This is a genomic window from Archangium sp. Cb G35 (genome assembly GCF_001896145.1).
GTDB lineage: Bacteria > Myxococcota > Myxococcia > Myxococcales > Myxococcaceae > Archangium > Archangium violaceum.
Genome location: NZ_MPOI01000018.1, coordinates 173,014 through 230,684 on the forward strand (window position 1 = coordinate 173,014; position 57,671 = coordinate 230,684).

Sequence of the window (57,671 nt, forward strand, 5' to 3'; positions counted from 1 at the left end):
GGCCCAGGTGCGCCACAGCCTCTCCGAGTACAAGAAGGTGCTGCCCCTGGCCGCGCGCGCGGTGCGCAAGGGCACCGAGCGGGGCTCGCGCCTGCTCGTGGGCCGCGCCCGGCTGACCCAGTGCAACGCGCTGCTGCGGCTGGGCAACCACACGGAGGCCACCGCCGCCTGCCAGCAGGCCCTGCGCATCTTCGTCGACGCCGGAGACCCGCGCTCCGAGGGCGAGACGCACAACCGCCTGGCCAACGTCGCCTACGAGGAGGGCGACTACGAGGAGGCCAAGCGCGTCTTCTCCGAGGCGCTGCGCATCTGGAAGGACATCGACCACCGGAGCGGCGTGGCCCTGGCGCTGCAGAACATCGCCGACACCCTCCTCATGCAGGGCGAGCTGGCCCAGGCCGAGCCCCTCTTCGAGGAGGCATTGGCCATCGAGCGGGACATCAACGACCGGCGCAACGAGGGGCTGACGCTCAGCAACCTGGCGCAGCTGCGGTTGATGCGCGGAGACGTGGCCGGGGCGCGCAAGCCCGCGGAGGAGGGCGTGCTCCGGAGCCGGGAGACGGGCTACCGCTATGCCCTGATGGTGGGGCTGTGGACACAGGGCAACCTCGCGATGGAGGAGGGCCACCTGGACGAGGCCCGGCGGCACTACGCGGAGGGGCTCACCCTGTCGAGGCACACGCAGGACGACCGCTACACCGCCTACCTCCTCCAGGGCTCCGGAATGGTGGCGCTGCTGGAGGGAGACCTGGTGCACGCGCGCGCCGGGTACGAGGAGGCGCTGGGCCTGCGCCGCAAGCTGGAGGGCCACAGCGAGGTGGCGGAGACCCAGGTGTCGCTCGGACTGCTGGCGGTGGAGGAAGGCAGGCCAGAGGCCGCGCTGGAGCCGCTGACCACGGCGGTGGAGACGCTGCGCGGCCTGAAGCTGCCGGATGGAGAGGCCCAGGCCCACACCGTGCTTGCCCTGATGCACCTGGCGCGCAACCAGCCCGCCCTGGCCCGCGAGGCGAGCGCCCGGGCTCAAGCCCTCGCGGCCCGGAGCCAGCATGTCCAGACGCGGCTCGGCTCGGCGCTGGTGGCGGCGCGGGTGCTCACCGCGGAGGGCAGGCCCGGCGAGGCGGTGAAGCGGCTGGAGGCGGTGCTCGCCGAGACCCGGAGCACCGGGCTCGTCCCGCTGGAGTACGAGACCCGGCTGGCGCTCGCCGAGGCGGAGCGGGCCTGGGGCCGGACTCCCCTGGCCTGGCAGCGGCTGAAGATGCTGGAGGAGGACGCCCGGACGCGTGGGCTCTCGGGCTTCGTCCGCAAGGCCGAGGCCCTCGGCACCGCCCTCAGGGGCGGGGCCCCCCGCGAGGCAGCTCCACGGTGAAGGTGGAGCCCTCGCCCGGGCTGCTGTCCACGCTCACCCGTCCGCCGAGCGCCTCGATGATCTGCCGGCTGATGTAGAGCCCCAGGCCCAGGCCCCCGTAGTGCCGGACGCTCACCGCGCGCTCGAAGCGCCCGAAGAGCCGTGGCAGGGCCTCGGCGGCGATGCCGATGCCCTCGTCCCGCACGGTGAGCCGGGCCTGCTCCCGGTCCGCCTCCACGGTGACGGTGATGGGATGGCCCTGCCCGTACTTGGCCGCGTTGGTGAGCAGATTGACGATGACCTGATCCAACCGGAGCGCGTCCCACCGCCCCACCACCGGCCCCCACGACTGGAACGTCACGTCGCAGCCGGCCTGGGCGAACACCTCGCGCAACCGCTCCAGGGCCTCGCGCACGGCGAGGGTGAGGTCCACCTCGGACAGCTCCAGGCTGATGCGCCGGGTGGCGATGCGGCTCACGTCCAGCAACGTGGAGACGAGGCTGGAGAGCCGGTCCACCTGGCGGTGCGCCCCGTCCAGCTTGCCGCCCACCCGCTCCATCGCCTCCGGGCCCATGAGCCGCGCGAGCAGGGAGAGCTGCAGCCGCAGCGAGGTGAGGGGGGTCTTCAGCTCGTGGCTGGCGATGGAGAGGAACTCGTCGCGCAGGCGGATGGCTTCCTGGGCCTCCCGGTACAGCCGCGCGTTGTCCACGTTGAAGGCGGCCCGGTGCGCCAGCTCCTCGGCCAGCCGCAGGTCCGCCTCGGCGTAGTGCCGGTTGCTCACCGTCTGGAGCAGGGAGAGACAGCCGAGCACCCGGCCCCGTGCCACCAGCGGCACGCAGATGAACGAGCGGATGCCGAGCTCCCGCAGCATCGTCATCACCCGGGAAGGCCTGTCGAGGGTGGTGAGCGCCGCGTCGGAGACGTCCGGGTACCACTCCGGCTGGCCCGTGCGCAGCACCCTGCCCGCGCCGTGCTCGGAGCTCAGGTCGATGGGATTGGTACGGACGACTTCCCGCGCCAGCTCCAACCGTTCGGGGACCGCATGCGCCAGCGCCAGGTGCTCCACGCGGCCCTCCTCGGTGAGCATGTCCACCGCGCACAGGTCCGCGAGCTCGGGCACCACCAGCCGCGCCAGGCTCTCCATCGTGGTGGTGTAGTCGAGCGAGCCGGCCAGCAGCGTGCTGGCCTCGGAGAGGAAGCGCTGCCGCCACGCCACGGCCTCCAGCTCCCGCCGCGCGCGCACCTGGGCCATCAGGTGGGACTCGGCCTCGGCGCGCGCCGCCTGCTCGCGATCGAAGAGCCGGGCCCGGTCGAACGCGAGCGCGCCCTGATGCGCCAGCGCCAGCATGAAGCCACGGTCCGCCTCGTCGAAGACGCGGGGCTCGAGGAAGGCGAGCGTGATGGCACCCAGGGACGTGTCCTTGGCGCGCATGGGCACATAGGCGCCCGCCTTGCTGGGAGAGGCGCGTACGAACTCCACCAGGTGCGGATAGCGGGCCTCGAAGTCCGCGAGCGAGCCCAGCCACTCGGACTCCCCGCTGACGAAGGCCCGGGTGAGGGGCAGCTGCGCATCGAGCGGGAGACGCGCGTACTGGCGCATCAGCTCGCTGGGGACACCCTCGCTGGCCACCATCCGCAGCGCCTGCCCCTCGGGCTCCACCAGGCCCACCCAGCCCAGTGTGGCCCCCGTTGCCTCCTTGGCGCCGCGCACGAGGACGGCGCCCACTTCCTCGGTGGAGACCGCCGCGGACAGCTTCGCCGTCATCTCCTGCAACAGCGAGAGCCGGGAAGCGCTCTTCTCCTGGGCCGCCTCCGCCAGATGGCGCGCCGTCACGTCCCGGAGCAGCACCACCAGGTGGTGGCCGTGCGGCACCATGCTCGCCTCGAGCCAGACGTCCTGGGGGGCATAGAAGGCCTCGACGGTGATGGAGACACGCTCGATGAGGGCGCGCTGGGCCGCCGAGCCCAGGGGCGTCTCCCGGAAGTCGGGGAACACTTCGCCCACGCGCCGGCCGAGCAACTGCTCACGCGAGGCCCCGAGCACCCGCTCCGCCACGGTGTTGAGGTAGGTGAAGCGCCCGTCCGCATCGAAGACCGTCACGCCCTCGGTGATGACATCCAGGAGGGCCTCGGGGAGCAGGACGTCCATCGTGCTGGAATCGGCGGAAGGCATCCGGGCCCTGTTCATGGAGAAGCCCTCATGCCGCGTCCGAGCCTGACGGAGGCTCCGCGGAGATGGGCCCGCCGGCGATGAAGTCCTGGAGATCTCCGGGCAGGGGCGAGTCGAAGGTGACGGCCGCTCCGGTCTCCGGGTGGGGGAAGGAGATGCGCGCGGCGTGCAGGGCGTGGCGCGGCAGGCGCAGGCGGGCCCAGGCCTCGGGCTCCAGACAGCGCTTGCTGAAGCGGTCGAAGTAGCCAGGGTCCGGGCCGTACATCTTGTCGCCCACGAGGGGGAAGCCGGCCTCGCGCAGGTGGATGCGGATTTGATGCTGGCGCCCCGTTTCCGGGTAGCAGCGCAGCAGGGAGAAGGGCTCGCCCTCGCGGGAGAAGCGCTGGAGCACCTGGAAGCGGGTACGGCTCTCCTTGCCCGTGACGGCGTCGATGCGCACGGCGATGCGGATGAGCTCGGTGCCCTCGGCGATGGGCGCGTCCACGTGGAAGGTGTCCTCCAGAGGGTGGCCCTCGCACACGGCGAGGTACTCCTTGTGGACGTCGCGGGAGACGAAGAGGCGGCCGAGGACGCGGCAGGCCTCGGTGGTGCGTCCGCAGACGACGAGGCCGCTCGTCTCCCGGTCCAGCCGGTGGGCGGGTTCAGCGAAGGCCTCGCCGAAGCGCTCGCGCAGCAGGGAGACGAGGGTGCCCTTGTGGTAGCGCGCCGTGGGGTGGATGGGGAGACCCGCGGGCTTGTCGAGCACGAGCAGCCAGTCGTCCTGGAAGACGGTGGTCAGCTCGGTGGGTGTCTCCGGCTCGGCGCTGGCGGGCCGGCGGATGCGGAAGGAGAGACCGGGGTAGACGGGGGTGGAGGGCTTGAGACGGCGGCCCTCGCAGAGGACGCCGCGTTGGATGATGCCGTGGAGGCGCTCGCGCGTCAGGCGGCGGAGCTTCTCGGAGAGGTAGCGGTCGAGCCGCCAGCCGGCGTAATTCGGCTCGACGACGAACGGGATGTCGACGTAGCCCTCGGGGGCCTGGCCGGACGGTGGAGGGATGGGCTCGTTCTGCGCTCTCATGCGGCAGTGCCGGCTTAACACAGCGCGCCGCGCGCTTCCTCCCCGGGTCTGTCCATGTTCACTGGCAGCACATCCCTGCTTGCCTCCGCCTACTTGCCGAGCGAGGGGTGGACGTGGAATCACCCGGCGCCACGCCCGCCATGACCGGAGATGAGAAGCACATGAAGGACTTGACCGCCCTGCCCCACTCGCCGCCGCACGGCTCCGAGGAGGAATTGCGCGGGCTGTTGTCCGCGCTCCCGGAGAAGGCCGCGGTGCGTGGGATGCTCCTCAACGCGGTGCTGGAGGTGGTGCGGCAGCGGGGAGGGGAAGCCGCGGTCCAGCAGTGCCTGGCGACGCTCGGGGAGAAGCAGTTCCTGGACTTCTTCAGCTATTCCTCCGGCAAGTACCTCGAGGTGCTCTACGCCGCGGCCCGGCTGGGAGGCGGGGACAAGGAGGACTTCGAGACGGCGCTGCGGCACCTGGGGCAGCAGGCGGCGGAGAACTTCCTGGTGTCGGCGGCGGGCAGGACGCTGCTGGTGCTGGTGCAGGGAGATCCGCACCGGCTGCTCAACAGACTGCCGTGGGCCATCCTGGTGGGGGTGAGTGGCGTGGAGGTGGACGTGAGGACGACGGGCCCGTGGAGCGGCGTGCTCACCGTCAAGGGAGACTTCAGTCCCCGGCCGTTCGTCGAGGGCGGCTTCCTGGCGACGTTCGAGGCCGCGAAGGTGAATGGCGCGAAGGTGCGCTCGTGGCAGGTGGAGCCTGGCGTCAACGCGTACGAGCTCTCCTGGGCATAGGAGCCACATGTCCACCCGTCTTGTCGGCACAGGCCCCTGGGTACATCACCATCGCGCCTGACAAGCTGGTGACGTAACTCGGGCTCCGTGAGGTTAGGACGGTTGCATGGCGCAGAGGTACTTTGAGCTGATCGACGAAATGAGCAGCCCGGATCGCTGGTTGCTGGGCGACCCTGTTGATGAGCAGGGAAACGAAGTGCGCACGCGGCAGTTCATGAGCGGAGAGCCCAGTCGTTTTGACGGCCGCCTTCGAGTCCCCATCTATCATCCCGGCGCTTCGCTCGACTTCTCGCGTGCCGACACGAGCGGCATTCCCGTGGTCAGCCAGAAGGTGGCCGATGTCCTGCTCACACTGGCTCCTGGTGACATCCAACTCATCCCCGTGGAGATGGACTCACGGCCAGCGCCCTACTTTCTGGTCAATGTCTCGCGCCTGGTGAAGTGCATCGATGACGAGGCGTGCGAGGAAGTTCTCTACTGGAAGCCGGAGGATGGGAGACCCGACAAGGTTGGGCAGTATCGGGATGTGTACGGCCTGCGCATCGACCCAGCCAAGGCAGGCGATGCCAAGGTGTTCCGCCCCTGGGGATACAAAGGGTCCCTCATCGTTTCCGAGGACATCAAAGAAGCCCTCGAGCGCACCGGCGCAACGGGCACTGAGTTCAGGGAAGTCACAGGACCCCGGCGCGCACGGGATGAGCAACAACCGCCGGCTGGGTCGCACAAGGAGTGGCTGCGGCAGATGGACGCCGCACGTGAAGCAGCCTGGCGCGCCCTGGGCACATTGGAGGAAGAAGCCATCGTCCCCATCGTCCCGAGTGGTCCAGCGTGGCCGGGCCAGCGGCAGGCGTGGCGCGTCATCCACCGGACGGGAAAGCGGCTCCTGCTGGTAACGGACGGTCTCTCCGATCCCTCCCCCGACCAGACAGTGCCTTCCGCAGGCTTCGGACTGGAGCTCGCCATCGAAACGGACGAGCCCGTCAAGGACGTCCAGGGCAGTTGGATCCTGCAAGTGCTCCAGCGCGTAGCCAATGAGCTCGCGGAGCATGAGCGGGTGCGAGAGGCCGCACTGAAGGGTCAGTTGACCATGGAGGTATCGGGGAAGGGAGTTCCCAAATCACTCGTCACCCGGGATGGCCGGGTGGGTGTGCTGTTGGGAGTGGAGTCGAACACCCTGCCCCAGCACATCACCACTCCGGCGGGAGACGTGCGGCTGGTGACCGTCAAGGCACTGCTTCCCACCGAATTGGACTACCGCGTACAGCATGGCAAGCAAGGGCGGGAAGAGCTGGTACGGCGCTTCGCGGAGAACGGCGAGGAGCACCTGTCTCGCACCAGGCGTCGCGCCGTGGTGTAGCCGACACGCGGCGTGGAACCTGGATTCAGTGGTGCATGGGCTCCTCCCCGCGCGTCACCATGTCCACCAGGAACTGGTAGTCCAACTTCAACACCAGACATATCCGCTGGAGCGTTGCCTCGGTGGGCATCAGCGCCGCGCGCTCGATGCGGCCGTACATCCCGATATAGATGCCACTGGCCTCGGCGACGTACTGCTGGGTGAGCCCCGCTCTCATCCGGGTGGTGCGCAGCCACAGCGCAAGGCTCCAGATACATCGCATGGGAACAGGAGACGAAGACATGGGCGGTTCTCCAATTAAGAGACCCCCTGAGGTTAGCACGCGAGAGAAGACCTCGTGAGTCTTCCCTCACGGAAAAGTCACCCCGGAGAAAGTGACCGTTCTGGTAGTGCCCTCCTCCCACAGCTTGAGCAGGTAGGGACCGGAGCCCGCGAGCCCGGGCCGCTCCACCTCCATCAACACCTGGGCCGTCTCGCCCGGAGACAGGGGCTGCGACGGCCACACCTCCGCCTCCCACCGCACGCCCTCACCCACGAGCAGCGCATGCGTGGGCGTCCACGGCGTGGACCCCAGGTTCCGCAGAAGCAGCTCCACCGCCAGCCGCGTCACCTCGGCACCTTCCTCTCTCACTGTGGCGCGGTAGCTCACGGCATCCTGCAAGGTGAAGGCTTCTCCGGGACGCAGGACGACCTCCAGGTTGATGCGCTTGGCGCGAATACCTTCCTTGCCCATCAGCTTCGAGACGAGCAGACCGATGAGTCCCCGGGGCACGCCCCGCTCCGCGCGCTCCCGGGCCAGCAGTGTCTGGTAGTACCGAGCCCTCGCATCCGACTCCTCGGCCTGCTGACGGTACGAGTCGCACGGGCGCGGCTCGCGGTAGACCTCCACCTGCGGCTCGGCCTGGGGGGACACCACCAGCGTGAAATCCAGACTCGTGGGCGTGGCTTCATCCGCGAAACGCACCGTCAGCCCCAGACGCCTGCCCGGCTTCAGCTCGTCGGAAGGCAGCAGGTTGAGCATGAGCCCGTCCTCCGACAGCGCCACCTGACGGAAACGCGCACGCTCCTCCACCACGACGCCCCCTTTCAGGACGGGTGTATCGAAGACGAACGAGAGGGTGCGATTCGGACTGATGGGCACCTCCCGTGTCTCGCCGGCCGTGTCCGCGGTCACCGTGAAGCGGGGCGCTCCCGACAGGTCCCAGCCAGGAGTGAGGGGCTGTGCGAGTACGGGGGCGCTCGAATCCAGGAGGAACAACAAGGCGGCGATGCGGAATGGCATGAGCATGGCGACACGACCTCCAAAGTGGCCATGCTAACAGGGACTTCCCACGTTGGCTCCGCCCTTCTTCCCTTCTTGTTGCACCCGGCGTCTTCTATTCGAAGCGCTTCACGGGACTGATCTCCCACGTGGAACCGATGATCGCGGCATCCGGCTGACTCCCGGGCTCCATCAACACACCACGCTCTCCGTCCCTCGCGGAGTCGTAGAGATCAAAGCAGACGGAATACGTCTGTCCATCGGGGGTGCGCGCCTGGGTGAAGCGCCCATAGACACGCCCCTCCCCGAAGAGGAGCTGCCCGACATAGACGGTTCTGGCGGGAAGCTGCCGGATCTTCTTGTAAGCCTCGACCGTGACCGCCTGGCCCGGGCGCACGGTGATGAGTTTGTTGATGATCTCCTTTCCGTCGATGAGGAAGTTAACGCCGAGCCTTCCACCGAAGCTCTGGATCCCCAGCACCTGCGTCATCGTCTCCACGGAACCGGCGGGGCACGCGGCGGGCGGAGGCACGCGCGGGGCAGGCGATGTGGGGCGCAGCTGAGGCTCGGGGCTGGCGCAGGCGAGCTGGCCCGCGGCCCACACCAGGACGCATGTCTTCGCCGTGGCGTCGAGCAGCGTGTCTTGCTTTCGCGGCTGTTCCGGCTGAGAGGTGGAAGTCTTCTGGGGAGTCCTCACGCGCGTGCTGTCCTTCCGAGGCGTCGCTGGGGCGACGGGCGCGGGGGTTGCGGCCTTCTCGGGCGCCGCGCCGTCCCCAACTTCCGGCGGCCTGACGCCTCCCGCCACTTCCTGGCCGGTTTTTGTCACCTGTCGCATGCTGTCGCTGGACGTTACCTCTGAAGTGGGAGCCGGCCACAACCAGAGCAGCCCCATCACCAACACCAACGCGGCTCCACCCCAGGCCAGCGCGCGCCAGGGCACACGCCGTGCTCGCGGCGATGACGAGGAGACCTCCGCCTTCGGGACACCACTCGCTCCGGGCGGTGGCTCCTCCGGGGAGCGCGAGAACGTGGACGCCTCGGCCACGGGCTCGGGCCGTCCCCGCCGGGGGAAGCGCCGCGCGTACTCCAGCAGCCGCCGCGCCTTGTCCCTCATGTCTCCCCAATCCAGCCATGCCTCCTGGGGCGTGGTGGCATCCTCCGGGCCCCACTGCTCGCACAGCGGCACGTCCCAATCGCCTTGCGCCTCCGTCAGTACCGCCTCCAGCGCCGCCTCCACGGCCCCGGCCTCCGGGAAGCGAGCCTGGGGTGACTTCTCCAGCATGCGCAGGCACAGCTCGCTCAGCGCCCGGGGCACGCGCGGGTTGAGCACATGCGGCGGCGTGGGCTCGTGCTTCAGGATGAGGTCCGCCAGCGCTCCCTCGTCCGCCACTTCCGTGTCGAAGGGGTAGCTGCCCGTGAGCAGCCAGTAGAGGACGACGCCCAGCGCCCACAGGTCATCCGTGGTCCTCGCCGGGGAGTGCTCACCGGCCCGCTCGCGCCGGAAGCGCAGGGCCTCGGGGCTGCGGTAGTGCCGGGTGCCCGGCAATCCCATCGGGTGGGTGATTTCCGGCGCGCCCACGTACGTGCCCACCCCGAAGTCCACCAGCACCGGCCGCCCGTCCTGCTTGCCCACCAGCACGTTGCCGCCCTTGACGTCCCGGTGCACCACACCGGCCGCGTGCACCTGCGCGAGCTGCCGCGCCACCCACCGCACCACCCACGCCACCTCCCGCGCGGTGGGGTTCTTCCTCCGGGCCCAGGCATACAGCGGGCGCCCTCGCACATACGGGGTGACGAGGTAGAGGTAGCGCGGAGCCTCGTGCGGCCACAACCCGTGGCACTCCACCGCCAGGCCGCCCACGCGCCGCAGCCGCAGCCGCACCTCCAGCTCCCGCCACGCCCAGTCCGGGGAGTCCAGCGACAGGAACTTGAGGGCATACAGCCGCCCGCCGCGGCTCGCCCGGTACACCGTGCCCTGACCGCCCGCCCCCAGCCGCCGCTCCAGCCGGTAGCCGTCCACCTCCGTCCCGAGAGCAGGCGGCCCCGCCTCCTCCCACTCCCGCTCGGCCCACCGCGGCCACTTCGCCCGCCATGGCCGCTCCGCCGCCGACCGCCCCTCCACGGCTTCGCTCATGCACGCTACCTCCCGAGTGGGGTAGCTTAGCATGACCGCTGACAACCGGTGGCTCAGCCGCAGGAACCGGCCACGACGGCCAGCAGTTCCTCGAGCTCGAAGGGTTTGCGCAGGAGCCCCTGGGCACCGGGAGGGACGTCCCGCCCGCTCGCGGTGCAGAGGATGACCTTCACCGAGTCGTAGAGCGGGTTCTCGCGCAGCAGGTGGAGGAACTGGGCGCCATCCATCACGGGCATCATCCAGTCCAGCAGGACGAGGCATGGCCGGCCCATCGTCTCCAGCATCTCCAGCGCCATCTGGCCGTGGAAGGCGAGGGCGACGCTGTAGCCCGCGTCGTCGAGGATGTCTCGAAGGGCCTCGCGGATGTCCGGGTCGTCGTCGACCACCAGGATGGGGGTGGAAGTGGAGGTGGAGGGGAGGGGCTCGGTCATGGGGGCAGCCAGGAGCGCGGGTCAGGAGCCGGAGGATGAAGGCCGCCGGGGCGGGTCCACGGTGAAGGGGAGTCCCTCGGCGAAAGTGGAGCGTACGCCGACGCCGCCCTCCTGTCCGAGGAGGATCGACCGGATGATGAAGAGGCCCGGCCCGAGGCGCCTTCCGGCCGCGCGGCATGCCGACTTGTCCAACAATCGGATCAGTTGCGCCCTATCGCGGCCGGAACCTTCCCCCCTGAACGGACTTCCTTCGGCGAGCCTGGCCGGAGGAAGACGTCCAGGGGATGACGGGAGGAGCACGGCGCCCCAATCCCCCCGGTGCAGCGGCTCGACGGCGCCTTCCTGGCGAAGACGCCGTGCGCCCGCACGCATGACTTCGGGCTGCTGAACCTCACGGAGGCCGCGTACCCGCGCCTGGCGGCCCGCCACCCCGGTTGCGTCAGGCCGTCTCCGCGCGAAGCCCCGCTCAAACGGGGTGGTGTTCCGCCGCCGAGGAGGAGGGAACGACGATGCGGTTGCCGGCCGCGTGGCGAGGCGCCATGCCCACCCCAAGGAATTCCTCGTACAGGCGGGCGATGCGTTCGCCGGTGCGCCCATCCCAGAGGTCCGGGACGCGGCCCTTCTTCTCGTGGCCATCGAGGATGCGGTCCGCGGCCTGACGGATGCGGGCCGGGTCGGTGCCCACCACGAGGTTGGTGCCGATGTCCACGGTGATGGGACGCTCGGTGTTCTCGCGCACGGTGAGGCAGGGAATGCCGAGCACGGTGGTCTCCTCCTGGAGGCCGCCGGAGTCGGTGAAGACGAGCCGGGCCTGGGAGGTGAGCGCGAGGAACTCCAGGTAGCCCATGGGCTCCACCAGGCGCAGGCCCGGGGTGCGCGCCAGCGAGGCGTCCAGGCCCAGTTCCGCGATGCGCTTGCGGGTGCGCGGGTGGACGGGGAACACCACGGGCAGCCGGCTGGCCACGTGGCCCAGCGCGGAGAGCAGCCCGGTGAGCACCTGGGCGTCATCCACGTTGGAGGCGCGGTGCAGGGTGCACACGGCGTAGCCGCGCGGGTGGAGCCCCAGGTCCTTCAGCGTGGACAGCCGCAGGGCCTTCTCGCGGGCCGCCAGCAGCGAGTCGATCATCACGTTGCCCACCAACCGGATGCGCTCGGGCTCCAGACCCTCGCGGATGAGGTTGGCGTCGGCGTCGGCCGAGGGCGTCAGCAGCAGGTCGGAGATGCGGTCGGTGAGGACGCGGTTGATCTCCTCGGGCATGGCGGGGTCGAAGCTGCGCAGACCCGCCTCCACGTGGGCGATGGGGATGCCCATCTTCACGGCCACGAGCGAGGCGGCCAGGGTGCTGTTGACGTCGCCCACCACGGAGACGAGGCCGGGCTTCTCACTGGCGAACACCTTCTCCAGTTCGAGCATGACCTTGGCCGTCTGCTCCGCATGGCTGCCCGAGCCGACGCCGAGGTGGATGTCCGGAGCGGGCATGCCCAGGTCGGTGAAGAAGACGTCACTCATCTTCACGTCGTAATGCTGCCCGGTGTGCACCAGTTTCTGTTCGAGTGCGCCGCGCTCGGAGATGGCCCGATGGATGGGGGCCACCTTCATGAAGTTGGGACGAGCGCCGACGATATGGAGGACCTTCTTCATGGTGGCGGGAAGGTAGGCACGAGCCCCTGGGTGCCTAGTGCCCACCACCCCCCGGTGCCGTGCAGCGTCGTGGATCTGATAGAGAGCGCCCCACCATGTCCTCGCCCCGTACCTTCGCCGTCATCCCCGCCCGCTATGCCAGCACGCGCTTCCCCGGCAAGCCGCTGGCCCTCATCGCCGGCCGGCCGATGATCGAACACGTCTGGCACCGCTGCCAGGAGGCGCGCGCCTTCGACGAGGTGGTGGTGGCCACGGACGACGTGCGCATCCAGGAGACGGTGCGGGGCTTCGGGGGCACGGTGGTGATGACGTCGCCCGAGTGCGCCACGGGGACGGACCGGGTGGCCGAGGTGGCGCGGGCGCACCTGGACGTGGACGTCTGGGTGAACGTGCAGGGCGACGAGCCGCTGGTGGACCCGGTTTCACTGAGGGTGTTGGCGGGCCTCTTCGTGCACCCGGAGGTGGAGATGGGCACGCTGGTGCGCCCGCTGGAGGCGGCCGAGGCGGACAGCCCGCACGTGGTGAAGGCGGTGCTGGCGCTCAACGGGGACGCGCTCTACTTCAGCCGGAGCACGGTGCCCTTCATCCGCGAGCCGGGCGAGGCGGGGGCGGTTCAGCGATGGGGGCACCTGGGGCTGTACGGCTACCGGCGCGAGACGTTGCTGCGGCTGGCGGAGTTGAGCGCCACCCCGCTGGAGCAGGCGGAGAAGTTGGAGCAGCTACGAGCGCTGGAGCACGGCATCCGCATCCGTTGCGGGAAGGTGACGGGGCGCTCGGTGGCGGTGGACGTGCCCGAGGACGTGGCCCGGGTGGAGGCGGCGATGCGGGGGAGCTGAGCCCGCCCGCCCCCCCGTCCAGCAAGGAGACATGCGGTACGGGGAATCCCGCGTTAGTCTGCGCGCGTGTCCGACGCCCCCCAGAAAACCGAAGCCCCCAAGAAGCCCCGAATCTCCCGCGTGACGGTGAGCCGCATCGTGAGCCTCGCCCGTCCCCAGGCGCGCAGGATTCTGGGTGGCATGTTCTTCCTACTGATCGCCAGCGCCCTGCTGTTGGTGTACCCGAGGGCCATTGGAGAGATCATCGACCAGCTCAGGGCCGGAGACCGCGCCCAGCTCGACCGCATCGCCCTGATCCTGGTGGGCGTCTTCCTGCTGCAGGGCGTGGCGATGGCGTTGCGCTTCTACCTCTTCACCACCGCGGGCGAGCGCGTGGTGACCCAACTGAGGCAGGACCTCTTCGCCAGCCTCATGTCCCAGGAGGTGGGCTTCTTCGACGAGCGCAGGACGGGCGAGCTCACCAACCGGCTGGCCTCGGACACCACGGTGCTCCAGAACGCGGTGAGCGTGAACATCTCCATGGGCCTGCGCAACGCGGCGCAGGCACTGGGCTGCATCGCCCTGCTCTTCTACACCTCGCCGGTGCTCACCGGGCTGATGCTGGCCATCGTCCCGGCGGTGGCGGTGGGAGCGGTGGTGTACGGCCGCAAGGTGCGCGGACTCTCCAAGCAGACCCAGGACGCGCTCGCCGCCGCCAACGAGGTGGCCGAGGAGGGACTCTCCGGCATCCGCACGGTCCGCTCCTTCGCCGCCGAGCGGCACGAGGTGGACCGCTACCGCTCGGCCACCGAGCATGCCTATGACGTCGCGCGCCGCCGGGTGGTGCAGTCTTCCTTCTTCATGGCCGGCGCCACCTCCGCCAGCTACCTCGCCTCGGTGGTGGTGCTCTGGTACGGCGGCCGGCTGGTGTTGGAGGAGAAGATGACGGCGGGCAGCCTCACCTCCTTCCTCATCTATTCGCTCATGGTGGCCGTCGCGCTGGGCGCCCTGACGGAGCTGTGGGCGGATTTCATGCGCGCCGTCGGTGCCGCCGAGCGCGTCTTCGAGCTCATCGACCGCAAGCCCGCCATCCCCTCCTCGGGCGGCGAGCGCCTGCCCTCCGTGCAGGGCCGCGTCGAGTTCCAGCAGGTGCGCTTCGCCTACCCCACGCGTCCGGACGTGCCGGTGTTGCAGGGCATCGACTTGAAGCTGGACGCGGGCGAGGTGGTGGCCATCGTGGGCCCCTCGGGCGCGGGCAAGTCCACCATCGCCGGATTGCTGGCCCGTATGTACGACCCGCAGGGCGGGCGCCTGCTGCTGGACGGCAAGGCGTTGGAGTCGTTGGATCCCGAGTGGCTGCGGCAGCAGATTGGCACGGTGGCCCAGGAGCCGATGCTCTTCGCCTCCTCCATCGAGGACAACATCCGCTACGGCCGCATGGATGCCACGGACGAGGAAATCCAGGCGGCCGCGCGCGCCGCCAACGCGCACGAGTTCATCTCCCGCTTCCCCGAGGGCTACCGCACGCTGGTGGGTGAGCGCGGCGTGCAGCTGTCCGGCGGCCAGAAGCAGCGCATCGCCATCGCGCGCGCCATGCTCAAGAACCCGCGCCTGCTGGTGCTGGACGAGGCCACCAGCGCGCTCGACGCGGAGAGCGAGCACCTGGTGCAGGAGGCCCTGGACCGGCTGATGAAGGGCCGCACCACGCTCATCATCGCCCACCGCCTGTCCACGGTGATTGGCGCGGACCGCGTGCTGGTGCTCGAGGGCGGCAAGGTGGTGCAGAGCGGCAACCACGCCGCGCTCATGGGCCAGGAGGGCCTCTACCGCCGGCTGGTGGAGCGCCAGTTCGTGGCGGCCTAGTTCATGGCCTCCTGACGGGCGCTCGCCCTCCCGCCTGCCCTGCTTCCAGGCGCGAAAATGCTCCAGGAGGAGTGGCGCGGGGGAAATCCCGCCATTACATGAGCCGCCGCAGAAAGGAGGTGATGCCTTGACCGATAGCAAGAGCAAGGCGTCCACCTCCGCTCGTCTGGCGCGCTGATAAAGCCACCAGCCGGCGGAAGTGTCGACGCCAGCAGTTCGGGCCCGCCCGTTTCGCGAACCCCACCACGTGTGGGGCCGCGGGACGGGCGGTCCTTTTTTGTGTCCTTTTTCGCCGGGTCCTCGGGAATGCGCGCGCGATAACCCTGTTGCACGCGCGAGGGGGGGAAGGCCCGTTCATCCGCCGGAGGCCCTGACCTTGTCCATCACACCGTGCCCGAGTCCCCTGCCGTCCGCCCTGCGTGACGAGACGGCGGTGGAAGTCCAGCGCAACCTCTTCTGCTTCAACTACGACGCCTGTCTTCATCTCGCGGTGAAACGCGGCTGGGACGGGTGGTCCTGCCGCCACTGCCCCCTGCGCGAGCAGCGCGACCTCGAGCCCAGGGCGCGCGACTACGCCGAATCCCGCCCGAGGACCCAGGGCCAGGAGTGAAATGCGCCGCTTGCCGGACTTCCGGGACCAGGCGAGCGTCCGGTGGCGTTGACAGAATCATTGACGCCCTCGGGGTCTCTTGGCAGGAAGGGTCATGCGCTCCAAGAAGACCAAGTTCATCTTCGTGACCGGCGGGGTCGTGAGTTCGCTGGGCAAGGGGCTCGCCTCTGCTTCCATTGGCGCCCTGCTCGAGAACCGCGGGCTCGACATCACGCTGCTCAAGCTGGACCCGTACATCAACATCGATCCGGGCACGATGAGCCCGTTCCAACATGGCGAAGTCTTCGTCACCGACGACGGTGGCGAGACCGACATGGATCTGGGCCACTACGAGCGCTTCACCAACGCGCGGATGTCCCGGCTCAACAACTTCACCTCCGGGCGCATCTACCACGCCGTCATCCAGAAGGAGCGGCGGGGCGAGTACCTGGGCAAGACGGTCCAGGTGATTCCGCACATCACCGATGAGATCAAGTCCTGCATCCGCCAGGCGGCGCAAGGCATGGACGCGGTCATCGTCGAGGTGGGCGGCACCGTGGGCGACATCGAGTCGCTGCCCTTCCTCGAGGCCATCCGCCAGATGCGCTACGACGTGGGCGCCGGCAACACCGTCTACATGCACCTCACGCTGCTGCCCTACATCGGCGCGGCCGGCGAGGTGAAGACCAAGCCCACGCAGCACTCGGTGATGAAGCTGCGGGAGATTGGTATCCAGCCGGACTTCCTCATCTGCCGCACCGACCGGGAAATCTCCCGCGAGATGAAGGACAAGATCGCCATGTTCTGCAACGTGGACCCGGGCAACGTGTTCACCTCGCCGGACGTGAAGAGCATCTACGAGCTGCCCCTGGAGCTGCACCGCCAGGGCATCGACGAGCGGCTGGCCGAGACGCTCAACATCTGGACGCGTGCCGCCCGGCTGGACCGCTGGGAGGACATCATCCGCAAGGTGTACTCGCCGGGCCGCGGCGAGGTGAAGGTGGGCATCGTCGGCAAGTACGTGGACCTCAAGGAGAGCTACAAGAGCCTCAACGAGGCACTGCTCCACGGCGGCATCGCCAACGACGTGAAGGTGGACCTGCAGTTCGTGGACTCGCAGGACGTGGAGGAGAAGGGCGCCGAGGCGCTGCTGTCCGGCGTGGACGCCATCCTGGTGCCCGGCGGCTTCGGGGTGCGCGGCACCGAGGGCAAGATTGCGGCGGTGCGCTACGCCCGGGAGAAGCGGGTGCCCTTCTTCGGCATCTGCCTGGGCCTGCAGATGGCCGTGGTGGAGTTCAGCCGCAACGTCCTGAGCCTGGCGGACTCCAACTCCTTGGAGTTCAACGAGCACACCCCGCACCCGGTGGTGACGCTCATGGAGAGCCAGGTGAAGGTGCAGGACAAGGGTGGTACCATGCGGTTGGGCAGCTACGCCTGCGCGCTGAAGCCCGGCTCGCTGGCGCACAAGCTGTATGGGGAGGACGTCATCCAGGAGCGCCACCGCCACCGCTACGAGGTGAACAACGCCTACCGCGGCCGGCTGCAGGAGGCGGGCCTCGTCGTGTCCGGCCACAACCCCGAGCTCAACCTGGTGGAGATGATTGAACTGCCGGACCACCCCTACTTCGTGGGCTGCCAGTTCCACCCGGAGTTCAAGAGCAAGCCCTTCGCGCCCCACCCGCTCTTCTCCGGTTTCATCCGCGCGGCCCTCGCGCAGCGTGACACCGGGAGGACGCAGGCATGAGCCCGTCCATCGAGCTCTGCGGCTACAAAGTCGGCCCGGGCCAGAAGCTCTTCGTCATCGCCGGCCCGGACAGCATCGAGTCCGAGGACATGGCGCTGCGCCACGCCAAGCTCCTCAAGGAGATGACGAGCCGGCTGGGCGTGCCCTACGCCTTCAAGTGCTCCTACGACAAGGCCAACCGCACCAGCGGCAAGTCCTTCCGGGGGCCCGGCCTGAAGGAGGGCCTGCGCATCCTCGACCGCGTCAAGCGCGAGGTGGGCGTGCCCATCCTCACGGACGTCCACGAGACGAGCCACGTGGGCCCCGCCGCCGAGGTGGTGGACATCATCCAGATTCCCGCCTTCCTCTGCCGCCAGACGGATCTGGTGGAGGCGGTGGCGCGCACGGGCAAGGGCGTCAACCTGAAGAAGGGCCAGTTCGTGGCCCCCAAGGACATCGTCCACTCGGCGCGCAAGGCCGTGGAGTCGGGCAACCCCAACGTGCTCGTCACCGAGCGCGGCGCCACCTTCGGCTACAACAACCTGGTGGTGGACATGCGCGGCTTCGCCCAGATGCGCGAGGCCGGGCTCGTCGTGTGCTTCGACGCCACCCACTCCGTGCAGCTGCCCTCCTCCGGCGACGGCCAGACGGGCGGGGAGCGGAAATTCGTGTCCCTGCTGGCCCGCTCCGCCGCGGCTGCTGGAATAGACGCGCTTTTCACGGAAGTGCATGAAGACCCGGACCGTGCCCTGTGCGACGGTCCCTGTTCGCTCAATCCCCAGATGTTCGAGGACGTGCTACGTCAGGTACTCGCCATCCGGCGCGCATTGGGTCACGAACCTGCGTAGTGGAAGAATTCGCGGTAAGTAGTGTGAACGAAGTTGTGGGGAGGGAGTCCAAGGGACGCGACATGACGGAGCTGCCGCCCAAACCGAGCAGGGACGAGCTGACAGAGCGCGCGGCACGCGTGCGTCTGCTCGCCTTCGACGTGGACGGCGTCCTCACGGATGGTGGCCTGTTCTACGGCGATGGCGGCGAGGTGATGAAGCGCTTCGACGTCAAGGACGGCCACGGTCTGGTGATGGCGAGGCTGGCGGGGTTGCGCACCGCCATCCTCACCGCACGTTCCTCCTCCATCGTGGAAGTGCGCGGCCGGGAGCTGGGCCTGGCCGCCGTGCTCCAGGGCCGCAAGAACAAGGCGGCGGGTTTCCGGGAGCTGCTGTCCCAGCTGGAGGTCTCCCCCGAGGAGTGCGCGTACATGGGGGATGACGTCAACGACCTGGGCCCATTGGGCATGGCGGGCCTGTCGGCCTGCCCGGCGGATGCCGCCGCCGAGGTCCGGCAGTCGGTGCATTACGTGGCGCGGTGCCGGGGAGGTCACGGGGCCGCGCGCGAGCTGGTGGAGTTGTGTCTGAGGGCATCGGGACGGTGGGAGGCCACCGTTCAACACATGAGGGACCCTGATGCCCTACAAGCTGTCAAGTTGTGAAATCGAAGAATTTTCGCTTCCCGCTTAGGTGTCTTATCCTATGAAGGCCGGAAGCCAGCAGTGCAGAGTGAGGGGAGTTCGATGACGGATCAGCTCTACACGACCCACGACATCAGCCGGTTGCTCCAGGTGGACCCGTCCACGGTGAGCAAGTGGATCGACCGCGGCATCCTCATGGCGTTCCGGACGCCGGGCGGTCACCGGCGCGTGCGCTCGGCGGACCTTCGCACCTTCCTCATCACCCACCAGATGCCGGTGCCCGAGGAGTTGGGTAGCAGCACCGTGCGCCTGCTGGTGGTGGATGACGAGCGGCAGGTGCTCGACGCCATCAAGCGTGCCTTCAAGCCCTACGCGAACCAGGTGGAGCTGCAGACGACCACCAGCGGCGTCGAGGCCCTCCTGCTCGTGAGCGAGCAGAAGCCGCACGGCATGCTCATCGACCTGAACATGCCGGACATCGACGGTATCGAGGTGTGCCGCCGCATCCGCGCCCGCAAGCAGATGGAGGGCGTGCGGCTCATCACCATGACGTCCGCCCACTCGCCCGAGGTGGTGGAGCAGTCCAAGCAGGCCGGCGCCGTGGCGTGCCTGCCCAAGCCGCTGGACGTGCAGCAGGTGCTCGACCTGTTCCGCGTGCCGCTGGCGCTCGGTGGCACCACCACCGCCGTCAAGCGCTAGTCCGCGCCAACGCCCGAGCGGCGAAGCGTGCCCCGGGGGCCCCTTGCAGGGTCCCCGTTGAGTGCGCATCGCCGCCCGTGTGTCCTGCGCCGCCAGAAAACGGACGGGACGAGCCTGCCCAGAGGCCCGTCCCGCCGGTACCGCCGTCACTCCCCCTTCAGCTCAGCCGTTGACCTTCACCTCGACCACGCGGGGGCGGGACTCCTCGCGCCGCGGCAGCGTCAGCGTGAGCACGCCATTCTCGTAGCGGGCTTCCACGCGGGACGCGTCCACGGTGCGCGGCACCACGAAGGAGCGGGCGTACACGCCGAAGCTGCGCTCCAGGCGCCGCGCGCTGTCCTTCTCCGGGCGCTCGGCCACCTTGCGCTCGGACTTGATGGTGAGGGTGTCGTTCTCCACCTTCACCTCGATGGACTTCGCATCATGCCCCGGCAGGTCCACCTGCAGGGTGATGCCCTCGGCCGTCTCGTAGATGTCCGCGGGCGGCACGAGCTCACGCGCGTTGCCCTGGCGCACGCTCAGCTCACGGAAGAGCTGGTCGAACTCCTTGGCCATGAGGGGGCCCAGCGCGACAGCACCATTGCTCATCTCGAACGGGTTCCAACGGTTCAGCATGGACGTCTCCTGTTCACGCTCCACTCCAAACGGAGCGGCGGCGCGCTTGTTGAGTTGAAACTGGGTGTTTGTTCGTTGGCGCCGGACCCGCTGTCTTCAGGGCCCGGCGTCGCTCACAACCTCAAGAGAACCATGCTTCGGAACGTGTCAAGGCGGCGCGCCGCGGGCCTCTTCGGGCCGGCTCAGTCGTCCTCGCGCCCGAGGAAGACGGACACGTCCTCCTCCTCCCGGGAGACGTGCACCACCCACGGCCGGCAGCACACCGGGCAGTCTTCCACGTACGTCTCCGACGAAGGGCCACCCGGGTCCACCGACACCTCCACCTCCTCACCGCAGTAGGGGCAGAGCAGCAGGGCATCGTCCGCGAAGGGTTGCATCAAGGGCCTCCTGCCTGGTGGTGGAGCAGCCGGGCGAGCAGGGGCCGGTCACAGGGGCTGCCCTCACGCCAGCCAGCTATCTGGGGACGCAGGCCGCCCACGTCCACGCCTTCACAGGCCGGGGGAAGGGCCTCGAGCCGCTCCAGGGCGCGGGAGAAGAGTGTCCAGGCCCCCCGGGCGTTGCCCGCGTCGCGCTTGAGCCAGCCCGCCGCCACGAGGATGAGGCCCTGGAGCAGCAACCGGCGGGGGCCGTGCTCGTGCTGCCAGGCTTCTTCCCAGACCTCGTGGGCCTCGAAGAAGCGCCCGGCGTCGAAGAGCGTCACCCCCTCCGCCAGGCAGGTATCGAATCCACGTGGCATCGAACGCGACTCCGGCCTCCTTCCTCCGTACACTGGAGGCCATGGCCGCACCTCGCAACCGTATCGGAGAGATTCTCGTCAAGGCCCGCGTCATCGACGAGATGCAGCTTCGCAGCGCGCTCGCTCAGCATGACCAGTGGGGCGGGCGCCTCTCGCGCATCATCACCGACATGGGCATCGCCAAGGAGGACACCCTCACCGAGGCCATTGCCCAGGGCCTGGGCATGCAGCGCGTCCAGCTGGGCACCGCCAAGGACATGGGGGCGCTCGCCAAGCTGGACGTGGGCCTGGCCGAGCAGAAGGGCGTCTTCCCCGTGTCCCTGCGCGACAACGGCAAGACGCTCGTGCTCGCCATGGCGGACCCCACGGACCTGCAGACCATTGATCAGGTGGCGGCCCGCAGCCGCACGCGTGTCATCCCCGTGGTTGCCGGTGACCGGGAAATCCAGAACGCCATCCTGCGCCACTACCGCAACCAGGAGCCGGGCGTCACCCACTCGACCCACGCAGCCCCGAGCCGGAGCAGCGGCGCGTCCTCCGGTGACGAGGACGAGTTCAAGGTCGTCGACATGAGTGGCAAGACGGTGGTGAAGGCCATCGCCGACATCGCGCCGAACATGGCGAAGGAGAACGCCCGGCCCGCCATGACGCCCGCTCCCGTGCGGTCCGCCGGTGGCATCGGGAGCGCCGCGGACCTGCTCGACGAGATTCTCAGCGGCTCGCCCGCCCCGGCCGAGGTGTTCTCCCCCGAGGAGATGCAGCGGCTGCAGGCGGTGCAGGCCAATCAGGAGAAGAGCTCCAAGATTCTGCGAGCCCTGCTCGAGCTGCTGCTGGAGAAGGGCATGGTGCAGCAGCGGGAGCTGGCGGCGCGCATGCGCCCCTCCTGAGGCGCCCTACCCCAGTACTTCCTATCCCAACACCTCCTGGAGCTCGCGGCCGGTGAGTCCCAGGAGGTAGAGGATGGTGTCCAGGCCACCGGCGGAGATGGAGGTATCGGCCGCCTGGCGCAGCTTGGGCTTGGCGCGGAAGGCGATGCCCAGTCCCGCGCGCTCCAGCATCAGCAGGTCATTGGCGCCATCGCCCACGGCGATGACCTGGTCGAGGAGGATGCCTTCCGCCTGGGCGATCTGCTCCAGCAGCTCGGCCTTGCGGCGCGCGTTGACGATGGGCCCCAGCGTGCGGCCGGTGAGCTTGCCGTCCACCTCCTCCAGCACGTTGGAGTGGGCCTGGTCGATGCCCAGCCGGGCCTTGAGCGCCTCGGCCGCCACGGAGAAGCCTCCGCTGAGGATGGCGGTGCGGTAGCCCAGCCGCTTGAGCACACGGATGAGCGTCTCGGCCCCCTCGGTGAGCGGGAGATTGGCGGCGAGGCCGTGCAGCACCTTGGCATCCAACCCCTTCAGCAGCGCCACGCGCTGGCGCAGGGACTCGTCGTAGTCCATCTCCCCGTGCATGGCGCGCTCGGTGATGCGCACCACCTGCTCGCCCACGCCGTAGGCCCGCGCCAGCTCGTCGATGACCTCGATGCGGATGAGCGTGGAGTCCATGTCCATCACCACCAGCCGCTTGCCGCGCCGGTAGAGACTCTCTCGCTGCAACGCCACGTCGAAGGCGTTGGTGGACATGGACAGCTCCAGCAACGAGCGTTTGAGCTCCTCGGGCTCGCGCTCCGGCGGCAGCGCGATGTGGATCTCCACCGAGCCGAGCTCCGCCTCGGACAGGCGGTTGACGCGCTCGATGTTGGCGGCGTGCCGGGCCAGACGCTCGGTCACGGCGTGCAGCTCACGCGCGCCCAGGGAGCGGCCCACCACGGTGACGACATGGCGGCTGGAAACCGGAGCGGCCGGAGTCTTCGGCGCGGCCACCGGCTGGAAGTCGAGCGACACGCCCAGCTCGCGGGCCACGAAGAGCAGCTCCTTGAGCACGTCGTGCGTCTCGGGCAGACGCACCAGCAGACACAGGGTGAGCTGCCCCTGCACCACCACCTGCTCGATGTCGAGCAGCGCGGCGCCCGCCCCGGCGAGGATGCCGGTCAGGCGGGCGGTGATACCGGGATGGTCCTTCCCGGTGACGGTGATGAGCACGGAGTCCTGGGCGTTCGGGCTGTCGCTCATGATGAAATGAGTCTGACAGCCCGGCCCGTCCGCCGCGAGCACTCGTCACACGGGAAGCGTTACCGCGGCTCCGAGGACAGGATGAGGTCGCCCTTGGCGAGGTACTGCGCATCCGGGAAGGACTTGTAGAAGTCCTCCAGCATGGCGTCGAGGTCCCGGTAGCGCTGGTCCACGCGGTCCTGGGTCATCTTGTCGAAGATGGCATCCAGGCCGGCGGGGACCTCGGCGTTGACCTCGGAGGGCAGCGGCGAGCGGCGGCCCGGAATCTGCCCGGTGAGCATCTCGTAGAGGAGGATGCCCAGCCCGTAGACGTCGGCGGCGGGGCCCGCGTCCTTGGCGCGCTGCGGATGGATGAGCTCGGGAGCCAGGTACACCATGCCGCTGGCGCCCACGAAGACCTGGGGCAGGCCCTTGGAGGCATCCTGCTCCACCACGCGCACCAGGCCGAAGTCGCCCAGCTTCGCGTTGCCGTAGACGTCGAAGAGCACGTTCTCCGGCTTGAGGTTGTGGTGGGTGAGGCCCGCGGCGTGCGCGGCGCGCAGCGCATAGGCGCACTGCAGGAAGCAGCGCAGGGCGAACGTCACCGGCACGCCCTTGCCCTCCCCCTCCTCCAGCTTGTCCTTGAGGCTGCCATGCAGCAGCTCGAGCACGAAGTAGGGCCGGGCCGTCTCCGTGTTCTGATCCAGCACCTGGACGACGCCCGGGTGGCGCACCTGGGCCTGCGCGCACAGCTCCTTCTTCAGCCGCTTGAGCACCTCACCACGCTGCAGGAAGGAGAAGTAGCCGAAGATGTCCTTCAGCTCCTTGACGCAGATGTCCAGCCCGAGCGCGTTGAGGCGGCCCTTGTACGCGGTGCCGAGCGGCCCGGTGCCGAGCGACTCGAGCTTCTGGTAGCGCTGATCCAACAGCTCCAGGGCCTTGCTCACGGGAGCGGCGGCGGGAGCTGGAGGTGCCACGGGGGCGGGAGGCGCCATGGGAGCAACGGGGGGCACGGGCACGGCGGGCGGCGGGGGCACGGCCTCGTTGCGCACGCTGGCCACCGGGGGCGGCACCGGCACGGGAGAGGCCACCGGCACCTCGAAGCCGAACGTCCCGGACGTGCGGGCCCTCGGCAGCGAGGGAATCGGAGGCTCCGCGGGCTTCGTCACCTCCGACTCATCGAAGAGGCCCTCCGGCGGGGGCGGCGGCATCGAGGAATGGGCCCCGTCCGCATCGCGGGCAATGGCCGGGTCCGTGCCGAGCTGCTCGGCGAAGAACTCCCCCACCTCCATGCTGAACTTGTCCTGCAGCTCGCCATCCACCACCCGCTCGCCCAGGTCGGTCAGGCGCAGCTGCGCCTCGCGGTGATCCAGGGCGATGTAGAGGTACTTGCGCAGGAAGAGGTAGTAGCTGTCGAACTCCAGCGAAACGGACGGCTCGAGCGCGGCCTTCACATCGGCCAGCTTGTTGGAGCGTCCCAGACGGCCGTTCTCTCGCAGGCTCTGGAGGATGAACAGCGCCTCGCCGCAGACGGTATCGCGGTGGATGGAGGGCTTGGGCATGTGGGCCGGACTCTACGCGTCCCGGCGTCCTGCCTCAAATCAGCCTCCCTGCTCGCCCGTCAGGGCCCGCCGTCACGGAATGTGAAGCAGCTGCTTCACCGTCTCCAGCACTTCCTGGAAACGCACCGGCTTGCGCAGGTAGATGTCCACGCCCAGCTGCATGGCGCGCTCGCGAGCCTCCGGGCCTCCCGCGGAGATGGCCACCACGGGAATGGACTTGAGCGGCTCCTCGGCGCGGATGCGCTCGATGAGCGCGAACCCGTCCATCACCGGCATGTACAGGTCCGTCATCACCAGGCTGAACTGGCTGGAGCGCAGGGCCTGCAGCGCGTGGTGCCCGTCCGGCGAGAAGTGGACCTCCAGCGGCACCTTCCCCGCCAGCTCGCCGCTCGCCAGCTTCTTGAGCACGTAGCTGTACATCTCGACGATGTGCGGGTTGTCCTCGACGATGAGCACACGGTAGCCCTCGGCGGGGAGAGCCGTCCGGTCCGACGCGCGGGTCTGTCCTGCCGAGCTCAAGAGTTCACCCAATCGCTGCCGGTCCTGATCGCGCACCACCCGGATCCCGACACCACCTGGAGCATCCTCGGATGCTGGCCGGACCCAGGCCACCGTCCCCACGACTTGTACCGGATTCATGAGCCCCGGGAAAGAAAGTGCCAGTCCCAGCTCCTGTCCGGGCGTGAAGGTGCGGTCGGTCTGCACGAAGATCCCCCCCTTGGAGAGGTTCTCCGTGACCGCCACCATCCGCTCCTGATTCGGGAACTGCACCCGCAGCACGAGTGGCACCCGGGGCTCGTCACGCTTGTCGTCTGATCCCCGGTTCATAACAAGGGCTTGAAATCGCTCGGCATTTCGCTGATGGGCCTGAGTGTAGCGCCGTGGGTTTATGTTGACAACGAAGCCTTTCGAGACTTACGAAGCGCCCGCCATGGCGGAGCCCCTGTTCACCCCCGAAGAGCAGAAGAAGTTCGATGCGGAGATCGCGGAGATCCTCTCGCACTACCCGGCCGATCGTAAAAGCGCCGCGATGCTTCCCGCGCTGCGGCTCCTTCAGGAGCTGAAAGGATGGCTGCCCCCCGAGGGACTCAAGCTGGTCGCCAGCCGGCTGGGCGTCACGCCCGAGCGCGCCTACGAGGTCGCCAGCTTCTACGTGATGTACCACCTGAAGAAGCCCGGCAAGTACGTGGTGGACGTGTGCACCAACCTCTCCTGTGCCCTGTGGGGCGCGGAGAAGATGCTCGCGTACCTGGAGCAGAAGCTCGGGCTGAAGGCCGGGGAGGCCAACGAGCGCTTCACCCTGCGCGAAACCGAGTGCCTCGCCTCGTGCGGAACGGCCCCGTGCCTGCAAATCAATGAGGACCACCACGAGAGCCTCACGAAGGCCAAGGTCGACGCGATCTTCGACAAGCTCTCCTGACCTCCTCCATCAAGGAACCTGATTCCATGGCGACAACGGCATTCGAACCGCTCATCTCGGCGGCCTGGGGGAAGAGCAACTCCTGGAAGCTCGACGAGTACAAGAAGCGCGGCGGCTACAAGGGTCTGGAGAAGGCCCTGGAGATGGCGCCGGCGCAGATCATCGACGAGGTGAAGAAGTCGAACCTCCGCGGCCGCGGCGGCGCCGGCTTCCCCACGGGCCTCAAGTGGAGCTTCGTCCCCAAGGACAGCCCCAAGCCCAAGTACCTGGCCGTCAACGGCGACGAGTCCGAGCCGGGCACCTTCAAGGACCGCTACATCCTCGAGCATGATCCGCACATGATGCTGGAGGGCATCGCCATCGCGTCGTACGCGCTGGGCGTGCACACCTGCTACGTGTACCTGCGCGGTGAGTTCAAGTTCCAGGCGGAGCGCACCAACGCGGCCATCCGCGAGGCGTACGCCGCCGGTATCTTCGGCAAGAAGATGCTGGGCAAGGACTACCAGCTGGACTGCTACGTGGTGCGCGGCGCGGGCGCCTACATCTGCGGTGAGGAGACGGCGCTGCTGGAGAGCCTCGAGGGCAAGAAGGGCTGGCCCCGGCTCAAGCCGCCGTTCCCCGCGGTGGTGGGCCTGTTCGGCAGCCCCACGGTGGTGAACAACGTGGAGACGCTCGCCAGCGTGCCCCACGTCTTCACCCGCGGCCCAGCCTGGTACGCCGGCCTGGGCACCGACAAGTCGGGCGGCACGCGTCTGGTGTGCCTCTCCGGCACGGTGAACCGCCCGGGCGTGTACGAGGTGCCGCTCGAGGCCACCTTCAGCCAGCTCATCTTCGACGACAAGTACGGCCGCGGCCTGCCCGCGGGCCGCAAGGTGAAGGCCGTGATTCCCGGTGGCTCCTCGGCGCCCATCCTCAGCCCGGACGAGCTGGACGTGGCCATGGAGTTCGAGGCCGTCAAGGTGAAGCAGACCATGGCGGGCTCCGGCGGCGTGATCGTCATGGACGACACCACCTGCATGGTGCGCAGCCTGTGGCGCGTGGCGCGCTTCTACGCCGAGGAGTCCTGCGGCCAGTGCACCCCGTGCCGCGAGGGCACGCCCTGGCAGACCCGCCTGCTCCGCAAGATCGAAGAGGGCCGGGGCGAGCCGGGCGACGTGGAGATCCTCTCCAACGTGGCGTCCTCCATCGCGCCCTACCCGCCGATCGGCCTGGGCAACACCATCTGCGCGCTGGGCGATGCCGCGGCGCTGCCGACCCATTCCTTCCTCATGCGCTTCCGTGACGAGTTCGAAGCGCACATCCGCGAGCACCGCTGCCCGTTCGGCGACAAGCCCTGGGGCGCGTTCGGAGACTGGTCGTGAACATCGAGCTGGTTCTCTTCGGAGCCTTCGCGCTCCTGACGCTGCTGTCCGCCGGACTGGTGATCTTCGCCAAGAGCGCCATCAGCTCGGCGATGTCGCTGGTGGCCACGTTCTTCTTCCTGGCCGGCATCTACGTGCTCTTGTGGGCCCACACCGTGGCGGTGCTGCAGGTGCTGGTCTACGCGGGCGCCATCATGGTGCTCTTCCTCTTCGTCATCATGCTGCTCAACCTGGGCGAGGAAACCTCGGCCGGGCCGCGGCTGACGGTCTCGAGGATTGCCGGCGGGGCCGCGGCGGCGGGACTGCTGGTGGTGCTGGTGATGGCCATCTGGCGGATGCCGGCGCCCACGACGACGTTCACCGGGGCGCAGGCCGTCGCGAGCGGCTTCGGCACGCTGCCGGCCATCGGCCAGGTCATCTACACCCAGTGGCTGCTGCCCTTCGAGGCCGTCAGCCTCCTGCTGCTGGTGGCCATGGTGGGCGCGGTCGTGGTGGCCAAGTCGCGGATTTGAGCCCGTCCTCTTCAACCCTCTGCTAGAAGGCGGGCGGCGCTCGCCCTTCACACGGCCATGGTCCCGATCTCCTACTACCTCATCCTCGCCGCCGCCCTGTTCTGCATGGGCATGTTCGGCGTGCTGATCCGCCGCAACGCGCTGGTGGTCTTCATGTGCGTGGAGCTCATGCTCAACGCGGCGAACCTGACGTTCCTCGCCTTCGCCAAGCAGAACGGCCACCTGGTGGGTCACGTCTCCGCGTTCTTCGTGATCGCGGTCGCGGCGGCCGAGGCCTCCATCGGTCTGGCCATCGTCATCGCCGTGTTCCGCAGCCGCGGCACCGTCAGCATCGAAGAAATCCGGACGATGAAACACTGACGTCCCGGCACCTCATTCCGCCAAGCGAGCTCTCCGCCCATGGATCTCAAGCAATTCCTCCTTCAGTTGCGGCTGGATCCCTCAGCCCTGTGGCTGATCATCGCCCTGCCCCTGTTGGGCGCGTTCCTCTGCGGCGTGTTTGGCCGGATGCTCGGCCGCGCCAACGTGTACCTGGTGGCCTGCGCCGCGGTGGCGGGTTCCTTCCTGCTGTCGCTCTCGGCCTTCCTGTCGGTGAGCCCGCTGGAGGCCGCGCAGGCGGTGGCGATGGAGAACGCCTTCTCCTCGGGCACCATCCGCTACGCCTTCGGGTATGACTTCGGCACGTGGTTCTCGGCCGGCACCTTCCGGGTGAACTTCGGCCTGATGGTGGACCACCTGTCGGGGACGCTCCTGCTGGTCATCACCGGCGTGGGCTTCCTCATCCACCTGTACTCCACCAGCTACATGTCCCACGACGATGGGTACTGGAGGTACTTCGCGTACCTCAACCTGTTCGTCGCGGCGATGCTGACGCTGGTGCTGGCCGACAACCTCGTCCTGCTCTTCGTGGGCTGGGAGGGCGTCGGTATGGCCAGCTACCTGCTCATCGGCTTCTGGTACTCGGACACGGCCAAGGCGTGGGCGGGCCGCAAGGCGTTCGTCACCAACCGCATCGGTGACTTCGCGTTCCTGATCGCCACCTTCCTCATCGTCATGCTGGTCAGCGCCTTCAACACCCAGGCGACCGCCGCCAACTTCAGCATGGTGGGTGGCAACCCGGAGGCGGCGCAGGTGCGCTACCGCGAGGGTCTGCAGCTGAAGGGCCCCGTGGCCTTCCAGGGTCTGGAGACCATGGCCAACGCGCTGCACGTGACGCCGGAGAAGGCCCAGGGCGGTGTCAACCTGCAGACGCCCATCTCCGAGGGCCCGCTCAAGGGCCGCACCTTCGGTGGCGTGCTCACGGTGGCGCTGCTGCTGTTCCTGCTCGGCGCGGCGGGCAAGAGCGCCCAGTTCCCGCTGTACGTCTGGCTGCCGGACGCCATGGCCGGCCCGACGCCCGTCTCCGCCCTCATCCACGCGGCGACGATGGTGACCGCGGGCGTCTACCTCTTCAGCCGCATGAGCTACCTGCTGGTGCTCAGCCCCACCGCCATGGTGACGGTGGCCATCATCGGCACCATCACCTCGCTGCTGGCCGCGCTCATCGCCTTCGCGCAGGACGACATCAAGAAGGTGCTCGCCTACTCCACCGTGTCCCAGCTGGGCATCATGTTCATGGGCGTGGGCATGGGCATCTTCTGGGCGGCCGTGCTGCACCTGGTCACCCACGCCTTCTTCAAGGCCTGCCTCTTCCTCGGCGCCGGCAGCGTCATGCACGGCAACGCGGACGAGACGGACATCAAGAAGCTGGGCGGCGTGCGCAGCGAGATGAAGCAGACGTGGTTCACCTTCCTGGTGGCCACGCTCGCCATCACCGGCATCTTCCCGCTCTCCGGATTCTTCTCCAAGGACGCCATCTTCCACGGCATCCACCACAACCACCTGCACGGGTATGAGTGGGCCTCGAGCGCCATCTACTACGTGGGCCTGCTCATCGCCGCCTGCACCGCCTTCTACATGTCGCGCGTGTACCTGCTCACCTTCGAGGGCAAGCGCTCGCCGGAGGCGAAGATTCCCCACGCGCACGAGAGCGACTGGCGGATGACCACGCCGCTCTGGATTCTGGCGTTCCTCAGTGTCGTCGCGCTCTTCCAGGCGCTGCCGCTGATGCCGGGCCGCGGTGGTGTCTACCAGCCGGTGATGGAGAACTTCCTCGGCCCCGTGTTCTCCAGCGCCGAGCGCATCGCCGCCCGCGGCGGTGAGGTGGCGCTGGACCACAGCGTCCCGAGCCTCGTCGACTACCTCAAGGCGTGGCTGGTGGCGCTGGCGGGCGGCGCGGCGGCCGGCTTCATGTACCTGAAGTTCTTCCCCTCGCGGGCGGGCCAGCCGGCTCCGGCCTTCGCCCGTTCGGTGCGGCGCTTCACGCAGAACAAGTTCTATGTGGATGAGGCCTACGAGTTCCTGGTCATCCGGCCGGTGAAGAACGTGAGCGCCATCCTCTACAAGCTGGTGGATACCCTCCTCATCGACACGGTGGCGGTGCGCGGTACCGCGTGGGTCACGGCCCGCCTGGGTAGCGCCCTCCGTTACGTGCAGACGGGAGACGCACAGGCCTATGCCGCGGTGATGGCCCTGGCCCTGCTCGGCGGCGCGGTGTACGCGCTCATCCTGGTGATGAAATGAGCTTCTTCGATACCCATCTGCTCAACCTCGTCGTCTACCTGCCGCTGCTCTTCGCGGCGCTCGTGTGGATGCTGCCGGGCGCAGAGCGCGGGCAGATCCGCACCATCACGTTCATCGGCATGATGGTGGACGCGGTGTTCGGCGTCTGGGCCTACCTGCGCTTCGACCCGGCCGGCCCCGAGTTCCAGCTCGAGTACCGCACCCGGTGGCTCGAGCAGCTCGGCGTCAGCTACCACATCGGAGCGGACGGCCTGGCCATCAGCCTGCTGCTGCTCACCGTCTTCCTGGGGCCCCTGGTCGTCATGGCCTCGCAGACGTACATCACCGAGCGCGTGAAGGAGTTCCACCTCGCGCTGCTGGTGCTGCAGACGGTGATGCTCGGCGCGCTGGTGTCGCTGGACGTGCTGCTCTTCTACATCTTCTGGGAAGCGATGCTCATCCCCATGTACCTGCTGGTGGGCGTGTGGGGCGCCGAGGATCGCCAGATGGCCGCGGTGAAGTTCTTCCTCTACACCCTGGCCGGCTCGCTGCTCATGCTGGTGGCCATCGTCGCCATCTACTTCATCAGCAGCACCCCGGGTAACCGCTCCTTCGACTACGCCACCATCTTCAACAACCTGTCGACGGCCCACTCGCAGATCGCCGCGTGCACGGGCAGCGGTGGCGACTGCTCGACGCTCCCGGGCATGGCCGGCATCCTGTACCGCTGGGGCCCCTGGCTGTTCGCCGCCTTCGCCATCGCGTTCGCCATCAAGGTTCCGATGTGGCCGGTGCACACCTGGTTGCCCGACGCCCACGTGCAGGCGCCCGTGGCCGGCTCCATGATCCTGGCCGGCGTCATGCTGAAGATGGGAACGTTCGGCTTCTGGCGCTTCGCCATCCCGTTCTTCCCGTCCGCCGCACACCAAGCCCGGCCGCTGCTGGCCACGCTGGCGGTGATTGGCATCGTCTACGGCGCGCTCATGTGCCTGGCGCAGCGGGACATCAAGAAGCTCATCGCCTACTCGTCCGTGAGCCACCTGGGCTACTGCATGCTGGGCATCCTGGCCCTCACGGCCGAGGGCGCCACCGGTAGCGCCTACCAGATGCTCAACCACGGCGTGTCCACGGGCGCGCTGTTCCTCCTGTTCGGCTTCCTGTACGAGCGGCGCCACACCCGCCTGATGTCCGACTACGGCGGCATCGCCAAAGTGGTGCCGGTGTACACGGCGTCCTTCCTCATCATCACCTTCTCGTCCGTGGCGGTGCCGGGCACCAACGGCTTCGTGGGCGAGTTCCTCGTGCTGCTGGGCACCTTCAAGAGCAGCCTGGGCCTGGGCTTCGGCGCTTTCGCCACCCTGGGCGTCATCCTCGGCGCGGCGTACATGCTGTGGATGGTGCAGAAGGTGTTCTTCGGCCCGCTCACCCACCGCGAGAACCAGGGCCTCACGGACCTGAACCTGCGCGAGTTCGCCACCGTGGCTCCCTTCCTCGTGCTGGTGCTGGTGATGGGCCTGATGCCGCAGCCCTTCCTGGACCGCATCAATCCCTCCACCGAGCGCTTCCTCCAGCGCGCCGAGCTGGGCATCCCCGGCAGCCAGGTGCGGCCGAGCGACGTGCAGATCTCGGTGATGGGCCTGCCCCCGGCCGGTCTGGCCGCTGCTCCCAACGCCCCGACGCCGGGCCCGCTCGCCGATCGGCGCTAGTCGAGAGTCTCCACCATGAACCTGCCCAACCTGACGTCGGCAGACTTCCTTCCGCTGCTGCCCGCCATCATCCTGGTGGTGGGAGCGTGCATCCTGCTCCTGTCGGAGGTGTTCCTCTCCGCCCACTCGTCGCGCGGCTACCAGGCGGTGCTCTCCACCGCCACGTCCGTCATCGCCGGCGCCGTGTCGCTGACGCTGCTCACCGAGCCGGCCCGCGCGGTGTTCCTCGGCTTCGGGGCGATGGACCCCTTCTCCAGCTTCCTGACGTTCACCGTCTGCGTGTCGCTGGCGCTGGCCTCGCTCACCGCGGCCGGCTTCCTGCGCAAGCGCGGCGCCGAGCGCGGTGAGTTCTACGCCCTCATGCTCTTCGCGGGCGCGGGCATGAGCCTGCTGGGTCTGTCCAACGAGCTCATCACCATCTTCGTCAACGTCGAGGTGCTCTCCATCGCCACCTACGCGCTGACGTCGTACCTGCGGCGCGGCACGCGGCCCAGCGAGGCGGGCTTCAAGTACTTCATCCTCGGCGCCTTCTCCTCGGCGGTGCTCCTGTACGGCTCGGCGCTGCTCTACGGCGCCACCGGCACCACCCATCTGTCGGACATGTCGGGACCGCTGCGCGCGGCCATGGCCAACAACAACGGAGCGCTCGTCTACGCGGGCGCGGTGCTCGTGGCCGCCGGCTTCTCCTTCAAGGTCGCCGCGGTGCCCTTCCACATGTGGACGCCGGACGTGTACGAGGGCGCTCCCACCCCCGTCACCGCGCTCATGAGCGCCGGCGTGAAGGCCGCCGCCTTCGTGGCCCTGGTCCGCGTCTTCATCAGCGTGGGCAGCGGCATCGACGCGCAGCTGCCCTTCGCCATCTTCTCCACCCTGGCGCTGCTCACCATGGTGGCGGGCAACCTGCTGGCCATCCCGCAGCGCAACGTGAAGCGCATGCTGGCCTACTCCTCCATCGCCCACGCCGGCTACCTGCTGCTGGGCGTGGCGGCCCTCTTCGTCTCCGCCCCGGGCCAGGAGTTCAAGCTGCTGGGCCCCACCGCCCTCGTCGGCGCCAGCCCCGAGGACGTGGCCCGGGTCGACGCCCTGCGCGGCATCCTCTACTACCTGCTCGCCTACACCTTCACCGCGGTGGGCGCCTTCGGCGTCGTCTCCCTGCTGGAGCGCCGCGAGGACGAGGAGAAGGGCACCGCCTGGGACCTGGAGCGCTTCAGCGGCCTCGCGCAGCGCCGCCCGGGTTGGGCCTTCGCCATGGCGGCCTTCATGCTGTCGCTCGCCGGCATCCCGCCCACCATCGGCTTCATCGGAAAGCTCATCCTCTTCCGCGCCGCCGTGGACGCGGGCCTCGTGGGCCTCACCATCATCGCGGTGCTCTCCAGCGCGGCCGGCGCCTATTACTACCTGCGCGTGGTCGTCTACATGTACATGCGGCCCGTTCCCGAGGGCGCTCACACCCTCGAGCGCAGCTGGATGACCGAGCTGGCCCTGGTGGTCTCCACCGTCGCCGTGGTGCTGCTCGGCATCCTGCCCGGCCCCCTCACCGAGTGGATCGCCCAGGCCGGGACGCTGTTCACCCGCTGAGCCTCCGCTGCTCCTGATTCACCCACGCCCGGGCGGCTTCCGCCCGGGCGTTTTCATTGCGGGTCCGGCAGCGGCCCCCGCATCATCAGCGTCCGCAGCACGGCCCGCGCTCCCGCCTCCCGCAGCAGGGACCCGAGCTCCACGTCCCCCGTCACCATGCGCAGCTCCTCCGCGCTCCCGAGCTCGAGGAAGGCCGCTTCCAGGAGCGCTCGCGCGTGCGCCGGAGTCGCCGAGTAGAAGGGCACCAGCACGCGCGCCTGGGGCCTCACATCCATCAGCCCCAGCCCGGCCACCTCCGGGTGCTCCGGGTCCATCAGGCGCCGCAACCGGTGCGTGCTCAGCGTGGCGAAGCGGGCCAGCTTGCCCGGCACCAGCCCGAAGGCCTGGGTGAGCGGGGCGAAATCCGGCTCGACCATGGGCAACACCTCGAGCGCCTCGGGCGCCAATGGAAGGGCCTCCAGGTGCTCCCTCGTCAGGCGCCACGTGGTCTCCAGCCGCCCCGCCTTCATCCCCACCGAGCCGTACAACGCCAGCGCCGGCTCGTTGTCCGGCTTCACGTACAGCATCCACTCGCGGCAGCCCCTCGCCCGGAACCAGGCCGCGAGCTCCCTCATCACCTTCCGCCCCAACCCCTTCCCCCGCTGCTCCGGCGCCACCACCAGGTTCACCACGTAGCCGGTCTCTCCCAGGACATCGACGAGGGCGTACGCGGCCACCCCCTCCGGCCCGTCCAGGAAGAAGGCGCGCTTCACGAGGTCCGACACCCAGACGTCCAACAGCGGCGGTGACTCCTCCACCCCCAGCTCCCCGAAGAGCCGGACGAAGCCGGCATGGTCCTCCACCCGCCCCGGCCGCAGCCCCGGCACATCACCGTTCGCATCGCGCATGTCGGAAGGCCCCTCCTCCGCGCCGATCGCCCGGGCGCGAATCCTGGAGCGTATAAAAAGAAGGCGGCCCGGCACCCTCAGGAAGGGAACCGGGCCGCAGGTCTTCTTAAAAAGCTCACCGGAAGGTGCTGAAGCGGTGGGGGGGAACCTCTTCAGCCTCACTTCGACGTGCTCTGTCTCTACCCTTTAGCACCCGCCGTGCCAGCCCTTCCACGCCTCGAATCTCCAGTGATTCCGGGTACCTGGCTCCTGGGGTCGCCCTCAGCGCCGCCCGCCTCATTTCAGCCTTGCATTGCAGCCCTGAAATGCCCTTGCAGATCTGAAAAGGCCTCGGGCACGCGGTGGAAGCAGCTCCCAGGGCCCGAAAAGAAGGCGGCCCGGCACCCTCAGGAAGGGAACCGGGCCGCAGGTCTTCTTAAAAGCTCACCGGAAGGTGCTGAAGCGGTGGGGGGGAACCTCTTCAGCCTCACTTCGACGTGCTCTGTCTCTACCCTTTAGCACCCGCCGTGCCAGCCCTTCCACGCCTCGAATCTCCAGTGATTCCAGGCACCTGGCTCCTGGGGCCGCCCTCAGCGCCACCCTCCTCATTGCAGCCCTGCATTGCAGCCCTGAAATGCCCTTGCAAATCTGAAAAGGCCTCGGGTGCGCGGTGCTCGGGTGCGCGGTGGAAGCAACTCCCAGGGCCCGAAAAGAAGGCGGCCCGGCACCCTCAGGAAGGGAACCGGGCCGCAGGTCTTCTCAAGAAGCTCACCTGAAGGTGCTGAAGCGGTGGGGGGGAACCTCTTCAGCCTCGCTTCGATGTGCTCTGTCTCTACCCTTTAGCACCCGCCGTGCCAGTCCTTCTTCGCCTCGAATCTCCAGTGATTCCAGGCACCTGGCTTCTCGGGTTGCCCCCAGCGCCGCCCGCCTCATTGCAGCCATGCATTGCAGACCTGAAATGCAGTTGCAGATGTGAAAAGGCTCCAGCGCTGGATCTCGAGGCCAGAAAAGAAGGCGGCCCGGCACCCTCAGAAAGGGGACCGGGCCGCGGGTTCTTCTCGGAAGCTCACCTGAAGGTGCTGAAGCGGTGGGGGGGAACCTCTTCAGCCTCACTTCGACGTGCTCTGTCTCTACCCTTAGCACCCGCCGTGCCAGCCCTTCCGGCACTCGAATCCCCAGTGATTCCAGGTGTCTGGCGTTTCGAGCCCGCCCTCTGCGCCGGGGCGGCTTGCAGCCATGCATTGCAGACCTGAAATGCAGTTGCAGATCTGAAAAGGCTCCAGAGCTGGAGCTCGAGGCCAGAAAAGAAGGCGGCCCGGCACCCTCAAGAAGGGGACCGGGCCGCGGGTTCTTCTAAATTAAGCTCATCGGAGACACTGAAGTGGTGGGGGGGAACCTCTTCAGCGCTACATCGACGTGCTCCGGGTCTGTTCCTTAGCACTCATCATGCCAGCGCTTCTGGAATCTCAGAGTCCAGTAACTTCAGGCACTTAGCAATCCAAGTGGCGACCGAGGCCCCGCTCCGCCCATTGCATTCCTGCAATCCGTTTGCAGAAGTGAAAAACCGCAATCATCTCAAGCACTTCTGTTTTTCAGGATTGAATGGGCATTTCATTCCTGGCGGGGTGTGCCCTTCCAGACATCCCCCGTGCGGATTCAGTCCCGATGATCCGCCCCGGACGGACGCAGGTTGAAGCGCTTCATCTTCCGCCACAGCGTGGTGGAGGAGACGGAAAGCTCCTCGGCCACGCGGCCCAGGTCCATCCCATGCCTTTCCAGGGCCTGGGCAATGGCCCGCCGCTCGGCTTCCTCCACCGCCTCGGCCAGCGTGGGCATCCGCATGCTGGTGTCCAGGGAGGACACCTGAGGGCTCCCCACCGGTCCACTGACCTCCACGCGAGTATTGGGGCTCAGCGGAAAGTCCTCGGGCAGCAGTTCCTCCCCCTCGGCCAGCGCCGCCGCCTGCTCCACCAGGTTCTCCAGCTCGCGCACGTTGCCCGGGAAGCTGTAGCCCGTCAGGTGTCCCACCGCGGCCTCCGACAGCCGCTTCGGCTTGGGGCTGCGCGCATTGGCCCGCTTGAGGAAGTGCTCGGCCAGCTCGCGCACGTCATCCAGGCGCTCGCGCAGGGGCGGCACCCGCAGCGTCACCACGTTGAGCCGGTAGTAGAGGTCCTGCCGGAAGCGCTTCTCGCGCACCTCCAGCTCGATGTCCCGGTTGGTGGCGGCGACAATCCGCACGTCCACCTTCGTGGAGGTGGACTCGCCCACGCGCCGCACCTCGCCCTCCTGCAGCGTGCGCAGCAGCTTGGACTGGAAGGCCGGCGTCGTCTCCGTCACCTCGTCGATGAAGAGGGTGCCGCCGTTCGCCTCCTCCACGAGGCCACGCCGTGCCCGCACCGCGCCGGTGAAGGCCCCCTTGGCGTGGCCGAACAGCTCGCTCTCCAGCAGCGTTTCGGAGATGGCGGCGCAGTTGACGGGGACGAAGGGCTTGTCCTTGCGCCGGCTGTGCGCGTGCACCGCGCGGGCAACGAGCTCCTTGCCCGTCCCGCTCTCGCCCTGCACCAGCACCGTGGCGTCGCTCTGCGCCACACGCGTCACGCGCGACGACAGATCGCTCATCGCCCGGCTGCGGCCCACCAACGCGCTCAGGCCGTGGCGCTCGTTGAACTCGCCGGTGAGCAGGGCCACCGTCGCCTGCAGCTGGGCCCGCTCCAGCGCGCGCTCCACCCGGTAGCGCAGCTCGCCATCCTTGAAGGGCTTGGTGATGTAGTCGAACGCCCCCTCGCGCATGGCCTGCACCGCGGTCTCGATGGAGCCGAAGGCCGTCATCATGATGACCTGCAGGCGCGGGGCCACCTCCAGCGCCTTCTTCAGCAGGGTGAGCCCGTCCATGGGCTCCATCTTCAGGTCCGTCAGCATCAGCTCCACGCCATCCTTCGAGAGCGTCGTGAGCGCATCCTCTCCGGTGGCGGCCTCGAGGACGGTGTAGCCCTCGGAACGCAGGAGCAGCGCGGTGGTGGCGCGCATGTTCCGCTGGTCGTCCACGACCAGGATGCAACCACGAGACGGGGGCTTGGATGCGTCGTTCACGGCGGGCTCGTCGGCTGGGTGAGGGGAAGACGGAAGGTGAAGGTGGTACCACGGCCCGGCGTGCTCTCCAGGGCCAGCTCGCCGTGGTGCACCTCGACGTTGCGCTTGACCACGGCGAGCCCCAGGCCCGTGCCCTGGGCCTTGGTGGTGAAGAAGGGCTCGAAGACGCGGTGCACCAGCTCGGTGGGGATGCCACAGCCCTGGTCCGCCACGTCGATGCGCAGCACGTCCTTGTGGCCATGGGCCTCGCGGCGGGCGCGCACCTGCACCACCCCGCCCTGCGGCATGGCCTGGATGGCGTTGACCAGCACGTTGATGAGCGCCTGGCGGATGAGCCGGCGATCCATCGGCACCCGGGGCACGTCCTCCGCCACGTCCACGGCGAGGGTGACACGGCTGGAGGAGCCCTGTTGCTGGGCGCGCGCGGAGTCCAGCGCGTCCTGGAGCACCCGGGGCACGTCCTCGGGCTGGAGAATGGTATCGCGCGGGCGGGTGTAGTCCAACAGGTCCCCCACCATGCGGTTGAGCCGGTCGCTCTCCTCCGAGAGGATGTCCAGCAACATGGCGGCGTCGCCCTCGGCCTTGAGCAGGCGGCGCAGCGAGGCCACGGCGTTGAAGATGACGCCCAGCGGGTTGCGCACCTCGTGGGCCACGATGGCGGACAGCTCGCCGAGCGCGGAGAAGCGCTCGCGCTGCACCATCTCCGCGCGCGCCGCGGCCAGCTCCGCGTACGAAGCCCAGAGCGACTCGTAGAGCCGGGCGTTGGCGATGGCCAGGGCGATCTGCCCGCACGTGGCCTCGGCCAGCTCGACGAAGGCGGTGTCGAAGTTGCGAGGCTGGCGCGTGTCGTCCAGCAGCACCACGCCGATGAGCTCCTCGCGCGAGGTGAGCGGCAGGGCCAGCAGGGCCTTCTCCTCGAAGCGGCGGACGAGCTCGCGCTTCTCCATGCCCTCGACCTTCGACAGGTCCGGAATGGAGACCGGCCGGCGCTCGCGGGCCACGCGCGCGGCGACGCTGCCAGGGTCATCCACCGAAATCACCACGGAGCGGAAGAAGTCGCGGTGGGTGGCGGAGGCGGCGGCGCCCCGCAGCATCCCGGCCTGCTCGTCATGCAGGAGGATGAAGCAGTTGGAGACGTCCAGCAGCTTCACGAGGGAGTCCGACGCCACGTCCAGGATGCTGGCCACCTCCAGGGTGGCGGTGGTGGTCCGCGCCAGGTCCAGCAGCAGGCGCGTGTCCGCGAGCTGCCGGGCGGACTCGGTGCGCAGGCGGCGCTGATCCAACAGCGTCATCAACAGCTCGGACAACGTGCCCAGCAGCCGCAGGTCCGCGCCGACGAAGGGGCGCCCGGGCGGACGCAGCACCTGGAGGAGCCCCCGCGCGTGGCCGCCATGCGCCAGACGCACCGCCGCGCCACAGCCCAGACGGCCGCCCGTGGCCTCCAGCAACGCGCGCTCCTCGGCCTCGTTGGAGAGCACCGCGCCCCGCGCCACCACCGTGGACGGTGACAGGCCGCCCAGCGGCACGGCGAACCTCACCTGCAGCTCCCCATCCAGCCCCACCTGCGCCGCGAGGAAGAGCGCGCCCTCGGGCATCCGAGGCGCGTACAGCAGCACGGCCTCGGCGCCGAGCAGCGAGGCCAGGCGCGAGAGGAATTCCTCGGGCGAGGGCGGCTCGGGCTGGGCGACGAAGCGCGCCGCCTCGGCCACCGCCACCATCTCCCACCGGCCCCGCTCCACGTCCGTCAGCAGCCGCGCGTCGGTGAGGGCCGCGCCCACCACCTTGGCGAAGAGCGCCAGCACCGAGCCGTAGGACGGGGACAACCCCACCTTGGACACCCACAACACCTCCGACAGCGTGGTGCCCAGCGGAAGGTAGACGGGAGTGGAGCCATCCCGCGCGGGCCCGAACACGGGCCGCCCCTCGGACAGCGCCTGCCGCCCCAGCGCCCCGTCCTCCGGAGGCAGGGCTCCGTCCCGGGCGAGGAAACGCTCCCCGTCGCGCACCAGGAAGCTCGCGGTGAAGCCCGCGTGGGTGAGGCCCGCCAGGGCCACCCGCCGCACCGCATCCTCCGAACGGGCCGCGACGAGCTCCGCGCTCGTCTCCACCAGGCGCTCGGCCACCACCAGCTCCGCCGGCCGCTGCCCCAGCACCAGGCAGTTGATGAGCATCGCCGGGCCCACCTCCTCCACCTCCACGTACCGCACGTGGGACGCCACCTCCCACGTCCCCCCGTCCGGCCTCGGCATGAGGTAGCGCGGGGGGTCCCGTTCCGTCAGCGTTCCCTCCTCCCGCTGCCGCTGGCGCACCTCCAGCCGCGCCCGATCCTCCGGACGCACGAACTCCAGGAAGAGCTGGCCCTCCACCTGCTCCCGGCTCCGCCCCAGCATCTCCAGGTAGGCCTCGTTGGCCACCAACACCCGGCCCCCGTGCGCCACGTACATGGGGTTGCCAAAGGACTCGAGGAGGTCTCGCAGTCCCGCCTCGCTGTAACGCTTCGTCCTCATGCGCGCCGCAGCACCCGTTTCTCTCCGACCCGCAGCGTCACCTTCTCGCGGTCGAAGTACTCCGAGAGGGGAATCACGAACTTCCGGCTCTGGCCCACCAGCTCCTTGAAGGCCTGGGTGGAAATCTCCTTCTTCTCGCGCAGGTGGGCAACCAGCCGCTCCTTCAGCCCCGCCAGCGCCCCCGTGTCGAAGAACAGTTCCTCGCTGACCCGCACCACCCGGCCCTCGGCCATCGCCACCTTGAGCAGTTCCTGTACCCGGGCCGCCGGCAGCCGCAGCCGCTCGGCCAGCTCGTTGAGCGTGGGCGGCGCCAGGCCCGCCGCGGAGAGGTCCGCCACCAGCCGCGTGCGCGCCGCGTCCTCGTCCAGCGACAGCGTGCGGCCACGCCCCTTGAGGCGCACCACCTCCTTGTCCACCTCCACCTTCCCCGCGTCCGTCAGCGCCTGCACCACCCGCGTGAAGAGCCGCGCGTCCAGCTCGCCCGACAGCCGCTGGCGCAGCTCCTCTCGCGACAGGCCCTCGCGCAGCGGCTCGCGCTCGTGGAAGGCCGCGAGCAGCGCCAGGGCACGCGCCTGCAGGCCCTCGAACACCTCGCCCGAGACGTACAGCCGCTTCTCCCGGTCCACCAGCAACGCCGTGCCCCGCGCGCCCACCAGCTCCAGCGTCCTCGAGAGCACCTTGGGCGCGAGCGCCGAGCGGGCGAAGAGCTCCTGCTGCGTGAGGCCCCGGTAGCCCGACTGGCGCAGCAACCACGCCACCTGGCCTCCCGCGTCCGCCTCCAGCAGCGGCGCCACCACCTCGGAGCCTCCCTTGCGGCGGCGCGGCGGCACGATGGACAGCACGCGTCCACCCGCCAGCGTGGCGCCCCGGCCCGGCAGCACGCGCGAGCCCCGGAGGATGAAGCGCTGGCCCGGCAACGCCGCCAACGGCTCGGACAGCCGCAACTGCGCGAGCGCCGTCTCTCCCGGCTCCAGCTTCTCCAGATCCAACAATGCCACCGTGGCCTCCACCTGCGCGGTGCCCAGGTGCAGCAACAGCTTGCGGCGCTTGGGGAGTCCCTCCTCCGCCGCGGGCAGCAGACTCAGCTCCACGTCCAGCATGCGCGTCTCGGGCACCTCGGCGGCCTTCACCAGCACCATGCCGCGAGCAATCGCCTCGGGCTCCACGCCCGTCAGGTTCACCGCGGTGCGCTGGCCCGCCGCCACCTTCTGCACCGCCTCGCCGTGCATCTGCAGCCCGCGCACGCGCAACGGGCCCGGCAGGCCCGGCAGCAGGGACACGGCGTCCTCCACCGCGAAGGTGCCCGACAGCAGCGTGCCCGTCACCACCGTGCCAAAACCCTTGATGGAGAAGGCCCGGTCCACCGGCAGGAAGGCGGGGCCCTCCGAGGGACGCGAGGACAGTCCCCTCGCCACCCGGGTGAGCGCGGCCCGCAGCGCGTCCATCCCCTCCCCCGTCCTCGAGGACACGGGCACCACCGGCGCGCCCTCCAGGAAGGTGCTCGCCACCAGCGTGGCCAGGTCCGCCTCCACCAGCGCGCGCCACTCGGCGCCCAGCTCCACCAGCAGGTCCGACTTGGTGAGCGCGATGACCCCGGCCTTCACGCCGAGCAGCCGGCAGATGTCCAGGTGCTCGCGCGTCTGGGGCATGACGCCCTCGTCCGCCGCCACCACCAGCACCGCCAGGTCCACCCCGCCGGCACCCGCCGCCATCGCCTTGACGAAGCGCTCGTGCCCGGGCACGTCCACCACGCCCGCCACCGTGCCATCGTCGAGCTTCAGGTGCGCGAAGCCCAGCTCAAGGGTAATCCCCCGGCGCTTCTCCTCCTTGAGCCTGTCGGTATCGATACCGGTGAGCGCCTTGACCAGTGACGTCTTGCCGTGATCGATGTGCCCCGCGGTGCCGATGATCATCTCGCCCCTGGTTCTCCCTCCAGGCTAGGCGCCCGCCTTGTCCGGGTCCACGTCGAAGCGCCCGTCCTCGGTGACGGACTCGTAGTCCCACGGGAACACGACGAGCGAGTCGGTGGGCAGCGCGCAGAAGTTCGGGGTGAAGCCCCCGGGCCGCGCCACCAGCGAGGCGGTGTTCACCTCCCGGGCCCCCACCTTCTGGGCCAGCGCGATGGCCAGCTCCAGCGTGTCGCCACTGGAGACGACGTCGTCCACGATGAGCACGCGCTTGCCCTTGAGCTCGCGAGGCATCTCCCCGCTCAGCTTCGGCTTGACCGCGCCCTTGTCGCGGCTGCGGCGGCTGATGCGCACCGGGTAGAATTCACAGCCGAGCGCGCTCGACAGCGCTCCGCCCACGAACACCCCGCCGTGCGCCACGCCCACCACCGCCTGGGGCTTGAAGGACTGGCTGATGGTGCGCGCGAGCGACTGCACCGCGCGGTCGAACTCCGCCCAGGACAACTCCTGGACGCTCCGGTTGGAGCGGGATTGGTCCCTCCCCGTCAGCTGGCGCGGCGCCTCCACCTGGGGCGCGAGAACCATGTCCGACGGGATGGAGACGAGCTTCTCCACCTGCTTCTTCTGGGAAGGCTTGCCCTTCGTGCCCTTGGTGGGCGTTACCCGCTTGGTCGCCACGGGGAGGACTCCGGTCTGGGGTGCGGGCCGCGTCATACCCCGGGCCGCGCGGTGCCGCCACTCCCACCGGAGCCCGCCTGCCTGCCCCAGGACCGGCTCAGCTCGTCGCCTGGGCCATCGCCGCCAAAATCTCGCGAATCTCCTCCCCGGTGACGACGTAGTGCGTCGTACAGAAGTGGCAGTCCGCCTTGGCCTCGCCCTCGTTGGCGAGGATGTCCTCCAACTCCGCCCTGCCCATGGTCACCAGGGCCCGCTTCACCCGCTCCTTGCTGCAACTGCACGTGAAGGACAGGGGGTAGCGGGACATCACCTCCAGGTCTGGTTGGGGCACCAACGCCTTGAGGAGCGCCGCCGCCCCCTGGGCCGCGTGCGCCTTCACGGCGGACTCGAAGTCCCGGGCGAGCCGGTCACCCAGCTCCTGGAAGGCCTCCTGGTCCCCGTCCGGCAGCGGCTGGAGGAACATGCCGGCCACGGTGCCCAGCGGCTCGGGGGCCCCGTCGACGACGCCCGGCAGCACGGTGAGGTAGACGCGCGTGGGCAGCTGATCCGAGGTGGTGAAGTAGTGCTGCAGATCCTTGGCCAGGTCGAAGGCCTCGAGCTCCACCGCCGAGCGGTAGTACTCCCCCCCGCCCAGGTCGCGCAGCACCGACAGGAAACCCTTGTTCCCCAGCGCGGGACGCCAGTGGTACTCGCCCTCGGCGCCCAGGTGCGACACGAGGGGATTCTTGGCGTAGCCGCGCAGCACGCCCGTGGTGTCCGCGTCCACGAAGAGGCCCCGCAGGGGCCCGTCGCACTCCAGCTGCAGGTTGATGCGCGAGTCGCTCTTCTGCAGCGAGCCCAGCAGGGCGCCGGCGGTGAGCGCCTCCGCCATCAACGAAGCCGAGGCCGGCGCGGAACGGTGCAGCTCGCGCGCCCTCCGGGCGAGCTCGCTGGTGGTGACGAGCACCACGCGCAGGTCGGTTTCCTTCAACAATCCACTGACGAGTTCATCAGCCATAGCGTCTGGAAGGTAGCGTGCCCAGCCGCGGGTCGCTCGCCAATGACATTCAGCCCCAGGGCTTCCCCGGCCGGGCGCCAGCCAGCGGGGCCTCCTGGCACGCATCACCCCGGCTGATACCTTCGTGCGCCCCGGCTGGCCTCTCTGATGGCAGAAAGTCCTACCCGCGCGCGGGACCGGCTATAACCCCCTGTCCGTCCGACTGTCTCTCCTGCGGCCCCCAACCGCGCGATGTCCGGAGTATCGATGAGCACGCACGCCGCCACCGCTACCGACCTTTCCCAGAAGACACCGCTCCTCCAGTCCCGCCTGGGCTCGTTCCTCGCCGTGGTGCCGCTGAGCATCTGGGTGGTGAACCACCTGTGGGACAACCTCGCCGCCTTCTACGGGGGCGCGGCCTGGCAGAGCGCGGTGACGGAGTACAAGCACCCGTACGCGCAGGCCTTCACGTTCCTCATCGTGATGCTGCCGCTGCTCTTCCACACCGGCTGGGGCCTGGTGCGCATGTTCAGCTTCAAGCCGAACAACCTCGCCTACCCCTACTACGGCAACGTCAAGTACATCGTTCAGCGCGTGGCCGGCATGGGCGTGCTCGCCTTCCTGGGCGCCCACATCTGGCTGGCCTTCCTCCAGCCCCGCCTCATCTACGGCGGCGCGGAGCCCTTCGCCGCCATCGCCTACGAGATGCACTGGCACCCGCCCACCATCATGGTCTACACGCTGGGCGTGCTGGGCACGGCGTACCACCTGGCCAACGGCATCCAGGGCTTCGCCATGGGCTGGGGCCTGCTGGCCTCCGAGCGCTCCATGCGCCGCTTCGAGCCCTGGTCCATCGTCATCTTCCTCGTGCTGCTCGGCATGGGCTGGGGCGCCCTCTTCGCGCTCTACAAGGCCGGTGGCACCGAGCAGGTCATGCAGGAGCGCGCGCGCATCATGCAGGCGCGTGGTGTGGTGTCGGACCACTAGACGCCCACTCCTGGCGCTCACGAGGAGCCCGCGCGCCGGGCTCCGGAAAGACGAACGGCCGCCCCGGTCTCCCGGGAGCGGCCGTTTCACTTCCATGCGCCGGGGCGTACCGCCCTAGAACGGGATGTCGTCGTCCCCGCCGTTGCCGCCGCCACCGCCACCGCCACCCTCGTCCATGCCCATGGGAGGCGGACCGTAGTCGTCGTAACCGCCCTGCTGCTGGCCACCGCCACGCTGCGAGTAACCCCCGCCGCGGCCACCACCACCGCCACCACCGCCCGAGCCCGCTCCAGCGCCGTCACGGCCGCCGAGGAAGGTCACCGCGTTGGCCACCACCTCGGTGGTGTAGTTCTTCCGATTCTCCTTGTCGGTCCACTCCCGCGTCTGCAGGCGGCCCTCGACGTAGCACTGGCGGCCCTTCTTCAGGTACTCGCCGCAGAGCTCCGCGAGCTTCCCCCACACGACGATGCGGTGCCACTCCGTGCGCTCCTGCTTCTGGCCGTTCTTGTCCGTCCAGGTGTCGCTGGTCGCGATGCGGAAGTTGGCGACCGCCTGGCCACCCGGGGTGAAACGCACCTCCGGATCCGCGCCGAGGTTGCCGATGAGGATGACCTTGTTGACTCCTCCAGCCATGATGCCTTGCCTTTCCACGAGGACCGGTCCACCACGGACCGGACACATTGCGTCGGGTGGGGGCCCAACACCCACCACCGGACTCGCCCTATAGCATACCGGGCGAGTCCCCACCTGAACAGGGATTCACCCGGTCATCTCTCCAGTGCTGGGACGAGGGGCGGCCGAGCGGCCAGCGCCTCCATCACCCGCCCGGACGGGTATCGGCGGTGTGCTCGACGGCCCCTGGGCCCACCGGGACGACGGAGGCCGGAGCCACCACCTGCGTGGGCACCAAGGGCTTGGGCGCCTTCTCCTCGGCCACCTTGCGCGACAGCGCCCCATCCAGCCCGCGGGCGAACTCCGCCAGCTTCGCGTCGGTGGAGCCCAGGCTCTTCTTCAGCGCCTTCCAGAAGGGATGATCCGCCTCGCCAGCCAGCACCAGCCCGCGCGCCAGCAGCGTGGTGGCCAGCTCGCGATCCTTCACCGCGGCCCCCTTGAGCGCCAGCACCAGCTCCTCGGGCGCCGTGCGCGCCACCGCGCCCAGGCCCTCGGCCATTTCCGTCTCGGAGGTGGTGTCACCCGACGCGGCCGAGGCCAGCTCGATGACGCGCGAGAGCGCCTCCGCGTTGCCGTTGGCCGCCAGCTCCACCATGCTGCCCAGGCCCGGCACGTCCACCGACAGCTCCCGCGCCACCGAGCGCAGCCGGCCATACACGTCCGTGCCCGCCGAGTAGCTGTCCAGCAGCGTGCGCACCCCGAGGTAGTCCTGCGGGTTGGACTGGTAGAGGCTCTCGGCCACCACCGCCCGCACCGCGGGATCCCTCTCGCTGCGCCACGCCGTGCGCAGGAAGCCGATGTTGCGCGAATCCCGCTGGCTGCCCAGCGCCAGGTACGTCTTCACGCGGCTGACCACCTCCGCCTGGGGGCTGCTGGACTGCTCGCCGCCGGCCAGCTCCGCCACCGCGCGCCCGGGGCCCATCGTGGAGCCCACCGAGGCCAGGCCCGCGCCCAGCGCGTCCAGCCCGCGCACCACGGGGCCCGAGCGGCCCGGGTAGTCATTCACCATCATGGAGAAGATGAACTTCTCCCCACCGGCCGCCTGCACGTAGCCGCTCAGCGCCGACACGTTCTCCAGCGTGCCCGTCTTCGCGCGCAGCCGGCCCACCGCCTCCGTGCCGTCGAAACGGTACTTCAGCGTGCCGTCCTTGCCGGCGATGCCCAGCGAGGACAGGTACTCGGGCGCCAGCGGAAAGCGCTCGTACATGTGGCGGAGGATCCGGTCGAACTGCGCGGCGGAGAAGCGGTTGGCGTCGTTGAGGCCGCTGCCGTTCTTCATCACATAGGTGCCGCGGGGGATGCCCACCTCGCGCGAGAGGAAGTCCTCCACCACGTCGATGCCCTTGGCGAAGCTGCCCGGCGCACCCCGCGCCTCGGCGCCCATCGTCTTGAGGAGCGTCTCGGCCACGAAGTTGCTGGAGAGCTTGTTGAGCCGCTTGAGGATGAGGTCGAACGTCTCCGACTGGGCCACGTACACCAGCTTCGCCTTGGACGGCGTGAGGCCCGGCTTCACCTTGCCCTTCACCTTCACGCCCCGCGCGTTCAGCATCTGCTTGAGCGTCTGGCCGAAGTACATGGGCGGGTTGTCGATCTTCTTGTACACGCTCATGTAGGCGCCGCCGAGCGGCACCTGGCCCCGCACGACAATCTTCTGCTGCGCCCCCGCGGCGTCCGAGGCCACCGAGAAGCGGCGCGCCCGGGCGTTGCCGGTGGTCAGCGCGTTCTCCACCACGAAGAAGTCGCTCTGCGGCTCGACCTCCACCACGCCCTTGGCGCCGATGGCGTCACCGGGACGCAGGTACACGCCCACCGCGTTCCAGTTGAGGCTCAGCGCCCCCGTGGGCGCCATGTAGGCCCGGTCCGAGTCCTCCTGATCGAAGCCCGGCGGCGTGCGCTCGGCGTCGAACCACGAGTCATCCACGATGACCTCCTGCACCTCGCGCAGGCCGGTGTGGAAGAGCTCGTTCACGATGCCGTAGAGGCGCTCGGTGGTGACGGAGGGGTCCCCCTTGCCACGCACGTAGAGCGTCCTGGCCTTGATGCCATCGGACTCGGCCTCCACGAGGAACTCGGTCTCGTAGCGGTACTCGGGCCCCAGCGTGGTGAGGGCCGCCGCCGAGGTGACGAGCTTCACGTTGGAGGCGGGGTTGAGCAGCTCGTCGGCGTTGTGGCTGAACACCACGCTGCCGTCATCGAGGCTCATCATGTGGACGGCCACGCGGCTGGCGTTGAGGGGCTCGCGCTGCAGCACCTGGATCAACGAGGCCTTGAGCGCCTCGCGCTCCGCGCGCTTCTTGTCGTCCGGCGCGGCGGCACCCGCGCGCGGAAGCGTGACGAAAATGGCGACCGTCACGGCCAAGAGGGTTCTGGCTCGGTGGACCTGCACGTGCTCTCCGGGAAAGGTGAGGGCCATTATGGGAGGCGGACTGGGGAGCGGCAAGGGAGACACTTCACCGGAAGTGCCCTCGTGGGTGCCCGGCCTTCCACCAGGCGGCAAAGCGTTACCCCATCTGTGGACCAGTGTTCTCTTCTCACGAGAGAAAACGAGCAGGCGGCCAGGCGGGTTCCCCGACGGAGGAGCCTACCCACCCGTGCCGACATGGCGGCGGCGTTCCGGGGGAGTAAGAGGGCCTCCGACAGGCCTGTCCAGGGACGGAGACGCTCGAGTGCTTCTGACTACCAGGGGACAGATCGACGGTTGCGGAAGAATCCGCCCGAGGGGCCATCCGGGGGAAGCGTTGCGGCCCATACGATTGTGTCCGCGCCCTCCTCCACCCCCTTGGGCGCGTGCTCGCCCCCCATGCGCGTCTTCACCCAGCCCGGGCAGACGGCGTTCACGAGGAGGTGACGCGGCTTCAGCTCCTCGGCGAGCAGGCGGGTCAGCGCGTTGACCCCCACCTTCGAGACGCGGTAGGCCGAGCCCGGCCAGCCCTTCTGCACATACTGGCCGCCGCGCACGTCCTCGACGAAGGACTGCACCAGCGAGACCAGTTCCGCTTTCGGCGGGGGCGGGTCGAAGCGCTGGCGGAGCGCGGGGGACAGGCCCTCCAGCTCGCCCACCCCGCTGGACACCATGACGATGCGGGCGTGCTCCTCCAGGAGGGGCAAGAGGCGCTCGGTGACGTGCAGCGGGCCGAGGAAGTTCACGGCGACGGTCCGCTCGGCGACATTCGCGTCGAAGCCCTCCATGGCGATGCCCGCGTTGTTGACGAGCGCCGCGAGCCGGGTGCCCTGGCGCTCGAGCCGGTCCACCAGCTTGTCGAGGCTCTCCGGGGAGGAGACGTTGAGCGGCTCGAAGACGACATCGAGCCCCTCGGCATGCAGGGCCGCGGTGGCCTTCGCACCCTCGGCGATGTCCCGGGCCGTGAGCAACACCCGCATGCCGAGCCGCCCCAGTTGCCGGCAGACCTCGAGTCCGATTCCCCGGTTGCCACCCGTCACGAGCGCCGTGCCCGTCACCTTCTCCATGTGCCTGCCTCCTCCGCGCCGGAGGAGGTTAATGCCCACGGCCGCCCGCCCGGTGACGAACCGTATGAACTTGTCCAACAGTTGGACAAGTCCGTGAAGAGCGTGCCCGGGAGGCAGCCCTCGTCAGGCGCGAGGCCTCCGGCGGGAGACGAGCAGCGCCAGACCCACGAGCACGCCGAGCGCGAGGGCGTTCCATCCCCCCCCTGTGACACTGGCACCGCAGGACCAGCCCAGCGCGGACAGGGGGTCCTGTTGCTCACCCGGGTTCTCCCCCGATCCGGGCCCGGGTCCTGGCCTGGCCGGCGTGGCACTCGTGTCCACGGCCAACAGGAACATGCTGCTTGCGCCCGCCCCTACCCCATTCACGGTCGGGTCCAAGCCAGCGTCGGAATATTGAAGGTCGGACGAAGCCGTGGCACCGCCGATGTAGAGGCGGTCCGGATTCTGGTGGTCCACCAGCAACGCGAGGACTTCATCCCTTCCGTTCCCGCCAACATAGGAGGCCCACTCGAACTCGGGCTTCGACTCGAGCCGCACCCTCGCTACGAAACCATCGGAGGTGAAGGTGTCCATGTTCAGGGAGGTGTCGAAGCCGCCGTCCGCATTCAGGTCCGACGACGTGGTGAGTCCGCCCAGATAGACGCGTCCAGCGGAATCGGTTGTCAGGGCACGGAGCTCGTCCCTCCCCCAGCCTCCGAGAAGTGTCGTGCCCTCCAGGGCCAGGCTGCTCCCTTCATCCCTGACCACGGAAACGAAGATGTCGCTGTCCCCCTTGAGCGCATTGAACTCCGGGAAGTTGGTCGAGTTGGTGTTCCCCCACACCAGCACCCGGTTTCCGGTTCCCCCATCGAGCCGGGTCAACTCGAGCGCAGTCTCGGACTTGTCCCCCGCCATGATGACGTTTGGACCTTCCGAGGGGCTATTGCTGTTGACGCCGGAGACCAGGGTGACCAGAGCATTCGTGACGTACCCTGTGAAAGAGCTGTAGTACCCGACGGCATAGACGGAGCTGTCGTCCCTGGGAGCAAGGCGCATCACGCCTTCATCCGCCATTCCAGTCTCGGGCCCCTTGAGGCGCAGGGTCCAGTCCACCGTACCCAGGAGCGGATCGAGCCGGGAGATGAGGGCCTCGTGCTGCCCGTAGCCCAAGTCTCCATCCCCGAGCTCCACCCAATTGGCCGTGTATCCGGCGACCAACAGCCGTCCGTCCGGACCCCAGTGCAGGTCGGCGATGTTGTCGTCCTCATGGCCCCAGTCCACCCGTCTGACCCAGTCGAGCTTCTTTCCAGAAGGATCGAGCCGGGCCACGAAGCCATCGGCGAAGCTGTTGAGGCCCACTCCCCCATCATGAGCGCTGACCGCTATACCGCCGTCGGACAGCCCCCACTTGAACTCCGATGACGTCGTCATGCCCGCGACGTACAGCTCGCCCGATCCACCGAGCAGCAATTCGGTGGCGAGCTCATTGCCCGATTCGCCCATCACCGTCCACCAGTCGATCCCGCCATCCGCCTGGAACCTGGCGACGAGCAGATCATTCCGCCCGCCCCGATGCCCGATGGCAGTCCCCCCTGACGGGATGGGCGACGGGAATTCGCTGAGCGTGGCCGCGATGAAGATGTGCCCCGCGTCGCTCTGCTGGATGGACTCGACGGCATCCGAGCTACCCGGTCCCCCGAAATAGGTGTTCCAGAGCACGAGCGGATCCACCACCACCGGGCGCTCCGGGTCCGCCACGTCCACCTCGATGGCGTAGGCCCACCGCTCCGGCCCCACCGGGCGCGCATCCGTGAACCGGCAACCCACCGGCTTCAAACTCCCGTCCACCCACTCCTGCGCGCAGTGCAGCCCCTGCTCACGCAGCACGCCCTCGCCCAGGTCCACCTCCAGCGCACGCCCCTGCTCCACCACCCGCACTTCCCGGGCTCCGGCGTACTCCAACTCCACCCGCCGCAGGTCCGCCCCGCGCTCGGCCCGGAAGCCGTACTCCACGCCCTCGGCACGCTCCTCGAACCACAGGTCCACGCCAGGCAGCACACCCGGGTAGCGCAACCCCTCGTAGGTGGGAACCTCCCGCTCCCAGGATTTCCTCGGCCCCGTCAGCCGATGGAGCTTCGCCTCCCGCGGCTTCTCCGCCCGGGGCGACACCGCGCGCCCACCCGCCACACTCCAGCCCAGGGTACGGGACTGCTGGGTCCGCGACGGCAGGCTCAGCTCCACGCCCCTGTCGGTGAAAAGAGCCCGGGAGCGCAGGTGCCGCAGCTCGAACTTCCCCGCCGATCCCTTGGGCGCCGGAGCGATGCCCGGCCGGAAGACGGGCGCCATCCGATTGGCCGGCTTGTCCACGGCCGGCGCACTGGAAGACCTGGGCTGGCTCACCGCCACCCACGACACGAGGATGATTCCGGCCGCAGCCACCGCACCGAATAGACGACGAGACACGACAGCCCCCTCTTCAGAGAAAGCGAACCAGATTATCCACCGCGCGAGACTCCACCCCTGAACCGGACCCCTCACCCATGAAGGGCCTCCCGCTTCCGGCGACGAGCAAGCAACGCCAGACTGGCGAGCGTTCCGAGCACGAGTGCCCCCGGCCCACCGCTGCTTCCACTGGAGCCACAGGACCAACCCAGGGGAGACATGGGCGCGTCCACACCCGCATCCGTCCCCGCGCCCACGCCCGCATCCGTCCCCGCGTCCACACCCGCGTCCACACCGGCATCCACGCCCGCATCCACACCAGCATCCGTCCCCGCGTCCACGCCCGCATCCGTCCCCGCGTCCACGCCCGCGTCCACACCGGCATCCGTCACCGGGCCCGGAGTGGAGGCATCCTGCTCCACGGACATGAGGAACAGATCCGTCCCTCCTTTCGGCGTCTTGGAGTAGCCAGGAGTCCCCGAGGGAACCAGATCATCGGAGCTGGTGGTGCCACCCAGGAAGAGGCGCCCCGGGCGATCACTGTTCAAGGCGAGCACCACGTCCTCTCCCCCACCCCCCACCAACGAGGACCACGACAGCGGAGCGCCCGCATCGACTTCCAACCGGGCCACGAACCCCTCGGTGGACCCACTGTCGCCGTAGCTCCTGTCGAAGGGCTGCTCGAGCGGGAAATCACCCGGAGCGGCGGTCTTCCCGCCCAGGTAGACGATGTCCCTTCCGGCGGCCGCGGGGCTTCGATCAACAGCCAGGGCCAGGCCCTCGTCATCGGCCGTGGGGCCGCCGACGGCACGCACCGCCTTCAGCGCGAAGGATTCCCTGTCGAGCGTCACCACGAAGGCATCGGACACGGCGGCGGAGCCCGTCTGCAGCGGGAAGCCCGCCGAGCGGGTCGTGCCGGCCACGAAGAGGTTGGCATCGCCGGCCCCCTTGAGCGCGAGCGCGCGTCCCTCGTCGTTGCCCAACCCACCCAGGTAGAGACTCCTATCGACCCCGCCCGTCGCCGGGTTCAACCTCGCGAGGAGGACGTCATCCGTGCCCGCGGGCCCCGCATGGGTCCGAAGGGGACCGGCGAGCATGCCGGGCGAGGCCGACCTGCCCGTGACGTAGACCCTGCCCCCTTCATCCACCGTGACCGCGTAGAGGACGTCGTCGTGGGTCCCGCGCCCCATGGTGGACCACTCCAGGATGGTCGCGACGGAGCCATCCGGGGCGGTCGCGGGGTGGAGCCGGGTCACGAAGGCGTCCTTGCCCCCAGCCGTGGAGGCATCGGGCGCTCCGGGGAAGTCCAGGGAGGTGGTCTCGCCCACGACGAAGAGGCCGCCATCGGCCCCGGTGGAAATGGCGTGAATGGCCTCATTCCCGCTCGGCGAGCCCACGAGGTAGATCCACCGGAACCGCCAGGCCGCCGGATTCGAGACATCCAACTGGGCAACGAACCCGTCTTCCAGCCCCGCGCCCTTGTTGCTGGGGAACGTCCCGAAGGACTTCGACGTGGTCTCACCCGCGACGTACACCATGCCATCCTTGCCCAGCGTGATGGACCGGCCGACGTCCACCCCCGAGCCATTCAGGATGCGCCAGCCCGCGAACCCACCCCCCTCGTGGAACCCGGCGACGATCACGCCCTTGCCATCGATCGCCAACCCATCGATGCAATTGCAGGCCAGCAGGCTCGAATCGATCTCGACGGTACCGGCGACGAGGACCATCCCCGCGTCGGTGACGGCCATGCCACCGAAGTCATCGGCCAGGGAGGCACCGAGATAGGTGTTCCATTGGATGAGCGGATCCACCACCACCGGGCGCTCCGGATCCTCCACGTCCACCTCGATGACATAGGCCCAGCGCTCCCGCCCCACCTGGCGCACGTCCGTGAAGCGGCACTCCACCTCGCGCGAGGCGCCACCCGGCGCTTCCTGGGCACACCACAAGCCCTCCTCGCGCAGCACCCCCTCCTCCAGGTCCACCTCCAGCGCCCGCCCTTCGTCCACCACCCGCACCGCGCGCGCGCCCTCGTACTCCAGCTCCACCCGCCGCAAGTCCGCCCCGCGCCCGGCGCGGAAGCCGTACTCCACACCCTCGGCGCGCTCCTCGAACCACAGGTCCACGCCCGGCCGGATCCCCGGGTAGCGCAGGCCGCCATAGGAGGACACCGCGCGCACTCCCCGCTGGAAGAACGGCGCCTCACGCGGCTTCTCCGCCTGGGGCCGCACCGCACGCGCGCCGGCCACACGCCACTCCAGCTCCCGCACCGGCCGGGTCTGGGAGGGCAGGCGCAGCGCCACGCCCGTTTCGCGAAAGAGGGCACTGACACGCCCCCGCTGGAGCAGGTAGGGCCCCGGGGCTCCCTCGGGCGCCGGGATGATGCCCGGCCGGAGGGCATTGCTCAGCAATCGGGCGGGCCCGAGTGGTGCCGGGGCTGGAACCGCATGGGAAACGGGCTGGCTCACCGCCACCCACGACACGAGGATGGCTCCGGCCAGGGCCACCGCACCAAACAGTCGACGAGACACACGGCCCCCTCTCCAGAAAACGATGAACCAGCTGACGGACCGCTTCGACTCCCGTCCATCCAGCGCCTGAAACCCACGGCGCATCTATGAGCGCTTCGGCCAGACATGCGTTCCGCGTCGCGAGGCGAACAGCCACAGCCCGGCGAGCGTGCCGAGCGCGAAGGTCACCGGCTCCCCTCCCGTGCCCGTGGAGCCACAGGACCAGCCCAGCGCGGACTTCACAGGCTCCGTGTCCGGCTGCTCCGGCTCCTTGTCTGGTAGCTGCACTCCGCCGTCCTCCGGCACTCCGCCATCCTGCGGTACTCCGCCATCCGCTGGCACTCCGGCGTCCTCTGGCACTCCGGCATCTTGAATAGCCGGGTCCACGTGCATCACGAACAGGTCGTTCCCCCCGATGTGGTTCTTGAGCGGGGCCACCTCGGTATTGAGCACGAGGTCGTTCGAGCTGGTGGTGCCTCCGATGAAGAGGCGCCCCTGGGGATCACCCTGCAGCGCGAGGACCGCATCCTCTTTGTTGCCGCCCACCCACGACGACCACCGCGGAACATCCTCCCCGAGGACGACCCTGGCCACGAACCCCTCCGTCCCTCCGTCGCCGAACACCGTGTCGAAACCACCATCCACGGGGAAGTCACGCGAGCGCGTCACTCCGCCCAGATAGATGGCGTCGTTGACGAGCGTGATGGCCCGCGCCTCGTCATCGCCGCTGGTGTTCCATAGAACGCTCGAGCGCATCAGGCCAAATGTGTTCCGATCGAGGCCCATGACGAAGGCCTCGGCCGTCGCGCTGGGAGTGGTGACGGAGCCTCCCGGGAACGCCACCGACCCGTACGTCCCCGCGACGAGCAGGGAGTTGGAGGACGGCTGGAAGACGAGCGCACGCCCCTCCTCGTTGCCCTGCCCACCGATGTACATGGAGGACTCCCCCTTCCCGTCCGGTTTCAGCTTCACGATGAAGGCGTCCGCCCCGCCATCGGGTCCACTGTGGGGCCGCAAGGGTGACCCGAGCAGATCCAGCGACTCCGACCTGCCCGTCACATACACATGGTCGCGTTCATCCACGGTGACCGCGTAGGCGATGTCCCGATTGCTTCCGCGAAACACGATGGACCAATCCTCGCTGGCGGCGTTGGGGCCCGCATCGGTACCGGGCGTGAGCCGCATGATGAAGGCATCCCAACCCCGGGCGGTGGCCGGGGGCGTCTCCTTGGGGAAATTGGATGAGTTGGTGGTTCCAACGATGAAGAGGCCTCCATCGGGGCCCACGGCGAGATCGTGAACGAACTCATCTCCCGCATTCGTTCCCACGAGGTAGATCCACTCGAGGTCCAGCGACGAGGGCTCGAGTTGGGCCACGAATCCATCCTGTGTCCCCTCCGCACCATGGTTGGCGGGAATGCCGAAGGCGGTCGAGTTGGTAACACCCGCGACGTACAGCTTCTTGTCTCCGAGCGCGATGGCACTGCCCATGTCGTCATCCGCGCCCCCGAAGATCGTCCACTTGTCCAGGCCACCATCCGCCTGGAGCCGGGCGACGACCGCGCCCTTTCCGCCCGGCAGGCCCTGGAGGCGAGCACCGGACAGCCCATTGGCGAGAGTCCCGGTGACGAAGAGTTCCCCCCCGTCACCGCGGACCATGTCCCCGAAGGAGTCGTCCTCCTCGACTCCCAAGTAGTCGTTCCAGAGGATGACCGGGTCCACCACCACGGGGCTCGAGGGCTCCTCCACGTCCACCTCGATGGCGTACTCCCAGCGATCCCCTCCCACCCGCCGCGCATCCGCGAACCGGCAGCCCACCTCGTACTGGACGCCGTCCGCGGTCTCCTGGGCGCACTTCAGGCCCCGCTCATGCAGCACCCCCCCGCCCAGCTCCACCTCCAGCCCGCGTCCCTCCTCCACCACCCGCACCGCCTCCACTCCGGCGTACTCCAGCCGCACCCGGCGCAGCAGCTCCCCGCGCTCGGCGCGGAAGCCGTACTCCAGCCCCGCGGTGTGCTCCTCCACCCACAGGTCCACCCCCGGCAACACGCCCGGGTAGCGCAGGCCTCCATAGGTGGGCACGTCCCGGGCCCAGGACTCCCGTGGCCCCTCGAAGCGGTTGAGCTTCGCCTCACGGGGCTTCTCGGCCTGGGGCGCCACCGGGCGCGCGCCGGCCACTCCCCAGCCCAGCTCGCGCAACCGCTGCTCGCGCGAAGACAGGCTCAGCGTCAGGCCCGTGTCGGTGAAGAGGGCATGGGCGCTCCGGTGCCGCAGCACGAAGTGCCCTCTGGAGCCGGCCGGAGCCGGGGTGATGCCCCACCGGAAGGAGGAGGGCGACAGGACGCTGCCGGCCGGCCTGGAACTGGCAGGAGACCCGGAGAAGCCGGGCTGGCTCAACGCCACCCAGGACACGAGGACGGCAGCAGCCGCGGCCAGTGCCCCCGATACACGACGTGACATCGAAGCCCTCCTGAAAAGGTGCATGGAGGCCCGTGAGGGCCCTTTGTTCTCACGGCCGCGGGCGACATGCTCCCGCCACCAGCCCAGGGCCACCCTTCGGCTTCCAGGGAGCGGGCGGCGGCGAACAGCAGACGCCTAGAACAGGTTGTAGCCCACGCCAGCGGAGATCACGATCAGGGTGGCATTGTACGGCTCGGGCGCGTTGAGGAGGACCTCGCCCCCCACGTCCATCAGCAGGGAGAGCTGGCGGGAGAGCGCCAGCCGCCCACCCACCGCCGCGCCGATTCCAAAGCGAGCGCCGCCGCCATTGGGATTCTCCGCGGTTACCTTTCCGACATCGGGGAACAGGGTCCCCCTCAAGGCCACTCGCGGCTGGAAGGCTCCGGTGCCGAAGAGATAGCCCGCCTCCAACTCCCAGGCCCAACGCTCCCCGCCCGCCAGCGTCCGCACCGTGGCCTCCAGCGGCCCGCCTCCGATGGTGAGGCCCAACGCGCCCCCCATGGCGAGCTGGCCACCGGACAGGGCCGCCCCCACGTCGCCGTAACCGGTGATCTCCGGACGCAGCCGGAAGGTGGATACGGGCCCGGCGGGCGCCGGGACCTGGGGCTCGTCCACGGTCCCCACCTGCGCCTGCTGGTTCCGGGCCGCCTCCTCCTGCTCCCGCTTGCGCCGCTCGGCCTCCTCGGCGGCGGCGATCCGGTTGAGCTCGGCCTGCTCGGCTTCCTGGCGCAGCCGCTCGGCATTCAGCCGTTCGCGCACCTTCAGCTCCAGCTCCACCAGCCGAGGAGGAAAGAGGGCGGGATCTACCCGCTGCTCCGGATAGGTGCGGGCCAGCTCCTCGAGCTGCTCGTACGCCTCGTCCTCCTTCTCCAACGCCATCAACGAGGCGGCGAGGTAGACACGCGCCAGGGCCTTCTGCTCGTCGTTACGCTTCGGGTTGTTGAGATCCTGCTTCAGCGCGCGGCTCGCCTTGGCGTACTCACCTCGCTCGTAGAACCGGATGCCCGGGAGCCGCGCCGCCCAGGAAGACAGGGGGAGAAGCACCAGCAGCAGCAAGAGCAAACGCGGAAACATAAGGAATGACAGCTCCTGGAAGGGAGAGCGTCTCTCTCCCTCTTCTTATTTAGCGGGCTCACATGGCGGGGCTTCGTATTCGAACGTCTGCCCCGCCTTGATGACGATCTCCGCGCGATGCTTCCACCCACTATTTCCGAGCAGCGTGATGGCATGCCGCCCAGCGGACAGGGCACGGGGTGGCATCGGCGCTTCGCCCCTGAGCTTGCCGTCGATGTACACCTCCGCCCAGCACTTCGACACGATCCGGAGCGTGCCCTCGCCACCAGGAGAAGAACGAGGCTTCGTGCCAGAAGTCGCATTTTGCTGCGCGGAATTCGGTTCCGTCTTCTGGGACCCCTGCTCCGGAGCCATGGCCACGGCCTGCGCGGTGGGCAGGGTCTCCGGCTGAGCGGGCGCCTCGACCTTGGTCTCCTCGACCTTGGGTTGGGGCTGAGCCTCCAATGGCGTGGGCGGGGGCTGCGGCGGCGGGTCCGTCACTGCCACCGGAGCCTTCGCGACGGACGTCGCAGGCACCTCTGGGACGGCCGGGTCGCCG

General features: G+C 69.0%; 46 protein-coding genes (2 of these 46 only partly in view). 19 read left to right on the plus strand and 27 right to left on the minus strand.

Annotation, left to right across the window (positions count from 1 at the left end; genetic code table 11):
• Positions 1-1,366: the end of a tetratricopeptide repeat protein gene (locus BO221_RS44190; RefSeq protein ID WP_073566952.1), read on the plus strand. 2,546 nt of this gene lie to the left of the window's left edge; only the last 1,366 of its 3,912 coding nucleotides appear in the window; its start codon lies beyond the left edge, outside the window; its stop codon occupies positions 1,364-1,366.
• On the opposite strand, the gene BO221_RS44195 is transcribed toward BO221_RS44190, so the two are convergent.
• Positions 1,329-3,533 (minus strand): ATP-binding protein, encoded by a 2,205-nt coding sequence (locus tag BO221_RS44195; protein WP_073566953.1) that lies wholly within the window; start codon positions 3,531-3,533, stop codon positions 1,329-1,331. The genes BO221_RS44190 and BO221_RS44195 overlap by 38 nt on opposite strands.
• Positions 3,534-3,543: 10 nt before the next feature.
• The gene (locus BO221_RS44200) at positions 3,544-4,572 is read right to left on the minus strand and encodes an RluA family pseudouridine synthase (protein ID WP_073566954.1); all 1,029 of its coding nucleotides are present in this window, start codon (positions 4,570-4,572) and stop codon (positions 3,544-3,546) included.
• Positions 4,573-4,733: 161 nt separating this feature from the next.
• On the opposite strand from BO221_RS44200, the gene BO221_RS44205 reads away from it, so the two are divergent.
• Positions 4,734-5,351 (plus strand): DUF2378 family protein, encoded by a 618-nt coding sequence (locus BO221_RS44205; protein ID WP_158080021.1) that lies wholly within the window; start codon positions 4,734-4,736, stop codon positions 5,349-5,351.
• Positions 5,352-5,457: 106 nt separating this feature from the next.
• The gene (locus BO221_RS44210; protein WP_073566956.1) at positions 5,458-6,708 is read left to right on the plus strand and encodes an imm11 family protein; all 1,251 of its coding nucleotides are present in this window, start codon (positions 5,458-5,460) and stop codon (positions 6,706-6,708) included.
• A 25-nt stretch (positions 6,709-6,733) separates the two neighbouring features.
• On the opposite strand, the gene BO221_RS44215 is transcribed toward BO221_RS44210, so the two are convergent.
• The 5 genes from BO221_RS44215 to wecB form a co-directional block, all read right to left on the minus strand.
• Positions 6,734-6,991, minus strand: coding sequence for a helix-turn-helix domain-containing protein (locus BO221_RS44215; protein ID WP_083682408.1), 258 nt, complete (start codon positions 6,989-6,991; stop codon positions 6,734-6,736).
• A 66-nt stretch (positions 6,992-7,057) separates the two neighbouring features.
• Positions 7,058-7,996, minus strand: a complete 939-nt coding sequence (locus BO221_RS44220) for a DUF2381 family protein (RefSeq protein ID WP_073566958.1) — start codon at positions 7,994-7,996, stop codon at positions 7,058-7,060.
• Between the two features lie 88 nt (positions 7,997-8,084).
• Positions 8,085-10,103 carry a serine/threonine-protein kinase gene (locus tag BO221_RS44225; RefSeq protein ID WP_158080022.1) on the minus strand — a complete coding sequence of 673 codons (2,019 nt, stop codon included), beginning with the start codon at positions 10,101-10,103 and terminating at the stop codon, positions 8,085-8,087.
• Positions 10,104-10,156: 53 nt separating this feature from the next.
• Complete coding sequence (locus BO221_RS44230) at positions 10,157-10,534, minus strand: response regulator (RefSeq protein WP_073566959.1); 378 nt, start codon at positions 10,532-10,534, stop codon at positions 10,157-10,159.
• Between the two features lie 466 nt (positions 10,535-11,000).
• A complete protein-coding gene (wecB, locus tag BO221_RS44235; protein ID WP_073566960.1) occupies positions 11,001-12,176 on the minus strand; it encodes a non-hydrolyzing UDP-N-acetylglucosamine 2-epimerase in 1,176 nt (391 codons plus the stop codon).
• Between the two features lie 95 nt (positions 12,177-12,271).
• On the opposite strand from wecB, the gene kdsB reads away from it, so the two are divergent.
• The 7 genes from kdsB to BO221_RS44270 all read left to right on the plus strand — a co-directional run bounded on the left by kdsB (position 12,272) and on the right by BO221_RS44270 (position 19,333).
• A complete protein-coding gene (kdsB, locus tag BO221_RS44240; RefSeq protein WP_073566961.1) occupies positions 12,272-13,012 on the plus strand; it encodes a 3-deoxy-manno-octulosonate cytidylyltransferase in 741 nt (246 codons plus the stop codon).
• A 180-nt stretch (positions 13,013-13,192) separates the two neighbouring features.
• Complete coding sequence (locus BO221_RS44245; RefSeq protein WP_233166534.1) at positions 13,193-14,854, plus strand: ABC transporter ATP-binding protein; 1,662 nt, start codon at positions 13,193-13,195, stop codon at positions 14,852-14,854.
• Between the two features lie 376 nt (positions 14,855-15,230).
• Positions 15,231-15,464 carry a hypothetical protein gene (locus BO221_RS44250; protein ID WP_073566963.1) on the plus strand — a complete coding sequence of 78 codons (234 nt, stop codon included), beginning with the start codon at positions 15,231-15,233 and terminating at the stop codon, positions 15,462-15,464.
• Positions 15,465-15,558: 94 nt separating this feature from the next.
• Entirely contained in the window at positions 15,559-17,187 is a 1,629-nt protein-coding gene (locus BO221_RS44255; protein ID WP_073566964.1) for a CTP synthase, read from the plus strand.
• A complete protein-coding gene (gene kdsA, locus BO221_RS44260; protein ID WP_073566965.1) occupies positions 17,184-18,014 on the plus strand; it encodes a 3-deoxy-8-phosphooctulonate synthase in 831 nt (276 codons plus the stop codon). Before BO221_RS44255 ends, kdsA begins: the two co-directional genes overlap by 4 nt.
• 62 nt (positions 18,015-18,076) lie before the next feature.
• Positions 18,077-18,655: an HAD family hydrolase gene (locus BO221_RS44265; protein WP_073567047.1), complete on the plus strand. Its 579-nt coding sequence runs from the start codon at positions 18,077-18,079 to the stop codon at positions 18,653-18,655.
• 81 nt (positions 18,656-18,736) lie between these two features.
• Positions 18,737-19,333, plus strand: a complete 597-nt coding sequence (locus BO221_RS44270; protein ID WP_052519691.1) for a response regulator — start codon at positions 18,737-18,739, stop codon at positions 19,331-19,333.
• Between the two features lie 162 nt (positions 19,334-19,495).
• On the opposite strand, the gene BO221_RS44275 is transcribed toward BO221_RS44270, so the two are convergent.
• From BO221_RS44275 to BO221_RS44285, 3 genes are all read right to left on the minus strand, one after another.
• Positions 19,496-19,948, minus strand: a complete 453-nt coding sequence (locus tag BO221_RS44275) for an Hsp20/alpha crystallin family protein (RefSeq protein WP_073566966.1) — start codon at positions 19,946-19,948, stop codon at positions 19,496-19,498.
• Positions 19,949-20,130: 182 nt separating this feature from the next.
• Entirely contained in the window at positions 20,131-20,325 is a 195-nt protein-coding gene (locus BO221_RS44280; RefSeq protein ID WP_073566967.1) for a CPXCG motif-containing cysteine-rich protein, read from the minus strand.
• Positions 20,325-20,684 (minus strand): DUF309 domain-containing protein, encoded by a 360-nt coding sequence (locus BO221_RS44285; RefSeq protein WP_073566968.1) that lies wholly within the window; start codon positions 20,682-20,684, stop codon positions 20,325-20,327. The genes BO221_RS44280 and BO221_RS44285 overlap by 1 nt, the downstream gene beginning before the upstream one ends.
• Before the next feature lie 41 nt (positions 20,685-20,725).
• On the opposite strand from BO221_RS44285, the gene BO221_RS44290 reads away from it, so the two are divergent.
• Entirely contained in the window at positions 20,726-21,571 is an 846-nt protein-coding gene (locus BO221_RS44290; protein WP_073566969.1) for a general secretion pathway protein GspE, read from the plus strand.
• Between the two features lie 21 nt (positions 21,572-21,592).
• On the opposite strand, the gene serB is transcribed toward BO221_RS44290, so the two are convergent.
• The 3 genes from serB to BO221_RS44305 all read right to left on the minus strand — a co-directional run bounded on the left by serB (position 21,593) and on the right by BO221_RS44305 (position 25,164).
• Positions 21,593-22,795, minus strand: coding sequence for a phosphoserine phosphatase SerB (gene serB, locus BO221_RS44295; protein ID WP_073567048.1), 1,203 nt, complete (start codon positions 22,793-22,795; stop codon positions 21,593-21,595).
• Positions 22,796-22,854: 59 nt separating this feature from the next.
• Positions 22,855-24,336 (minus strand): serine/threonine-protein kinase, encoded by a 1,482-nt coding sequence (locus tag BO221_RS44300; RefSeq protein WP_073566970.1) that lies wholly within the window; start codon positions 24,334-24,336, stop codon positions 22,855-22,857.
• Between the two features lie 72 nt (positions 24,337-24,408).
• Positions 24,409-25,164, minus strand: a complete 756-nt coding sequence (locus BO221_RS44305; RefSeq protein WP_043414011.1) for a TIGR02266 family protein — start codon at positions 25,162-25,164, stop codon at positions 24,409-24,411.
• Positions 25,165-25,267: 103 nt separating this feature from the next.
• On the opposite strand from BO221_RS44305, the gene nuoE reads away from it, so the two are divergent.
• From nuoE to BO221_RS44340, 7 genes are read left to right on the plus strand one after another with little or no spacing between them, the layout of a single operon-like run.
• Positions 25,268-25,756 (plus strand): NAD(P)H-dependent oxidoreductase subunit E, encoded by a 489-nt coding sequence (nuoE, locus tag BO221_RS44310; RefSeq protein ID WP_043414009.1) that lies wholly within the window; start codon positions 25,268-25,270, stop codon positions 25,754-25,756.
• A 26-nt stretch (positions 25,757-25,782) separates the two neighbouring features.
• Positions 25,783-27,117, plus strand: coding sequence for an NADH-quinone oxidoreductase subunit NuoF (gene nuoF, locus BO221_RS44315; protein ID WP_073566971.1), 1,335 nt, complete (start codon positions 25,783-25,785; stop codon positions 27,115-27,117).
• Entirely contained in the window at positions 27,114-27,629 is a 516-nt protein-coding gene (locus tag BO221_RS44320) for an NADH-quinone oxidoreductase subunit J (protein WP_073566972.1), read from the plus strand. Before nuoF ends, BO221_RS44320 begins: the two co-directional genes overlap by 4 nt.
• Positions 27,630-27,686: 57 nt before the next feature.
• The gene (nuoK, locus tag BO221_RS44325; protein WP_073566973.1) at positions 27,687-27,989 is read left to right on the plus strand and encodes an NADH-quinone oxidoreductase subunit NuoK; all 303 of its coding nucleotides are present in this window, start codon (positions 27,687-27,689) and stop codon (positions 27,987-27,989) included.
• A gap of 39 nt (positions 27,990-28,028) precedes the next feature.
• Positions 28,029-30,251, plus strand: coding sequence for an NADH-quinone oxidoreductase subunit L (gene nuoL, locus BO221_RS44330; protein ID WP_073566974.1), 2,223 nt, complete (start codon positions 28,029-28,031; stop codon positions 30,249-30,251).
• Positions 30,248-31,936 (plus strand): NuoM family protein, encoded by a 1,689-nt coding sequence (locus tag BO221_RS44335; protein ID WP_073566975.1) that lies wholly within the window; start codon positions 30,248-30,250, stop codon positions 31,934-31,936. The genes nuoL and BO221_RS44335 overlap by 4 nt, the downstream gene beginning before the upstream one ends.
• A 15-nt stretch (positions 31,937-31,951) precedes the next feature.
• Positions 31,952-33,514 carry an NADH-quinone oxidoreductase subunit N gene (locus BO221_RS44340; RefSeq protein WP_073566976.1) on the plus strand — a complete coding sequence of 521 codons (1,563 nt, stop codon included), beginning with the start codon at positions 31,952-31,954 and terminating at the stop codon, positions 33,512-33,514.
• 53 nt (positions 33,515-33,567) lie between these two features.
• On the opposite strand, the gene BO221_RS44345 is transcribed toward BO221_RS44340, so the two are convergent.
• From BO221_RS44345 to BO221_RS44370, 6 genes are all read right to left on the minus strand, one after another.
• Positions 33,568-34,401, minus strand: a complete 834-nt coding sequence (locus BO221_RS44345) for an N-acetyltransferase (protein ID WP_073566977.1) — start codon at positions 34,399-34,401, stop codon at positions 33,568-33,570.
• A gap of 1,635 nt (positions 34,402-36,036) precedes the next feature.
• Complete coding sequence (locus BO221_RS44350; protein WP_233166535.1) at positions 36,037-37,470, minus strand: sigma-54 dependent transcriptional regulator; 1,434 nt, start codon at positions 37,468-37,470, stop codon at positions 36,037-36,039.
• Complete coding sequence (locus tag BO221_RS44355) at positions 37,467-39,977, minus strand: ATP-binding protein (protein ID WP_073566978.1); 2,511 nt, start codon at positions 39,975-39,977, stop codon at positions 37,467-37,469. Before BO221_RS44355 ends, BO221_RS44350 begins: the two co-directional genes overlap by 4 nt.
• Complete coding sequence (gene selB, locus BO221_RS44360; RefSeq protein ID WP_073566979.1) at positions 39,974-41,890, minus strand: selenocysteine-specific translation elongation factor; 1,917 nt, start codon at positions 41,888-41,890, stop codon at positions 39,974-39,976. Before selB ends, BO221_RS44355 begins: the two co-directional genes overlap by 4 nt.
• Before the next feature lie 24 nt (positions 41,891-41,914).
• On the minus strand, positions 41,915-42,562 hold the full coding sequence (locus BO221_RS44365; RefSeq protein ID WP_073567050.1) for a phosphoribosyltransferase: 648 nt from the start codon (positions 42,560-42,562) through the stop codon (positions 41,915-41,917).
• A 97-nt stretch (positions 42,563-42,659) separates the two neighbouring features.
• Positions 42,660-43,559 carry an Hsp33 family molecular chaperone HslO gene (locus BO221_RS44370; protein ID WP_073566980.1) on the minus strand — a complete coding sequence of 300 codons (900 nt, stop codon included), beginning with the start codon at positions 43,557-43,559 and terminating at the stop codon, positions 42,660-42,662.
• Positions 43,560-43,805: 246 nt separating this feature from the next.
• Between BO221_RS44370 and BO221_RS44375 the strand changes: the two genes are divergently transcribed.
• Positions 43,806-44,525 (plus strand): succinate dehydrogenase, encoded by a 720-nt coding sequence (locus BO221_RS44375; RefSeq protein ID WP_073566981.1) that lies wholly within the window; start codon positions 43,806-43,808, stop codon positions 44,523-44,525.
• Between the two features lie 114 nt (positions 44,526-44,639).
• Here BO221_RS44375 and BO221_RS44380 read toward each other — a convergent pair whose 3' ends face one another.
• The 8 genes from BO221_RS44380 to BO221_RS44415 form a co-directional block, all read right to left on the minus strand.
• Complete coding sequence (locus tag BO221_RS44380; RefSeq protein ID WP_073566982.1) at positions 44,640-45,158, minus strand: single-stranded DNA-binding protein; 519 nt, start codon at positions 45,156-45,158, stop codon at positions 44,640-44,642.
• A 184-nt stretch (positions 45,159-45,342) separates the two neighbouring features.
• On the minus strand, positions 45,343-47,583 hold the full coding sequence (gene dacB / locus BO221_RS44385) for a D-alanyl-D-alanine carboxypeptidase/D-alanyl-D-alanine-endopeptidase (RefSeq protein WP_073567051.1): 2,241 nt from the start codon (positions 47,581-47,583) through the stop codon (positions 45,343-45,345).
• Positions 47,584-47,873: 290 nt separating this feature from the next.
• The gene (locus BO221_RS44390; RefSeq protein WP_073566983.1) at positions 47,874-48,665 is read right to left on the minus strand and encodes an SDR family oxidoreductase; all 792 of its coding nucleotides are present in this window, start codon (positions 48,663-48,665) and stop codon (positions 47,874-47,876) included.
• Positions 48,666-48,788: 123 nt separating this feature from the next.
• The gene (locus tag BO221_RS44395; RefSeq protein ID WP_143196036.1) at positions 48,789-51,107 is read right to left on the minus strand and encodes a hypothetical protein; all 2,319 of its coding nucleotides are present in this window, start codon (positions 51,105-51,107) and stop codon (positions 48,789-48,791) included.
• A 71-nt stretch (positions 51,108-51,178) separates the two neighbouring features.
• Positions 51,179-53,620: an MYXO-CTERM sorting domain-containing protein gene (locus BO221_RS55175; protein ID WP_158080023.1), complete on the minus strand. Its 2,442-nt coding sequence runs from the start codon at positions 53,618-53,620 to the stop codon at positions 51,179-51,181.
• An 84-nt stretch (positions 53,621-53,704) separates the two neighbouring features.
• Positions 53,705-56,059, minus strand: coding sequence for a hypothetical protein (locus tag BO221_RS55180; protein ID WP_158080024.1), 2,355 nt, complete (start codon positions 56,057-56,059; stop codon positions 53,705-53,707).
• Positions 56,060-56,194: 135 nt separating this feature from the next.
• Entirely contained in the window at positions 56,195-57,133 is a 939-nt protein-coding gene (locus BO221_RS44410) for a tol-pal system YbgF family protein (protein ID WP_073566987.1), read from the minus strand.
• 45 nt (positions 57,134-57,178) lie between these two features.
• A protein-coding gene (locus BO221_RS44415) for a serine/threonine-protein kinase (protein ID WP_073566988.1) crosses the window boundary here: on the minus strand, positions 57,179-57,671 show its 3' end. It continues 1,439 nt past the right edge of the window; 493 of the gene's 1,932 nt are visible here — the last part of the coding sequence; its start codon lies off the right edge, out of view; the stop codon is at positions 57,179-57,181.

Excerpts from the sequence above, each read along its gene's own strand:
- BO221_RS44215 (WP_083682408.1), bottom strand. The coding sequence starts at position 6,991 with ATGTCTTCGTCTCCTGTTCCCATGCGATGTATCTGGAGCCTTGCGCTG.
- BO221_RS44300 (WP_073566970.1), bottom strand. The coding sequence starts at position 24,336 with ATGCCCAAGCCCTCCATCCACCGCGATACCGTCTGCGGCGAGGCGCTG.
- nuoF (WP_073566971.1), top strand. The coding sequence starts at position 25,783 with ATGGCGACAACGGCATTCGAACCGCTCATCTCGGCGGCCTGGGGGAAG.
- BO221_RS44290 (WP_073566969.1), top strand. The coding sequence starts at position 20,726 with ATGGCCGCACCTCGCAACCGTATCGGAGAGATTCTCGTCAAGGCCCGC.
- nuoK (WP_073566973.1), top strand. The coding sequence starts at position 27,687 with ATGGTCCCGATCTCCTACTACCTCATCCTCGCCGCCGCCCTGTTCTGC.
- BO221_RS44230 (WP_073566959.1), bottom strand. The coding sequence starts at position 10,534 with ATGACCGAGCCCCTCCCCTCCACCTCCACTTCCACCCCCATCCTGGTG.
- wecB (WP_073566960.1), bottom strand. The coding sequence starts at position 12,176 with ATGAAGAAGGTCCTCCATATCGTCGGCGCTCGTCCCAACTTCATGAAG.
- BO221_RS44270 (WP_052519691.1), top strand. The coding sequence starts at position 18,737 with ATGACGGATCAGCTCTACACGACCCACGACATCAGCCGGTTGCTCCAG.
- BO221_RS44335 (WP_073566975.1), top strand. The coding sequence starts at position 30,248 with ATGAGCTTCTTCGATACCCATCTGCTCAACCTCGTCGTCTACCTGCCG.
- selB (WP_073566979.1), bottom strand. The coding sequence starts at position 41,890 with ATGATCATCGGCACCGCGGGGCACATCGATCACGGCAAGACGTCACTG.
- BO221_RS44200 (WP_073566954.1), bottom strand. The coding sequence starts at position 4,572 with ATGAGAGCGCAGAACGAGCCCATCCCTCCACCGTCCGGCCAGGCCCCC.
- BO221_RS44390 (WP_073566983.1), bottom strand. The coding sequence starts at position 48,665 with ATGGAGAAGGTGACGGGCACGGCGCTCGTGACGGGTGGCAACCGGGGA.
- BO221_RS44205 (WP_158080021.1), top strand. The coding sequence starts at position 4,734 with ATGAAGGACTTGACCGCCCTGCCCCACTCGCCGCCGCACGGCTCCGAG.
- BO221_RS44245 (WP_233166534.1), top strand. The coding sequence starts at position 13,193 with ATGTTCTTCCTACTGATCGCCAGCGCCCTGCTGTTGGTGTACCCGAGG.
- BO221_RS44265 (WP_073567047.1), top strand. The coding sequence starts at position 18,077 with ATGACGGAGCTGCCGCCCAAACCGAGCAGGGACGAGCTGACAGAGCGC.
- BO221_RS44220 (WP_073566958.1), bottom strand. The coding sequence starts at position 7,996 with ATGCTCATGCCATTCCGCATCGCCGCCTTGTTGTTCCTCCTGGATTCG.
- BO221_RS44195 (WP_073566953.1), bottom strand. The coding sequence starts at position 3,533 with ATGAACAGGGCCCGGATGCCTTCCGCCGATTCCAGCACGATGGACGTC.
- BO221_RS44305 (WP_043414011.1), bottom strand. The coding sequence starts at position 25,164 with ATGAACCGGGGATCAGACGACAAGCGTGACGAGCCCCGGGTGCCACTC.
- BO221_RS44380 (WP_073566982.1), bottom strand. The coding sequence starts at position 45,158 with ATGGCTGGAGGAGTCAACAAGGTCATCCTCATCGGCAACCTCGGCGCG.
- BO221_RS44355 (WP_073566978.1), bottom strand. The coding sequence starts at position 39,977 with ATGAGGACGAAGCGTTACAGCGAGGCGGGACTGCGAGACCTCCTCGAG.
- BO221_RS44210 (WP_073566956.1), top strand. The coding sequence starts at position 5,458 with ATGGCGCAGAGGTACTTTGAGCTGATCGACGAAATGAGCAGCCCGGAT.
- BO221_RS44410 (WP_073566987.1), bottom strand. The coding sequence starts at position 57,133 with ATGTTTCCGCGTTTGCTCTTGCTGCTGCTGGTGCTTCTCCCCCTGTCT.
- BO221_RS44285 (WP_073566968.1), bottom strand. The coding sequence starts at position 20,684 with ATGCCACGTGGATTCGATACCTGCCTGGCGGAGGGGGTGACGCTCTTC.
- nuoE (WP_043414009.1), top strand. The coding sequence starts at position 25,268 with ATGGCGGAGCCCCTGTTCACCCCCGAAGAGCAGAAGAAGTTCGATGCG.
- BO221_RS44280 (WP_073566967.1), bottom strand. The coding sequence starts at position 20,325 with ATGCAACCCTTCGCGGACGATGCCCTGCTGCTCTGCCCCTACTGCGGT.
- BO221_RS44375 (WP_073566981.1), top strand. The coding sequence starts at position 43,806 with ATGAGCACGCACGCCGCCACCGCTACCGACCTTTCCCAGAAGACACCG.
- BO221_RS44340 (WP_073566976.1), top strand. The coding sequence starts at position 31,952 with ATGAACCTGCCCAACCTGACGTCGGCAGACTTCCTTCCGCTGCTGCCC.
- BO221_RS44370 (WP_073566980.1), bottom strand. The coding sequence starts at position 43,559 with ATGGCTGATGAACTCGTCAGTGGATTGTTGAAGGAAACCGACCTGCGC.
- nuoL (WP_073566974.1), top strand. The coding sequence starts at position 28,029 with ATGGATCTCAAGCAATTCCTCCTTCAGTTGCGGCTGGATCCCTCAGCC.
- BO221_RS44345 (WP_073566977.1), bottom strand. The coding sequence starts at position 34,401 with ATGCGCGATGCGAACGGTGATGTGCCGGGGCTGCGGCCGGGGCGGGTG.
- BO221_RS55180 (WP_158080024.1), bottom strand. The coding sequence starts at position 56,059 with ATGTCACGTCGTGTATCGGGGGCACTGGCCGCGGCTGCTGCCGTCCTC.
- serB (WP_073567048.1), bottom strand. The coding sequence starts at position 22,795 with ATGAGCGACAGCCCGAACGCCCAGGACTCCGTGCTCATCACCGTCACC.
- kdsB (WP_073566961.1), top strand. The coding sequence starts at position 12,272 with ATGTCCTCGCCCCGTACCTTCGCCGTCATCCCCGCCCGCTATGCCAGC.
- BO221_RS44255 (WP_073566964.1), top strand. The coding sequence starts at position 15,559 with ATGCGCTCCAAGAAGACCAAGTTCATCTTCGTGACCGGCGGGGTCGTG.
- BO221_RS44275 (WP_073566966.1), bottom strand. The coding sequence starts at position 19,948 with ATGCTGAACCGTTGGAACCCGTTCGAGATGAGCAATGGTGCTGTCGCG.
- kdsA (WP_073566965.1), top strand. The coding sequence starts at position 17,184 with ATGAGCCCGTCCATCGAGCTCTGCGGCTACAAAGTCGGCCCGGGCCAG.
- BO221_RS44225 (WP_158080022.1), bottom strand. The coding sequence starts at position 10,103 with ATGAGCGAAGCCGTGGAGGGGCGGTCGGCGGCGGAGCGGCCATGGCGG.